Origin of the sequence: Halomonas sp. A40-4 (assembly GCF_015767635.1) — a bacterium.
GTDB classification, from domain to species: domain Bacteria; phylum Pseudomonadota; class Gammaproteobacteria; order Pseudomonadales; family Halomonadaceae; genus Vreelandella; species Vreelandella janggokensis.
Genome location: NZ_CP065230.1, coordinates 461,374 through 517,816, shown reverse-complemented (window position 1 = coordinate 517,816; position 56,443 = coordinate 461,374). Strand labels below are relative to the sequence as shown.

The window sequence follows — 56,443 nt, the reverse complement described above, 5'->3', positions numbered from 1 at the left end:
GGCAAGCAGCCGAGTCAGTGGTAAAGAAAGGGTTGCCGGTCCCGGCTGAAAACAACACCACGTCACCGGACGTCAAATAGCGAATCGCCGTACGCCGATCATAGTGCTCGACCACCCCGCTCATGGGGATCGCCGACATCACTCGCGAGCGAATATTGGAACGTTCCAGCGCATCACGCATCGCCAGGGCATTCATCACCGTTGCCAGCATGCCCATATGATCACCGGTGACGCGATCCATACCGGCTTCATTCAGCGCCGCACCGCGAAACAAATTGCCACCACCGATGACGATACCCACTTGAACGCCAATACCCACTAGCTGGCCAATTTCCAGTGCCATTCGATCCAGCACCTTCGGGTCAATGCCAAAATCATGCTCTCCCATCAGCGCTTCACCCGACAGCTTGAGCAAAATACGTTTGTATTTCGACTTGGAACCGTCGGTTTTCGATTTGCTAGACAGGGAGGTAAGCGGTTCTTGAACATCACGCGACATGGCAATTCTCCTAGGGCAGACCTTGGCGCCGACAAGCGGCATCACCCCTTGTATTATGCAGGGGCCGGATACGCGAAGGCGTGCGCTCGCGCGCACGCCAACCTACAGCTGGAACATCAGACCTTAGCGACGGCCAGCCTGTTCCATAACTTCTTTCGCGAAGTCGACTTCTTCTTTCTCGATGCCTTCGCCTACGCCAAAGCGGGTAAAGCCAATCACTTCACCGCCTGCCGCTTTGACATACTCAGCCACCGTCTGGTTCTGGTCTTTCACAAACGGCTGCTCGGTCAGGCTGTTTTCTGCCAGGTACTTCTTCAAGCGACCTTGCACCATTTTTTCAGCGATCTGTTCCGGTTTACCGGCCATATCAGGCTGAGCAAGGATAATCGCTTTTTCGGCGTCCAGCTCTTCCTGAGGCATGTTCTCCGGATGCGCAACCGACGGGTTGATGGCGGCAACGTGCATCGCCACGTCTTTCGCCACCTGGGCATTGCCGCCTTTAAGGACGGTCAGCACACCAATACGGCCACCGTGAACATATTCACCGACCACGCCACCGTCAACAGCGTCGACAACAACGGCACGGCGCACGCCAATGTTTTCGCCGATTTTCTGCACCAACTGCTCACGAGCGGTTTCCAGCTCACCGTCCATCACGGCGGCAACGTCTTCGCTTTTCGCGGCAAAGAAGGCGTCAGCAATTTTGTTGGTGAAGTCGATGAAGTTGTCATCGCGAGCCACAAAATCGGTTTCGGAGTTGATTTCCACCATAACGCCGTAGCTGCCATCGTCGGCAACGCGGGTTACAACGGCGCCTTCCGCAGCGGTGCGGCCGGCTTTTTTTGCGGCTTTCAAGCCGGAGCTTTTACGCAGGTTCTCGATGGCAACGTCGATGTCGCCACCCGCTTCGGTGAGTGCTTTTTTACACTCCATCATGCCCAAGCCGGTGCGTTCGCGAAGATCTTTAACCTGAGAGGCGCTGATAGCGGCCATGAGATTTCACCTCTGAAATGGTTCTAGCTGAGAGTTAGTTAAACGCCTTGCCGAGTGTCGCAACGGTTCATGACCGAATGATCTCACTCTGCATGGCGCTGCCAACATTGATGTCGGCCCAAGACTGCCCACTCCAAGCCTTAACCCAAAGCGGGAAAAAGGGGGCTCAGGCCCCCTCTTAACATGATGCGGCACCCGTGACGACGCCGCATCGACCACCGGTTTACTCGGCGGCAGCGCTGCTGTCGGCGTCAGCGGCTTCTTCGGTGTCAGTCACTTCGACGAACTCGTCGGGGCGACCTTCCTTGGAACGCGCGCAGGCATCGGCAATCGCTTTTACGTAAATCTGGATAGCGCGGATGGAATCATCGTTGCCCGGAATCACGTAGTCCACACCATCGGGGTTGGAGTTGGTATCCACCACGCCGATGACCGGTATACCCAGCTTGTTGGCTTCGTTGATCGCGATACGCTCGTGGTCAACGTCAATCACGAACAGTGCGTCCGGAAGGCCGCCCATGTTCTTGATACCGCCTACGGAGCGCTCGAGCTTGTCCTGCTCGCGGGTTGCCATCAGAACTTCTTTCTTGGTCAACTTCTCGAACGTGCCGTCTTCGTGCATCGCTTCAAGTTCGCGCAGACGCTTGATGGACACGCGAATGGTCTTGAAGTTGGTCAGCATGCCGCCCAACCAGCGATGGTTGACGAACGGCTGGCTTACGCGGTTGGCTTCTTCCTTAATGATCTTGCTGGCGCTGCGCTTGGTGCCAACAAACAAAATCTTGTTGTTGGATGCCGCCATCTTCTCGACCACGTCGATCGCTTCGTTCAGCGCCGGCAGTGTATGCTCGAGGTTGATGATGTGAATCTTGTTGCGCGCGCCGAAGATGAATTTGCTCATCTTCGGATTCCAGTACTTGGTCTGGTGACCGAAGTGAGCGCCTGCTTTAAGCAGGTCACGCATATTGACGTGAGACATGGTAAAACTCCTGAAACTCGGGTTAGGCCTCCACGCACCCCATGGATCCGACCATTGGCATCGTCAGACGCTGCCAGCGGCACCCGGGACCATGTGCCGGTGCATGTGTGTTTTCAAGGCTTGCTGTTCAATACCGCATCGTTCAACCGCCCGTAAGCGACGAAACCTGCGATGCCGTGATAACGCTTTGATGCTCCATCGTCCCCGACAGCAGAAAGCTTGCAGCGGATGACGATTGCAGGAAAGCGCGCGGCTTTATACCATAGATCATCGTTAAGATGAAGCCGTCATCCGTTCAGCGGGCCTTTTATTGCCGCTCAACTTGCCATTCTGAGTCAACATCGAGAATCCATGAACGCTCCCATTAAAACGCCTTCTGAAATCGACAACATGCGCGAAGCTGGACGCCAGGCAGCCAGCGTCATCGAGATGATCACCCCTCACGTCCAGGCGGGCATCAGCACCGGTGAAATCGACCGCCTGTGCCACGAGTACATCGTCAACGAGCTGGGGTCGACGCCTGCGCCACTCAATTACCACGGCTTCCCCAAGGCGACCTGCACCTCGATCAACCATGTGGTCTGCCACGGGATTCCCGACGACGCCAAAAAGCTCAAGAACGGCGACATCATGAACCTGGATATCACCGTGCGCACAGCCGCTGGCTACCACGGCGATTCCAGCGTGATGTTCGTGGTCGGCGAGACCATCCAGGGCGAGCGCCTGTGCCGCATTACCCAGGAATGCCTGTATAAAAGTATTGAGCAGGTCAAACCCGGTGTGCGCCTTTCTGAACTCGCCCGCGTGATTCAGAAACACGCTGAAGCCAATGGCTACTCGGTTGTTCGCGACTTTTGCGGTCACGGCATCGGCGCTGAATTTCACGAAGACCCCCAGTTCCTGCATTACGATGGCTATGCACCCAGCGCTGACATCAGCCTGGAAGCGGGCATGTGTTTCACCATCGAGCCCATGATCAATGTCGGGGGCTACAAAACCAAGGTGTTACGCGACGGCTGGACGGCAATCACCAAGGACCGCAGCCTGTCGGCGCAATGGGAGCACACCCTGCTGGTCACCGACACCGGCGTTGACGTGCTGACCGCACGCGGCGACGAAGACTTCAGCTTCTTGAATCATTGATGCTTTTACACCACTACCGGTTCGAACCCGACACCACGCTGTTCGATCTTGAGTTGTTCCGCACCGAGCTTGCGGGGTCACGCTCCCCCATCGCGCCGTTCAAGGCAGCGCTTGGTGAAATCCAGACGCGCCTGGACGAACGCTTTCGCGCCGGCGCCGATATCCGCGATCTGGTCCGGGGCCGCGCGTGGTATCTGGATCAACTGCTGGCTATCGCCTGGGAACAGCATGCCTGGCCCGACGACGGCGTTGCCCTTGTGGCCGTGGGCGGCTACGGGCGCGGTGAACTGCACCCGCATTCGGACATCGACCTGCTGTTGTTGCTGGAACACGACGACGACAGTCCCTACCGGGAGCCGCTGACCGCCTTCATCACTTTCTTGTGGGACATCGGTCTGGAAATCGGCCATAGCGTGCGCTCGCTCAACGACTGCGAGCGCGAAGCGGCCGCCGATGTCACGGTGATCACCAACCTGCTTGAGTCCCGTCTGGTTGCCGGCCCTGAGTCGCTACGCCACAAGATGCGCGAACGGCTCAGCGCCGAGCATGTATGGCCGGCCGACCGCTTTTTCGAAGCCAAGTGGCAGGAGCAGATTGCCCGTCACTACCGTTACAACAACTCCGAGTACCATCTCGAACCGAACCTCAAAAGCTCGCCCGGTGGGCTGCGCGATATCCAGATGATCGGCTGGGTCGCCAAGCGCCATTTCGGAACCGAGCAGTACGCTGATATCGTCGCCAACGGCTTCATGAACGATGCCGAACTGCGCATCTTGAGCCAGGGGCAGGCGTTTCTGTGGCAGGTCCGCTACGCCCTGCACATGCTCACCGACCGTGCCGAAGACCGCCTGCTGTTTGACCATCAGCGCACCATTGCCGAGATGTTCGGCTTTCGCGACACCCCCGAAGGCCTGGCGGTCGAGCAGTTCATGAAACGCTATTATCGGCACGTAACCGCCCTGGCCGGGCTTAACGACATGCTGCTGCAGCACTTCGATGAAGTCATCCTGCGCGGCAAGGAAGCACTGGAGACGGTCAAGCTCAACGAACGTTTTGAAACCAAGGGCGGTTATATTCAGGTGCGTTCGCGCAACCTGTTCCGGGAACAGCCTTCGGCCATGCTGGAGCTGTTTTTGCTGATGGCCAAGCACCCTGAAATAGAAGGCGTCCGCGCCGACACCATCCGCCTGATCCGCGACCATCGCCACCAGATCGACGATCACTACCGCGAAGACCCTCGCCACCAACGGCTTTTCATGGCCATCATGCGCGCGCCTGGCAATGTTCCACGCCAACTGCGGCGCATGAACCGCTACGGCATTCTGGGCAAGTACCTGCCCGAATTTGGCCGCGCGGTGGGTCTGATGCAGCATGACCTGTTTCATATTTATACCGTGGATGCTCACACGCTGCGGCTACTCAAGTTCCTGCACGGCTTCCGCAAGCCGGAGGCCAAGGACGATTTCCCGGTCGCCGCCACCCTGATGCAGCAGTTACCCAAGCTGGACCTGCTCTGGATCGCTGGCCTGTTTCACGATATCGGCAAGGGACGCGGTGGTGATCACTCGGAAATCGGCGCCCGGGACGTCGAACAGTTCTGCCAGCGCCATCATGTGCCACAACACGACACCAACCTGGTCAGCTGGTTGGTCGAGCACCATCTACTGATGTCCATGACCGCGCAAAAGCGCGACATCAGCGACCCGGATGTGATTCGCGATTTTGCCATGGAAGTGCGCAACGAGACGCGGCTGGACTATCTTTATGTGCTGACCGTTGCGGACATCAATGCGACCAATCCGACGCTATGGAACGGCTGGCGGGCGTCGCTGTTGCGCCAGTTGCATGCCGAAACCAAGCGCGCCCTGCGGCGCGGGCTGAACAACCCGCCCGACCGCGACGACTGGGTACGCGAAACGCGCACCGAAGCCCGTTCACTACTGCAAACGATTGGCGTTGATGAAACCGATATCGACCGGTTATGGGAATCGCTGGGCGAAGACTATTTCCTGCAGTACGCGCCCAGCGAAATCGTCTGGCAGACCCAGGGAATTCTTGCCCATCAACCATCGCCGTTGCCGCTGGTATTAATCAGCGCGCCCACGGCTGACATGGCCGAAGGGGGCACCAAGGTGTTCATCCACACCCGCTCGGTGGACGACCTGTTCGCCGCCACTGCCGCCGCCATGGAACAGCTGGGACTGTCGATCCACGACGCACGTATCGCGACGTCCAACAACGACTGGACACTCAATACCTTCATCGTGCTGGACAATCAGGGCCAGCCAATCCGCGACTCAGCGCGTATCGAAGAAATGCGCCAGCACCTGGTGGAAGAACTCGACGATCCCGACGACTATCCCGACATCGTCACGCGGCACACGCCACGCCAGCTCAAGCACTTCCGGGTCGCCACCGAGGTGCTGATCGAACAGGATCCCGCCAACGACCGCACACTGCTGGAGCTCAGCGCCCCTGACCGGCCGGGGCTTCTGGCCCGCGTCGGGCGCATCTTCATGGAGCAGGACATTGCGCTCTCCGCGGCGAAAATCGCCACCCTGGGTGAACGCGTTGAAGACGTGTTCTTTATCACCACCAAGGCTGGCGAGCCGCTGACCGATCCGGACCGCCAACAACAGCTGCGTGAACGCCTGATTGAGGTGCTGGGGGTTTAATTGTCTTATCGCCCCGGTGGATTTGAGCCGACAGCGGGGCTTGCCTATAATCGTCGGCTACTTTTCGCGACACTACGCCTACAACGACGCCAGCACGGCGTTCTGGATACTCATGAACCCTGATCTCGACGCCCTGCATCCGTATCCGTTCGAAAAGCTCGCGGCGCTCAAGGCGGACCTGACCCCGCCCGAATCGCTTGCGCACATCCCGCTGACTATCGGCGAACCCCAGCATGCGCCCTACCCTGGGGCACTGGCCGCACTGGTGGCGCATCAGGCTGAGATGGCCCGTTACCCAGCCACCAACGGGCTGCCCGCCCTGCGCGAGACTATTGCCGCCTGGGCCTGCCAGCGTTTCGCGCTAGCAGACCTCGATATCGAGCGTCAGGTCCTGCCGGTCAACGGCACGCGCGAAGCCATTTTTGCCTTCGTTCAAGCCGCCCTTGACCGGAGCCGCCCGTCCAAAGTGGCGGTGCCCAATCCCTTCTACCAGATCTATGAAGGCGCCGCTCTGCTTGCCGGCGGGGAACCACTGTATCTCGACTGCACCGCCGACAACGGCTTTCGTCCGGATTTCTCCGCCGTAAGCGCCGACACCTGGCGTGATGTGCAAATCGTCTTTATCTGCTCGCCGGGTAACCCCACCGGCGCGGTCACGCCCCTCGCCGACTTCAAGCAACTGATTGCGCTCGCTGATGAACACGATTTCATCATTGCCTCCGATGAGTGTTACTCGGAGCTCTACCTCGACGAAGCTGCACCGCCGCCTGGGCTCCTGCAAGCCTGCGCCGAGCTGGGCCGCGATGATTATCGGCGCTGCGTGGTGTTTCACTCGCTCTCCAAGCGCTCCAATTTGCCAGGGCTACGTTCAGGGTTTATCGCAGGCGATGCTGACCTGATAATGCCCTTCAAGCGCTATCGCACCTACCACGGCTGCGCCATGTCACTGCCCATGCAGCACGCTTCCATTGCCGCCTGGCAGGATGAAAACCACGTATTCGCCAATCGCGAGGCTTATCGTGAAAAGTTTGGCGCCGTGACAGAGCTACTCGCCCCGGTAATGGATTTCCCCACGCCCGAGGCGAGTTTTTACCTGTGGCCCGCCGTGCCTGGTGGCGACGATATCGCTTTTACCCAGCGGCTATTTGTCGAGCAGCATGTCAGCGTGCTGCCCGGTAGTTTGATGGGCCGTCCCGGGCGCGAAGGCCGTAATCCAGGAAGTGGTCGACTACGCTTGGCATTGGTGGCAGAGCTTGCCCCCACGCTTGAAGCCGCCGAGCGGCTACGCCAACTTATCGAGCGCGGCTAACGCAAACGTTGACGGCATGACGACATTGTAGGAGGTCATACATGCTAACGCTTTATATCATCAGCAACTGCGACACCTGCCGCAAAGCGGCCAAGGCACTGGACGAAAAGGGCATTCCCTTTAAAACCTACGACCTGCGCAAGGACGGTCTGTCAGCACCACTGCTGGAGCATATCCTGCACCGCGTCCCGTTGGTCAAGGCGATCAACAAGCAAAGCAAAACCTGGCGCGAGCTATCGGATGAAGAAAAAGATTTTGATGCCAACTCGGGCCGCGAGCTGCTCTTGAAACACCCCACATTGTTAAAGCGCCCTCTACTGGAAGTCGACGACGAAACCATCCTGGTCGGCTACAAAGATGGCGACTACGACAAACTTTAAGACGAAACACTGACCTAAAGGAACGCAGTTATGCTGAGCTTTGCGCTTGGAATCGGCACCCAAAATACCCAGGGCGACTGGCTGGAAATCTACTACCCGGCACCGCTGATCAACCCACCGGAAAGCCTGGTGAGTGCTGCCAAGGACGTTGTCGACGCGCCCCAGGGTAATGCGGCCATCAGCTTCCTGCCGGAAGACTGCACGCGCCTGGCCAAGGCCCTTCAGGAAGCGGGCCATCCCGAACAGGCGGAGCTTGCTGAATCTTTCGCGTCCAGCCAGCGCCCCCTGGTCGCCATGTTCCTGGAAACCGACCAGCCGCCGCAAACCGCACCTGAGGTCTACCTCAAGCTGCACCTGCTCTCCCATCGCCTGGTAAAACCCCACGGACTGGATCTGACCGGCATGTTCGGTCTGCTGCGCAACATTGCCTGGACCAACGAAGGCCCGATCGACATTGAAGAGCTTGCCGCCCGCCGCCTCAAGGCACGCCTGGCAGGCCGTGCACTGTCGGTGGACTGCGTCGACAAATTCCCCAAGATGACCGACTACGTCGTTCCCCAAGGCATCCGCATTGGCGACACCGCTCGGGTCCGTCTGGGCGCCTATCTGGGCGAAGGCACAACGGTCATGCACGAAGGCTTCGTCAACTTCAACGCGGGCACCGAAGGTCCCGGCATGGTCGAGGGACGTATTGCGGCAGGGGTCATGGTGGGCAAGGGCTCCGACCTGGGCGGCGGTTGCTCCACCATGGGCACGCTTTCCGGCGGCGGCAATATGGTAATCAAAGTTGGCGAGGGCTGCCTGATCGGCGCCAACGCGGGCATCGGCATTCCGCTTGGCGACCGCTGCACTGTCGAAGCGGGCCTGTACATTACCGCAGGGGCGAAAGTGACGCTGCTGGATGATCAGGGCCAGGAGGTCAACACCGTCGCCGCACGCGAGCTGGCAGGCCAGGACGATCTGTTGCTGCGCCGTCACTCACAAAGCGGCCGTATTGAGTGCCTGACCAATAAAAGCGCCATCGCACTCAACGAGGCGCTGCATGCCCATAACTGAGCCAGAAGGTTTATCACCGACGCTGCAGCTGGCGTTTGACCTGCTCAGCCGGGCATCGGTGACGCCAGATGACGAGGGCTGCCAGGACCTGATGATCGAGCGCCTCGTGGCGCTCGGCTTTCATATCGAGCAACTGCCGTTTGGCGATGTAAAGAATTTCTGGGCCGTGCGCGGCCATCATGGCCCGGTGCTGGCTTTTGCTGGCCACACCGATGTGGTGCCCAGCGGGCCTCATACCAATTGGGAGTATCCCCCCTTCACTCCCTGCATCAACGACGAGGGCATGCTGTGCGGGCGTGGTGCTTCCGACATGAAAGGCAGCCTCGCGGCAATGCTCACGGCTGTCGAGCGGTTTGTGACCGCGCACCCCGATCACGATGGCCGTATTGCTTTTCTGATCACCTCCGATGAAGAGGGCCCCGCCGTCGACGGTACTCGCGCGGTGGTCGAGCATTTGCGCGAGCGCAATGAACGCCTCGACTACTGCATCGTCGGTGAGCCTTCCTCCACGTCACGCCTGGGGGATGCGATCAAAAACGGCCGACGCGGCTCTCTGGGAGGCGTGCTGCATATAAAAGGGGTGCAGGGCCACGTGGCTTACCCGCACCTGGCGTGCAACCCGATCCACCAGGCAATGCCTGCGCTGGATGCACTCGTCAACGAACACTGGGATGCGGGCAATGATTTTTTCCCGGCTACCAGCTTTCAGGTTTCCAACTTTCGTGCGGGGACGGGCGCCACCAACGTGATTCCCGGTGAGGTCGAAGTCGTCTTCAACTTCCGCTACTCAACGGAAGTCACCCATGAAACCCTCAAGGCACGCAGCGAAGCGATCCTGGATCAGCACGGCCTTGAGTACCACATTGACTGGATGCTCAACGGCGAGCCGTTCTTGACCGCCGAAGGCGAGCTGGTCGATGCCACCATGCGCGGCGTTGAAGCCATCACTGGCGAGCGTCCCGCGCTATCCACCAGCGGGGGCACCTCGGATGGACGTTTTATCGCCACCCTGGGCGCCCAGGTGGTCGAACTGGGGCCGCTCAACGACACGATCCACAAGATCGATGAACGCGTGCGTGCAAACGACCTGGACGACTTAAGCCGGATCTACGAAGCCACCCTGCAAGCGCTGTTCATCGCCGACAAGGTACGCGCATAATGGAATCTTACCCGGATATTGAGATTTACCTTGCCGATGTCGTCCATCCGGCGCTAAACGAATGGCTCGCCGACGCTCTGGAGGCACCGCCGCTTGCATCGGCAGGTAAAGGCAAATGGCGCACTCAGGGCAGCTACCAGGGGCACGTCGTCCCCGTGTTATTGGTGGAAAAAGCCGCCGACGGCTTTGCCAGCCTATGGCTGGACAGCAGCCATAGCCCCTGGCAGACCGACCAGGAAGCCGCACAGCACGCGGCTGAAGCCTTGCAGACCGAAATTCGCTGCTCGCTGGGCGGCTGGCATCCCGGTGATGACCCCGATCGTTTTTGGCAGGTGCTACCCGACGGCCGCGAAGGGCCCATACAATGGCCCGATTCAGGTCGCTAACCGATCAACCTAAAGAACTTGACCCCGCCGAGGCGGGGTCAAGAGATCATGCTAGCCAATAACACCCTGGCTGATGACTACTCGATAATACTCACATCGTCAGCCTGCAAACCACGCTCATTTTTAATCACGTGGTAGCGCACAATCTGGCCTTCCGCGAGCATGCGCGGACCACGACCACGAATTGCCCGAAAATGGACAAACACATCGTCGCCGTTATCGCGGGTAATAAAGCCGTAACCTTTATTGGTATTAAACCATTTCACCTCACCCTCTTCGCGGCCGTCGTTAGGGTCGATGAGATCCTCATCATCGTCCGCCGCCGGGGCTTGAGACTGACGCGGTGCTGGCTTGGAACGAACGGCCACATCAGGCGACACCACGACAGGCGGTGCGAGCGCAGCGGTTGCCAAGGTGGCAATGCAAAGCACAATGAAACTTCCGATGGCAACGGCAATATAGATGCCGCCAGCGCCTGTCACGGCAAGCTCGGCCAGCCACTGCTCAGCCAGGGGTGCGTCGGTTAAATGAACAATCCCCGCCAGCAATAGCGGCGTGGGGGCGGCAAGTAAAATACTGATCAAGATACTGCGAAACACAACTTTTGGGTTCATGGATAAAAAAAGCTCTCTTGTTGTATGGGTAACAGAAGAAGGACAATACTCAATTCAACGGGTTTTGACGACCCAATGTATCGAGCTACTACACAAGGTTGCAATGTTACCATGACATCTACGTTATCGCCCGCTGAGCTCACTCAACAGCTTGAATCTTTAGAAAGCCGCCTGGCCTATCAAGAACACTGGCTCGATACCCTGGATCAAGCCGTCGCCCAACAGGAACGCCGACTAGCGACACTGGAGCAACTCAGTGCGCTGATGCACGAACGGATTCGCGAACAGCACCAGGCACGCCATATGGATGACGCCCCCGATGCCAGCCGACCCGAGGACGACATACCGCCCCACTACTGATGAATGATAATGCCCCAACAGCGACCTATCGATTCACCGCGTCTGCGGGGTCAACACTTTCCAGATCAAACGCCTCAGCCACCGCCGCGTAGGTCACCTGTCCATTGTGGACGTTAAGCCCTGGCAAGAAGTGCCGGTTATCGCGTAACGCCTGTTGCCATCCTTTATCGGCCAACGCCAGCACGAATGGCAGCGTGGCATTGGTCAGCCCCAGCGTGGAGGTCCGCGCCACCGCCCCCGGCATGTTGGCAACGCAGTAATGGACAATGCCATCGACGATATAGGTCGGCTCGGCATGGGTAGTGGGTCGGCTGGTTTCGAAACAACCGCCCTGATCGATCGCCACATCCACCAGCACGCTACCGGGCTGCATATCCGCCAGCATGGCACGGGTAATCAGCTTAGGTGCCGCTGCCCCCGGGATGAGTACCGCACCGATGATCATATCAGCCGTTTTGGCGGCTTCATCGAGCGCATCCGCCGTTGAGTAGACGGTTTTGATCCGGCCTTGATAGCGGTCGTCCAGCACTTCCAGGCGATCAATGGATTTGTCCAGAATGGTGACGTCTGCGCCTAACCCCAGGGCCATACGCGCGGCGTTTTCACCGACCACACCGCCACCGATGACGGTCACTTTCCCTGGCGCCACTCCCGGCACGCCCGGCAACAGCACGCCCGCACCCCCCTGGGCTTTTTCAAGACTATGGGCGCCCGCCTGCACGGCCATGCGTCCCGCCACCGTGCTCATCGGCGCGAGCAACGGCAAGCCGCCCTTGGCGTCGGTAACCGTTTCATAAGCGATGCAGGTCGCGCCGCTTTCCATCAACCCCTTGGTGAGGGTCTTCTCGGCAGCCAGATGCAGGTAGGTAAACAGGGTATGCTGTGGCGTCAGCCGTGCGACTTCTTCTGCCTGAGGCTCCTTCACTTTCAAAATCAGCTCGGCGTTTTGCCAAAGCATCGCGACATCCGCCTCGACGCTTGCCCCCGCTGCTTCGTAGTCGCGGTCATGAAAACCGGCACCTTCACCCGCGCCCGCTTGAACCGTTACCTGATGACCCCGCCCGGTCAATTCGCGCGCGCCAGTGGGCGTCAAGGCCACCCGGTATTCATGGTTTTTGATCTCTTTAGGGACAGCGATGCGCATAGTTGGCTCCTCGTGATTGAGCGAGAAATTCGTCAATATTGATGCCATTACAGCACAGCTTTTACTCGCCTCCATCCCCCGGCATATAAAACAAAAAAAACGCCGGTTAAGGCGTTTATCAGGAGAAAAATCTAGCGGCTAGCGGCTTTTGGCAAAAAAATCATCGTTATTCAACAACCACCGCATCACCGTAAAGTCGCCGATACTCGTCGGGCAGACGCATGGGCCGCCCGCTGGATAGCGCCACGCAGGCAAAGCGGGTACGGGCCCTGAGCAAGGTTTTAGAGTCGTGCTTGCGCTTCAACTGGAAGCGACGGGTCAAGCTAAAGCGTCCGTCACAGGCCACGATCCAGGTCGCCAACTGAAGCCGGTCACCCTCATAGCTTGGCGCCAGGTAGTCCAACTCGTGGCGGTGCACGACCATGGCGCGGTCAAGCTCTCGGTAGCGCTCGAGCGTAAGCCCCAGCGCTTCTGAATGCGCCCAGCTGATTTGCTCAACCCAGCGCAGGTATTCACTGTTGTTGACGTGCCGGTAGGCGTCGATGGCCTCATCCGTCACGTCGATCTCCATCACAAAAGGCTCGGGTAGCGCCCACTCCATTGTCTTGGCTCCTTCACCGGTTGCTTGACGACCTAGTCGCGGAACACGCGCACGCCCAGCGCCTTCAGGTAGGACGTCTCGGGGATCGCCGGATGTACCGGGTGGTCCGGCCCCTGGTGACCCTGGAAGATCACCTGAGCGTGGCGGTCCTGATGGCGCGCCGCGCCGCGTACCACATCTACCAGACGCTCCGGCGCCAGGTGCATGGAGCAAGACGCCGACATCAGCAAGCCGTCACGCCCCAGCAAGCGCATTGCTTCGCGGTTCAGACGGTTGTAGGCACGTTCGCCATTGGGGATATCCTTGCGTTTCTTGATAAACGCGGGCGGATCCAGAATTACCACGTCGAATTGTTCGCCGTCGGCTTTAAGCGCCGCCAGCGCCTCGAACGCATCGCCTTCACCAATGGCGACCTGTTCCTGTAAGCCGTTGAGTTCGGCGTTGCGGGCCACTTGCTCAAGCGCAGGGCCAGATGAATCGACACACAATACCTCAGAGGCACCGCTGGCGGCAGCCTGCACCCCCCAACCGCCGACATAGCTGAATACGTCCAGCACCCGCTTACCGGCAACCTGAGTATTGAGCCAGGAACGGTTGACCCGATGATCGAAGAACCAGCCGGTTTTCTGACCATCGATGACCGGCACCACAAAACGCACGCCGTTCTCTTCCAGCACGACTTCGTCGGGCAATGTGCCCTTGACCACTTCCACCTGGGCATCCAGGCCTTCCTGGCGACGCCCGCCGGTGTCATTGCGGAACACAATCGCGCTGGGCTTGAGGACTTTCTCCAGGGCATCGACGATTTCTTCGGCCAGCGTCTGCATACCCGCAGTGTTCAATTGCACCACCACCACATCGCCGAAGCGGTCGATCACCAGCCCCGGCAACAGGTCACCTTCCCCGTGAACCAGACGGTAAAACGGTTGTTCAAACAGGCGCTGACGCAAGGCAAGCGCCTGGTTAAAGCGATGCACGAACAACGAACGATCCAGGCGCATCTCGGGATCACGTGACATCACCCGCGCCGCAATCAGCGAATGCGGGTTCACATAGGCGACCCCGAGGGTTCTACCGTTGGATGCCTCGACCAGGGCAGCTTCACCCGCGGTAAAGTTCTTCAGCGGGGTTTCCTTGATATCGACTTCGTTGGAATAGATCCACAGGTGACCCGCTTTGAGGCGGCGGTCAGCGTTTTTATTCAGGCGCAGGCGTTGGGTCACAACAATCTCCAAAACAGCTTTGGCTTCAAAAGCTCGGTTTCTAACACCAGTATTCAGGCAGCAGGGCTTAAAACGTGGGCTCAAACCTGGGCTTAAAAATTTAGAAAAACAAAAAAGTGTGGCGCCCCGATTAGCGCTGGCAGCCAGGGCAGAACACGCTGGCTCGCTGGCCAAGCGTAATACGGCGCAGCTCCACCCCACAGCGCATGCAGGGTTGACCGTGCCGACCATAAACATTCAGCCGCTGAGCAAAATAGCCAGGCTCGCCCTGGCCGCTGACGAAATCACGCAGCGTGGTACCGCCCTGGATAATGGCAGCCGCCAGCACTTCCTTCACGGCAGCCGCCAACTTCTCGTAACGGGCCAGAGAAATACGCCCTGCCGCCCGCCGGGGATCAATCCCCGCCATGAATAACGCTTCAGCGGCGTAGATGTTGCCAGCACCGACGACCACACGGTTATCCATCAAAAAGGGCTTTACGGATACCCGCTTATTGCGTGAGATGCGATACAGCCATCGCCCGTTAAAGGCATCATCCAGAGGCTCGGGGCCCAGATGCATCAGGCGCCTGTCAGCGCTGCCGTCTCCCTGCTGCCAATCGACAAAGCCAAACCGCCGCGGATCATGGTAGCGCAACACATCGCCGCTTTGGGTCACCACATCCACGTGATCATGCTTTTTAGGCAAGTCACCCACACGCGCAATCCGCAAGCTGCCCGACATCCCCAAATGCCACAGCAGCGTCGCCTCTCCCTCAGCGGTAGCCAGTGGAACCTGGAGGTACTTGGCTCGGCGTGCCAACTCACCGATACGAGACCCCACGAGCCGTTCGGCGAAATCGTCCGGTACCGGCACGCGCAAACGGGGCTGGCGCACCAATACCTCGGTGATTTCCTGACCTTCCAGATAAGGTGCAATACCCCGCCGAGTGGTTTCAACTTCGGGCAGCTCGGGCATGATGAGAGCCTTTGATGACAGAGTGGTGACGATCGTTGACGCTTGCGGTGTTCACGCTTGCATGCGCTGAACACCCAGGCATGCAAAAACCCGGCTTGGGGCCGGGTTTTTGACAGGCGCTCGCCTGCAGTGAAAGCCAGTCATCGTAACCGTAGTTACTTGATTTTGGCTTCCTTGTACATGACGTGCTTACGGACCACCGGGTCGTATTTCTTGAATTCGAACTTGTCCGGGGTATTCCGCTTGTTTTTATCAGTGGTGTAGAAGTGGCCTGTACCGGCACTGGACACCAGCTTGATCTTATCGCGCATGGTTTAACTCTCCCAATTTTTGGCCAAGAATGGTTAGCCAAACAAATAGCTTAGATGGCGTCGCCGCGCTTGCGGATATCGGCCAGAACCGTCTCGATGCCTTTCTTGTCAATGATGCGCATACCCTTGGAGGAAACGCGCAGCTTGACGAAGCGGCTTTCAGCTTCAACCCAAAAACGATGGGTGTGCAGGTTCGGCAAGAAACGACGACGTGTCTTGCGCTGGGAGTGTGAAACGTTGTTACCAGTTACCGGACGCTTGCCGGTAACCTGACATACTTTGGACATGAGAGCCTCCAACCGCTTGGCCAGGATATAATAACCTGAGTGTTCAAAACTGTCGGGCAAACCGGAGCAGGGAAGGAGTCGACGTATTTAACCGCCAAGCTTTAACCAAATCCGTTATTCAACCCAAGTTTAAAGGTGGCACTTTATACCAGAGCACCTGGCGATCAGCAAGAAAAACCGTTGCAGAAGGGCGAAAAAACCGCTTTTTGCTCATTTTACTTACGTTAATCACTGATTACCGGGCCAGCACCGCTATAGCCAGCCGCGCTCGGCAAATGACACCACGTCTCCGTCCCCCACCACGAAATGATCCAGCACCCGCACGTCAAACAGGGCGAGCGCTTCTTTCAGGCGATCTGTAATGCGTCGATCAGCATCGCTGGGCTCAGCAACCCCCGAAGGATGGTTGTGGGCCAGGATAACAGCGCCAGCGTTGTGCACCAGGGCACGCTTGGCAACTTCGCGGGGATAAACGGATGCGCTGTCTAGGGTACCGCGAAACAGGGATTCATAGCGAATAATTCGGTGCTGTGTATCCAAAAAAAGCACCGCAAATTCTTCGTGGCCCAAATGGCGCAGCTGTGCACTCAAATAATGGCGCACCAGGGTGGGCGATGTCAGCGCTTCACCGCGGGCAAGCTGGGAAGCCAGATGCCGCCTTGAAAGCTCAAGCGTCGCTTGCAACTGAGCGAACTTGGCACTACCCAGCCCGCGCGCGTTACAAAAGCTATCCTGGTCGGCCTCCAGCAGTTGACGCAGGCCACCAAAACTAGCAAGCAGATCTCGCGCCAGGTCGACCGCTGAACGCCCCTGAACGCCGACACGCAGAAAAATAGCCAGCAGCTCGGCATCGGATAGCGCTTGCGCGCCCAGATTCAATAGCTTTTCTCTTGGCCGCTCGCCTTCCGGCCAGTGGTTAATGCCCATCATCGCCTCCCTGCGCGGTGTTTCACCTGTCCCTATGCGTGAATGCAGCATGCCAAATTGTGCGGACGAATGGTATGGTAAGCCTCCTAAAGAACGCTCAATATGGATCCTCTGCCATGACGTCCGTGACTTCGACCACAATGCCAATTGCTAACGGTAAGCGCGTGCTGCTGGGCATCAGTGCCGGTATCGCCGCATATAAAAGCGCGCTGATCGTGCGACTGTTGAAACAGGCGGGCTGCGAGGTTCGCGTCGTCATGACCGATGGTGCCCAGGCATTCATTACCCCGCTGACGCTACAGGCGCTGTCGGGTGAACCGGTAAGAACCTCGCTGCTCGACCCTGAAGCCGAGGCGGGCATGGGCCACATTGAGCTTGCCCGTTGGGCCGATGTCTTGTTGATTGCCCCGGCGACCGCTGACCTTATTGCTCGTCTGGTCCATGGCATGGCCGATGACCTGCTGACCACGCTCTGCCTGGCCTCGGAGGCGCCCAGGTTGATCGCTCCGGCCATGAACCAGGCCATGTGGCGCCACCCCGCCACCCAGCGCAACGTGGAACGGCTCGCTTGCGATGGCTGGCAGTTGATAGGCCCTGCCGCTGGCGACCAGGCCTGCGGCGACGTTGGCCCAGGCCGCATGAGCGAACCCGAAACGGTTGTTGACGCGCTATTGCGCCAGTTTTCGCCCCTGAGCAGCGCGACGCCGAAAGCGTCAGCGCCGCATGTCGTGATTACTGCAGGCCCCACCCGGGAAGCCCTCGACCCGGTGCGCTACCTCTCCAATCACAGCTCGGGAAAGATGGGCTACGCCCTGGCCGCCGCGGCCGCCGCTCAGGGTGCCAGGGTCACGTTGATCAGCGGCCCGGTGACGCTGGCAACGCCTGCAGGCGTCACACGCATTGACGTTGAAACCGCCGAGCAGATGCACCAGGAATCGCTGCAACTGGCCCCTAAGGCAGCGCTGTTTATCGGCTGTGCCGCCGTCGCTGATTACCGCGCGGCAAGTGCCGCCGAGCATAAGCTGAAAAAGACCGATGACAGCGACAATTTGACGCTGACCCTGATCAAAAACCCCGACATTATTGCCTCGGTGGCAGCACTTCCACCTGCCAGTCGCCCTGTGGTGGTCGGCTTTGCCGCCGAAACCCAGGACGTTGAACGCTATGCAGCGGACAAGCTGACCCGCAAGCGCCTCGACATGATCGTCGCCAACGACGTTAGCCAGCAAGGCATGGGCTTTGGCAGCGACGACAACGCGGCGCTTCTGCTATGGCGCTCCCCCCAGGGTATCGAGCGTCGGATGGAAGTCCCCCAGCCCAAAACACAGTTAGCGGAGCGCGTGATCCAACAAGCCCTGACGCTACTCCCCTCGCCTAACGGAGCAACCTTATGAGCCCCCGTCCTCGCCTGCAGTGCAAAATGCTGGATGAACGACTGCGTGACTATTTACCCCATTATGCGACCAACGGGTCAGCGGGCATGGATCTACGTGCGCTGCTTGACGAGCCGCTTACCCTGAACCCGGGCGACACCCAGCTCGTACGAACGGGCCTGGCGATCTATATTGAAGACCCCGGCCTTGCCGGCATGATTTTGCCGCGCTCCGGTTTGGGGCATAAGCACGGCATCGTGCTGGGCAATCTGGTGGGGTTGATCGATGCCGACTACCAGGGCGAGTTGATGATTTCCGTTTGGAATCGAGGGCAAAGCGCTTTCACGATTGCCCCCTTTGAGCGATTGGCACAGTACGTGCTTGTTCCGGTGGTACAGGCTGAACTTGATCTGGTCGATCAATTTAGCGATTCCACCCGCGGCAGCGGCGGCTTCGGCAGCACTGGCCGTCATTAATCGGCACTGGCCATTTTCGTAAGGATATTCCCATGACGACACCCGCAATTCCTGCTTCGATTTTTCGCGCTTACGACATCCGCGGCATTGTCGACGACACCCTTACCGAAGACACAGTGGAATGGATTGGCCGCGCTATCGGCTCTGAAGCCGCCGCACGGGGCGAGTCCACCGTGGTAGTGGCCCGCGATGGCAGGCTCTCGGGCCCTCGTCTACAGACCGCGTTAATGCGCGGCCTGAACGCGGCCGGGCGTGACGTGATTGATATCGGCATGGTGCCCACCCCGGTCCTGTATTTCGCCACCCATATTCTCGACGGCACCCGCTCGGGCGTCATGGTCACCGGCAGCCATAACCCACCCGATTACAATGGCTTTAAAATCGTGCTCGACGGCGAGACGCTCTCCGGCGACGCCATCACCGCGCTTTATGAGCGTCTCGAGTCGGGCGCACTGGAAAGTGGGAGCGGCAGCATCCGCCAAGAGGACGTGCGCGACATTTATATGCAGCGCATCCTCGATGATGTTAGCGTCAGCCGCCCCCTCAAGGCAGTGGTCGACTGCGGCAACGGCGTGGCGGGCGAGCTTGGCCCGCAATTGATCGAGCGCCTGGGCGTTGAAACGATACCACTGTTTGACGAGATAGATGGCACCTTCCCGAACCACCACCCTGACCCCGGCAAGCCCGAAAACCTCAAGGACCTGATTCGCACGGTCCAGGAAACGAACGCCGATATCGGTCTGGCCTTCGACGGCGATGGCGACCGGCTTGGCGTGATTACCCCAAGCGGCCGGTTGATCTACCCGGACCATCTGCTAATGGCGTTCGCCACTGACATGCTAAGCCGCAACCCTGGTGCCAAGGTGATTTTTGACGTCAAATGCACCGGCAACCTGACCCAGGTGATCAGTGACGCAGGCGGCGAACCGGAAATGTGGCGTACAGGCCACTCGCTGATCAAGGCACGCATGAAAGAAACCGGCGCCCAGCTGGCCGGTGAAATGAGCGGTCATATTTTCTTCAAGGAGCGTTGGTACGGCTTTGACGACGGTATTTATGCCGCCGCACGACTTGTCGAGATTCTGGCCAACTACCCAGGCGATGCCGATGCCTATTTTGATAGCTTCCCCCAGGACATCGGCACACCGGAAATCAACATTGCCGTCACCGACAGCAACAAATTCACCCTGGTGGATAAACTTGCTCGGGAGGGCGACTTCGGCGATGGTATTAAGACCACGCTGGATGGCATTCGGGTCGACTACCCGGACGGCTGGGGTCTTTGCCGTGCCTCAAACACCACGCCCGTGTTAGTACTACGTTTTGAAGGAAAAAACGAGGCAGCCTTGACGCGTATTAAAGCGCAGTTTGCCAACGCACTGAAAGGCGTCGACCCCGCCTTGACGCTACCCCAGGTTTGACCTGGAACGCCATCATGCTGCGGGACCGAGCCCAATAGAAGGCACGGCCCGACATGAGCGTCACAGTGCGCTGAATACCCATAAGTTAGCCACATCATTTTCAAGGGACAACGTCATGAGTTCAGCCAGTCGCGACCCCCAGGTCGTTGTGGAGGTGCTTTCCGAAGCCCTCCCCTATATTCAGCAGTTTTCCGGCAAAACGGTGGTCGTCAAATATGGCGGCAACGCAATGACGGAAACCACCCTGATCGACTCCTTTGCCCGCAACATCGTGTTAATGAAGGAAGTGGGCATCAATCCGGTGGTCGTTCATGGCGGCGGCCCCCAGATTGGCGACTTGCTGGCCAAACTCAATATCGAATCGCGCTTCGTCAACGGCATGCGCGTCACCGACTCGCAGACCATGGACGTGGTGGAAATGGTGCTCGGCGGGCTCGTCAACAAGAGCATCGTCAACCTCATCAACCAGAGTGGTGGCAAGGCGATTGGCCTGACCGGCAAGGACGGCGCGCAGATTCGTGCCCGCCAGTTGAAGGTCGAGCATCAAAGTCCTGAAATGACCGCCCCGGAAATCATCGATATTGGTCATGTGGGCGAAGTCGAGTCGATCTCCACCGACTTGATTGAAATGCTCGCAAAGCGCGACTTCATCCCTGTGATAGCGCCGATTGGCGTGGACGGCGAAGGTCACAGCTACAACATCAACGCGGATCTGGTGGCCGGCAAGATTGCCGAGGCTCTCAACGCCGAAAAGCTCATGCTGCTGACCAACGTGGCAGGCCTGATGAATGCCAAGAGCGAGGTACTCACCGGCTTGACCACGGCTCAAGTTGACGCCCTGATTGCCGATGGGACTATTCATGGTGGCATGCTGCCTAAAATTCAGTGCGCATTGGATGCAGTGAAAGGCGGCGTCAACAGTGCTCACATCATCGATGGCCGCGTACCGCATGCCGTGCTGTTGGAGATCTTCACCAACGCCGGGGTCGGCACGCTGATCACCGACACTCACTAACCGCGACGGAGAGCAACATCATGAGCGATGAACGCAAGCCTCGCCGCCGCGAGCAGATCCTTCAGGCCCTTGCCCTGATGCTTGAAGAAGACAGTGGCAAGCGGATCACCACTGCGGCACTAGCCCGCCAGGTAGGCGTCTCGGAAGCCGCTCTGTATCGCCACTTCCCGAGCAAGGCGCGCATGTTCGAAGGGCTGATCGATTTTATCGAAGAAAGCATCTTTGCCCGCATTACCCGGATCATGGACGAGGTCCCCGACGCCACTAACCGCTGTGGCACTATCTTGTCACTGGTACTCGGTTTTGCCGAGAAGAACCCGGGCCTTGCACGCGTCATGGGTGGCGACGTATTGACCGGCGAAACTGCGCGCCTACGGCATCGGATCCACCAGCTGTTCGAACGGCTGGAAGCCCAGTTCAAGCAAATCCTCCGCGAAGCCGAACTGCGTGAAGGGCGTCGCCCGAGCATCCCCGCCTCGGCGGCGGCGAACCTGCTGATCGCCCACGCCGAGGGGCGTATCTCCCAGTATGTACGCAGCGATTTCAAACGTTTGCCCACGGACTACTGGGATGATCAGTGGATCCTGCTGTCGGGCCAGCTGCTGCGCGAAGCGGTGCAGCCCGCTTAGCGGCAAATCGGGCAGGCTACAGTTCAGTCCTCCATAAAAAACGGCACCCCTTGGGGTGCCGTTTTTATTAGGTCGAACCTGCTCGCTTACTTAAGCCGCGATGGCATCGCCCATTTTCTGGCGCAACTTCTTCATGGCATTTTTTTCGAGCTGGCGAATACGTTCGGCGCTAACGCCGTACACGTCGGCCAGGTCGTGTAACGTCGCCTTGTCCTCGACCAGCCAGCGACGCTGGAGAATATCCCGAGAACGCTCATCCAGCTCTTCAAGCGCCAGCTGTAGACGGCGCGTCGAGTCTTCCTCGAAATCGCTGTCTTCAAGCTGCGTTGCCGGATCAGCCGCCATGTCATCCAGGAAGTTGACCGGCGCCTGGTAGGCGCTGTCTTCATCGTCGCTTGGCGAGGCATCGAAACCGGCATCGTAGGACGACAGCCGTCCTTCCATATCACGCACAACGCCAGGTTTGACATTAAGGTCTTTGGCGATGGCGTCGACTTCATCATTATTGAGCCAGGCCAGGCGTTTCTTCGCGCTGCGCAGGTTGAAAAACAGCTTGCGTTGCGCCTTGGTGGTCGCAATTTTGACAATACGCCAGTTACGCAGCACAAACTCGTGGATCTCGGCCTTGATCCAGTGCACCGCAAATGAAACCAGGCGAACGCCCTGATTGGGGTCAAAGCGCTTGACGGCTTTCATCAGACCCACGTTGCCTTCCTGAATCAAGTCGGCTTGCGCCAGGCCATACCCCGAATAACTACGGGCGATGTGCACAACAAAGCGCAAATGCGATAGTACCAAGCGTCGCGCTGCTTCCAGGTCGCCTTCATCGTGCAGGCGGAACGCAAGCTCACGCTCTTCTTCGGCACTCAGAACCGCAATGCCGTTGACCGCTTTGATATAGCCGCCCAGGTCATTGCCTGGTGATAGCTGTCCCACCGGTAGAAGACTAGTGCTCATGTGCAGGTGGTCTCCCTTGTAACCCTTACGTGGTTAGTGTGTCTCTATGACCTTGCCGTGTAGACAAGGTTCCCTCGCCGTCGCCTGATGAGCAACGCGGGCCGTTCAGCGCGGACGGATACTGGCAAGATGCCGGGACACGGCAAGCCATGCGCCCAGCCAGCCAAGTAGTGTACTGCAAGATAGCAAAATTGTGGAGCCTGTGAAGTCCAATCGGGGCAACGAAAAGCTGGCGCCGTAACTTTCCGCCAAGGCGGCCACCGGCATTGATAACCAGTGGTTACCCAACGACAGAAGCCCCAGTGCCAGTACACCGCCACCAACGCCGTACCAGGCGCCGCTGTAAAGGAAGGGACGCCTGACAAACGCATGGGTCGCGCCTATCAGCATCACCACTTCAATTTCACGGCGCCGGCTCTCCACCGATAGCCGGATGGTATTGCCCACTACCAACAAAACCCCGAGGCCAAACAGGACCCCCAGTGCGAGCGCAACGCGCGTTCCCAACGCCGCCAAGTGGCGCAGGCGCTCCACCCAGGCCAGATCGAGGCGCACTTCGTCGACACCCGTCATGTCGCCTAACCGCTCAGCCAGTGTCTGCATAAGTTCAGGATCAACGCTACCCGGGCGCACCACGATACTGTGCGGCAGAGGGTTATCATCAAGCCCCGATAGCGCATCCTCAACGCCCAGCGATTGCTGAAAATCAGCCATGCCCTGCTCAGCACTGACATACCGAGTGCTATGCACATCGTCATCAGCGCTGACGGCCTGCTCGATGCGTTCGGCCTCTGGCGTCTCAACGCCGGTTTCAAGGTAAACGGTGAGGGTGGCGCTTTCGTCCAGCTCAGCATCCAGCAGCCGGGCACTGTCCAGGGTTAACCACAGCGCGGCGGGGAGCACCAGCGCGATGGCGATTGCCAGCATGGTCAGTAAATTGCCCAGCGGGTAGCGAATCAGTCGCTGGAGGCTGTCGAGCGCCATTGCCCGGTGGTGCCTACCCCAGGCGCGCAGGCGGCTAGAACGGCGCGGCTGCTGAGATCGCGCGCCCTGTTTTTGAGGGCGCTGGGCTTCCTTGGTCGCCGCACGGGGACGCCCCGAGCGAGGCGCGGCGCCTTTGGGTTTGATACCGGTGGGTCGTTTCATGCGGCCCCCTCGTCCGCTACCAGACGGCCATCGCGCAGGCGTATGATCCGATGCTGCAATCCCGCGATCAACGCCAGATCGTGACTGGCAATCATGACGGTCGTACCAATCCGGTTAAAGTCTTCAAACAATCCCATGATGTCAGCGGACAGTTGGGGGTCCAGGTTGCCCGTCGGCTCATCGGCGAGCAGCAGGGCCGGCTTGTTGACGACGGCGCGGGCAATACCCACGCGCTGCTGCTCACCGCCGGAAAGCTCAATGGGTAACGCTTTCTCACGGTGCAACAGCCCGACTTTATCCAGGGCTGCACGCACGCGACGGGCCGACTCGCGGGGTTCGATGCCCTGGATATCCAGGGGTAGCGAGACGTTGTGAAACACGCTGCGGTCAAACAGTAACTGGTGATCCTGGAAGACCACACCAATCTGGCGCCGGTAAAACGGCACCTGGCTGGCATGCAACTGGGCAATATCGTGCCCTGCCACCACCACGCGCCCCCGACTCGGCTTCTCTAGGCGCATGACCAAGCGCAACAGCGAACTCTTGCCCGCGCCGGAGTGGCCGGTAAGAAACACCATCTCGCCCCGCGCTACGCGAAAGTTAAGGTGCGATAGCGCCTCGAAGCGCCCTCCGTAGCGTTTACCCACATGCTCAAAGGCGATCATGGGTTGGCATCGTCTCCCTGGCGGTCAAACAGCGCGTTGACAAAGTCTTTCGATTCGAAGGGCCGCAGATCATCCAGCCCTTCGCCGACACCGATAAAGCGGATCGGCGTATTGAGCTGCTTCGCCAGGGCGAAAATAATCCCGCCCTTGGCGGTGCCGTCCAGCTTGGTCAGCGTAATACCGCTGACCGGCACGGCCTCGTTGAAGGTACTGGCCTGGGAAATGGCGTTTTGCCCGGTGCCCGCATCCAGCACCAGCATCACTTCGTGAGGCGCAGACTCATCGATCTTTTTCATCACCCGGTGGACTTTTTTCAGCTCTTCCATCAGGTGGCCCTTGTTGTGCAGACGACCTGCCGTATCCGCGATCAACACATCAACACCGCGCGACTTGGCCGCCGCCACCGCGTCATAAATCACCGAGGCACTGTCGGCCCCTGTGTGCTGGGCAATGACCGGTACGCTATTGCGCTCTCCCCATACCTTGAGCTGCTCCACGGCGGCGGCACGGAAGGTGTCCCCGGCCGCCAGCATGACGCTTTTGCCTTCACGCTGAAAACGCTGGGTAAGTTTACCGATCGTGGTGGTCTTGCCCACACCGTTGACGCCAACGACCAATATCACGAAGGGACCGTCGCTGGCTTTTTCAAAGCTCAGCGGTATGGTGACCGGCTCAAGCATGGCCGCCAGCTCTTCCTGCAGACCACGGTAAAGGGCCTCGGGATCCTTCAGCTCTTTGCGCGAGACCCGGGCTTCAAGCCGCTCGATAATCTCGCTGGTCGCTTCAATGCCCACGTCGGCCATCAGCAACTGGGTTTCAAGATCTTCTAGCAGCTCGTCGTCGATCTGCTTTTTGCCCAGGAACAGATCGGCAATGCCGTCGGTCAGGTTCGCGCGGGTTTTGCCGAGGCCTGACTTGATACGCGACAGCCAGCCTTTTTTCCCGCCTTTGTCAGCAGACGGTTTCTCCTGCAGCGCCGGTTTTTCAACTGACGCAGGCTCTGGCTCTGGCTCTGGCTCTGGCTCTGGCTCTGGCTCTGGCTCTGGCTCTGGCTCTGGCTCTGGCTCTGGCTCTGGCTCTGGCTCTGGCTCTGGCTCTGGCTCTGGCTCTGGCTCTGGCTCTGGCTCTGGCTCTGGCTCTGGCTCTGGCTCTGGCTCTGGCTCTGGCTCTGGCTCTGGCTCTGGCTCTGGCTCTGGCTCTGGCTCTGGCTCTGGCTCTGGCACAGAGTCAGGCGCAGACGGACGCTCGTCAACGTCGACTTCCTCGCGGCGGGCATGTTCGGGTGCCTGATCATCGTCTTTCGGCTCATCAGTCGCCTGCTCCTGGGAGGGGTCGACCTGAGACTCGTCCTGCGCTTCCTGCTGGGAATCCTGCTTTTGTTTACGCTTAAAAAAACCAAACATGGATGTCATCCGACTGAAAAAGGTAAAGAATGGGATTATCCTACCACCGCCAACCAAGACTTTGGATAACTAGCCCGCTACAATCCGCGTTATGACTCGAAACCGCTCCACTCGCCCACCCTCGTCGCGCCGTTCGGCTGCCAAGCCGCTGGGTAAGCTACGCATTATCGGCGGTGATTTCCGCCGCCGCCAACTGCCGGTCCTCGACAAGCCAGGCCTGCGGCCCACCCCGGACCGCGTGCGTGAAACGCTGTTCAACTGGCTTGGCCAGGCGCTTTACGGAAAAAAGGTACTCGACCTTTTCGCCGGCACCGGCGCGCTTGGGATTGAAGCCATCTCACGCGGGGCGGCCCAGGTCACCTTCGTCGAAAGTGACCGCCAGGTGGCCGCCCACATTACCCGCAACCTTGAAACACTCAAAACCCACCAAGGTGATGTCGTTGTTAGGGATGCCCAGGCCTTTCTCATGCAACCGGCCCAGTATTTCGATATCGTCTTTCTGGATCCACCGTTTTATCAGGGCTGGGTAGCCGAGTGCTGCGCTACCCTTGAAGCTGGCCATTGGCTCGCACCGGAGGCCATGGTTTACCTGGAGACCGAGCGCGACCTGATACCGGACGTACCCACGCACTGGGTGCTGCACCGCGAGACCCAGGCGGGGGAAAGCACCGCCAGGCTATATCAACGCCGCGCCCCATAATCAGCGCTTGCGGCTTTGCAGTTCGGGCGTTACGCTCGCCCCATTATTTTTAACCGTTTGTTTTACAGGCAAGCATGTCGCTTGTTTTGATCTGGAGGTGGGCATGAGCCTAGAGTTATTCAATCAGCTTGAGCAGCGCGTTACCGATACCGTCGAGGCGCTGGAAATGATGAAGCTGGAAAACGAGACACTACGTAATGAAAACACCCAGCTCAAGCAGGAACACGAAGAATGGGAGCGTCGCCTGAGCGCCCTGCTGACTAAATTTGATGACGACCCATCCTGAGGCAATATCAGCCCTGAGCAGAGCGTGACATCAACAGCGCACTCTCACGCCCGGCAGCCCCTTCGGCTGCCGGGTAGTAGTCTCGCCGATAGCCGTCCTGCTGAAAGCCAGCGCCTTGATACAGCCGAATCGCCGCTGCGTTGCTTTCACGCACTTCCAGCAGCACCCGCTCACTTTGCCAGCGAGCGGCGACGGCGAATACGGCCTTGAGCAACTGACCGCCGATGCCGTGCCCACGCTGCTCCGGCAGCACACCAATGGCTTGCAGTTCGGCGTCGAAGGGTAATCGGGCCAGCAGCGCGTAGCCTGTCAACTGGCTTTCCTGCCAGTCGCCCAGCACGCAGGCCGTATCCGCCACCAAGGCCTCCCTAAGCAACGCGATACTGACGCCACTCAGGGCGCGCGTTTCAAGCGCTGCCAGTAACTGGAAGTCACGTTGACTCAGCTCAGTGATCATCTCGATCCGGTACCGGCCAATCTTGCGCCAGAGCATGCAACGCAGGCCATAAGTTGCGCTTGGCATCGGCACTGTGCAGCAGCGTGGCCAACGACGGTGCCTGCCATACCGGCAGCTCCAGCGTGCGGCTTTGCTGGTTATCAACGTCGAGCACCTTGGCAAGCGAGGCGCTATCCGGGTCGGTGGCGTCAGCCCCCCACAAAAGAATTTTTTCCAGTTGCCATTGTTGGCGGATGGCCGCCCCGCTGATAAACGCATTCACCCCCTCGCGCGCTTCTTCGAGGGGGTCTTCTGGTTCAAAGGCGTTGGCCATGGGCGGCCACTTGAAGAACATCACCTCCGGCAGCGACCCACCGGCAAGCCCCACCGCCTGGCATATATTGGCGAGCAGGCGCTGCTCAGAAGCATCGATCTCACCCGCATGGATGCTTAGCCAGCGCCTGCCGATACACACACACGACACGCCAAACTGCAGCGGTTCCTTGGCCACCGGCGCTTCGCTGGGCGTGGGTACGGCGGCGGGGGCTGCTGCTTCTGGCTTACTGAGAGGGGCCTGGTGCTCTTCCAACAGGGCACGCACGGCCGCCGGCGATGCCGTCACTTCGTCTGAGGCGGTCTGCGCTTCCGCAGGCGCCGAGCGAGGCGCGGGCACATCATCCAAAAGGGCCTGAAGACGCTCGCGCGGCGGCGTGGGCGTTGCAGGGGTGTCATCCCACTCACAGGTTTCCGTGGGCCGCGCGTTAGGCAACTGATAGCGCGATGCCCAAGCGGTAATCCCCATCGCCTCGAGGTAATGTCGGCGGACAACCTCTGGGGTCACTGCCCGCCCCCTCGGCAGTTGGGCGAGTCAGGGCGCTGACCGCCGCGCACTTCCCATTCATGAGGGGTATACAGGTGAAGGGCTAGCGCGTGCACCGGGCCGGATAGCTCGTCGGCCAGCAGCGCATAGATTTTCTGGTGGCGCTTGACGGGCATCAGGCCGTCGAAGGTGTCGCTCACCAACGTCACCTTGAAATGCGTTTCAGAATTCGCGGGGACGTTGTGCATATGGCTTTCATTTTCTACCTGCAGCACGTCGGGCGCTAGCGCCGCTAACTTCTGCTCTATCTGTGCCTGCAGCGTCATGGAGGCTCTCCTTAGGTCGGAAACCCTTCCATTGTACGCGCTTACTGGCCGCCAGACGATGCCCGACGCGCAACCAGCGCTCGCCGCGCCAGCGACACCCGCGAAAGGCTCGCCAGCAGCGCCAACAATGTGGTGGCAGCCCCCAGCCATAACGTGACCTGCACGGGAGCACCCAGTGCCAGCGCAGCGCCCACCAGCGCAACCCCCACCGACTGCCCCACCGTTCGCGTGGTACTCATCACACCCGATACATTGGCGCTGCGTTCGGGCGGCAGGCTACTCATCATTTCGCGGTTATTGGGCGGCTGGAAGAGGCCAAATCCGATGCCGCACAGCGCCGTACGCCATAAACTGCCCGTCACACCGGTCGATTCATCGACGAATGCCAGGGCAATCAGGCCGACAATCAACAGCACCAGCCCCGTGCTGGAAAGCAGGCTGGGGTTAATTCGGTCGGCCAGCCGCCCGGCTAGTGGCCCGACGACCATGATGGCCAGCGGCCAGGGGGTGAATAGCCAGGCCGTTTCCAGCGGTGTAAAGCCCATCTGCTCCTGGTAGAAAAACGAAAGCGCGACGAATGTCAGCCCCTGACCGATAAATGCCAGCCCCGAGGCCGACACGGCCAGCGTGAAGCGCTTTTCTGCAAACACGCTTAGCGGTAATAACGGATAGGGAGCGCGCCGCTGGCGGGCAATAAACAAGCCACCGGCGATCACCGCTAGCAGGCCCCAACCCGCACTCTGCCACAGAGGAGCCGCGTGACCCACGGCATCCATGGCCAGGAAAAAGCTCGCCAGCATCAACATCGAGAGCAGCGCGCCCAGGATATCGAAACTCCCCTGGCGCGGTGTTTCCCTGGGCAGCGCTCGGCTTGCCAGCCACAATGAACACACCCCCAGTGGCACATTCAGCGCGAACAGCCAGGGCCAGTCGGCAAACGACAAGATCACACCGCTTAGGGTGGGGCCCGCGGCATAGCCACCGGCCACCACCAGGGCGCTCAACCCAAGCGCACTTCCCAGCAACCGCGACGGAAAAATCGCCCGATAAAGCGATGGGCCAATGGACAGCGTCGCCGCCGCTCCCAGGCCCTGCAGCGCACGAAACACCAGCAGCGTTTCCAGGCTCCGCGACAGGGCGGCCCCCAGCGCGGCGATGACAAAGGTTGTCAAGCCAAACAGGTACAGCCGCCGACGCGTCACCAGTTCGCTGATACCGGCAAACACCAGCAGAAAAGCCGCACAGACCACCTGGAACACATTGGTGATCCACACCGATCGGGAGGCTGACACATCAAGGTCTGCCGCAATGGTCGGCAGGGCCAGGTTGATCATGGTGGTATCGACAACCGCCATCAAGGTACCGGTCACCAATGCCAGGACAGCCAAGGCGCGCTCGCCCCCTGGCAGGCCATCGTCACCGGGTCGGGTTTCAAACAGTCGCATGGTGTTCCGTTCCTGAACAGCCCTTTGGAAACAACAAAACCGGCCAAAAGCCGGTTTTACAAGAAACTTGAATAACAATCACAGCGCACTAATCAAGTTCGTTATCAAGCAGCAAGGCGTCATCAACATCGGATATTTCCAGGGCCGTGTCGTCGTCAAGATCGATGGCGAGGTAGCTATGCTCGATGCGCAGGAAGGTTTGAAACAGCGACCAGTCAAGCGTGTCGGGCCACTGGCGTTCGTCCTCTTCCCAGGCACGCAGTTCGGTTTCCAGAATTTCCGAGTAGCGTTCACGAACAAAGGCTTCGAGCGCCTCGGGCGTATCCATCTCGGGGATCAGATACACCGTGCTTTCACGTTCGACGTCGTCCAGGGTCAGGTCGTCGTCTCCCATGGTGGGTTCGAGCGCATTGATCCAGTCCACAAAGGGCTGGGTCGGCCTGACGCTCAGAGCGGAGCGATTTAGCAGTTTCATGGGATTCTCCTCGCCGTCGAAACGTGGTCATTATGGGCGCTTAATCGCGCCCTTACCAACTTTTCGTCCACAATCGCACAGTTAGCTGGCGTTAATCCGCCTCTGGGCGCATCGCCGGGAATAGCAGAACGTCGCGAATCGAAGGACTGTCAGTAAACAGCATCACCAGACGGTCGATGCCGATGCCTTCGCCAGCCGTTGGCGGCAGGCCATACTCCAGCGCACGCACGTAATCCGCGTCGTAGTACATGGCCTCAAGGTCGCCGGCGTCTTTTTCCGCTGACTGCTCGCGGAAGCGCTCAGCCTGGTCTTCGGCGTCATTAAGCTCCGAGAAACCGTTGGCGATCTCGCGCCCCCCCACAAAGAACTCAAAGCGATCCGTCACAAACGGGTTGGCATCGTTACGCCGCGCCAAGGGGCTGACCTCGGCCGGATATTCGGTGATAAAGGTCGGCTGGTCGAGCTTGTGTTCGGCCACTTCTTCAAAGATTTCCGTCTGGACCTTACCCAGCCCCCAGCTCTCCTTGACCTTGATGCCCAGTTTTTCGGCTAAGGCACGGGCAGCGTCCAATGTATCCAGGTCCGCATCGATGATGCCATCACCGTGGTCAAGAATTGCCTGGCGCAGCGTCAAGCGGGCAAAGGGCTTGCCGAAGTCGTAACGGGCACCCTGGTAGTCAATGGTGGTGGTACCCAGCACTTCCTGAGCCGCCGTGCGCAGCATGGCTTCGGTCATATCCAGCAGGTCGTGGTAATCCGCATAGGCCCAGTAGAACTCGACCATGGTGAACTCTGGATTATGCCGTGTCGAAAGCCCTTCGTTGCGGAAATTACGGTTGATTTCGAAGACTTTCTCAAAGCCGCCCACCACCAGGCGCTTGAGATAAAGCTCCGGGGCAATACGCAGATACATGTCGATATCCAACGCATTATGGTGGGTGATAAACGGACGCGCCGCCGCACCGCCAGGAATCGGCTGTAGCATCGGCGTTTCGACTTCCATGAAGCCGCGCGCTTCGAAGAAACGGCGCATGGAGCTGATCACCGCCGCGCGGGTCTCGAATACCTTGCGCGATTGCGGGTTCATGATCAGATCGACATAGCGCTGGCGGTAGCGGGCTTCCTGGTCGGTCAGGCCGTGGAATTTATCCGGCAACGGACGCAGGCTTTTGGTGAGCAGCTGCGCTTCTTTCATCATCACGTACAGATCGCCCTTGCCGGACTTGTGCACGGGGCCGTGGCCAGCGACGATGTCACCGATGTCCCAGCTTTTAACGTCTTCCAGCACCTCGGCAGGCAGGCCTTTTTTATCAACGTAGAGCTGGATCTGCCCGGCCACGTCCTGAATAACAATGAAGGGGCCTCGTTGGCGCATTACGCGACCCGCTACTGACGCGTGGTGATCCAGCTGTTCAAGCTCGGCCTTGTCTTTATCGCCAAAGGCGTTTTGCAGCTCAACGGTTAAGCTATCGCGGCGGAAATCGTTCGGGAAAGCGCTCTTGCCCTGCTCAGCCGCCTGCTCACGGCGGGCCGCGAGCTTGGCCCGGCGCTCCGCAATCAGGTGGTTTTCGTTATCGAGAGAAGACGCGTCTTGATTAGCCATCGGGCACCCTATTAATGATCAAACCCTGAAAATTACAAACCCTGCTTGAGACTGGCGACGATAAACTGGTCCAGATCGCCATCGAGCACTTTTTCACAGTTGCTGGACTGGACGTTGGTACGCAAATCCTTGATGCGCTGGTCGTCAAGCACATAGGAGCGAATCTGACTGCCCCAGCCAATGTCGGATTTGGCGTCTTCCGCCTGCTGCTTGGCCTCATTACGCCGCTGCATCTCGTGTTCCCACAGCTTCGCCTTCAACTGTTTCATGGCGAAGTCGCGGTTGGCGTGCTGGCTACGCTGGCTCTGGCATGCCACCACAATGCCGCTGGGCTCGTGGGTGATGCGCACCGCTGAGTCGGTGGTGTTAACGTGCTGACCGCCCGCACCGCTTGAACGGTAGGTATCCACGCGAATATCCGACGGGTTGATATCCACTTCGAAGCTGTCATCAATTTCCGGGGACAGAAACACTGACGCAAAGGAGGTATGGCGGCGACCGCCAGAGTCAAACGGGCTTTTGCGCACCAGGCGATGAACGCCGGTTTCGGTACGCAGCCAGCCGAAGGCGTACTCCCCCTGGATATGCAGCGACGCCGATTTTATGCCGGCCACATCGCCGGCTGAAATCTCGATGATATCCGTCTTGAAACCGTGGCTTTCTGCCCAACGCAGGTACATGCGGAGCAGGATATTCGCCCAATCCTGGGCTTCCGTACCACCCGACCCCGACTGAATATCCAGGTAGGCGTTGTTCTCGTCCATTTCGCCGGAAAACATACGGCGAAACTCGAGCTTTTCAAGGCTGGCCTGCAGGTTATCCAGCTCTTTGCGCACCTCGTCGACGGTGCCTTCGTCATCTTCCATTTCGGCAAGCTCGAGCAGGTCCCGGCTATCGCCCAGCCCCTGCTCAAGGTCGTCAATGGTGGCCACGATCGCCTCGAGGGACGCACGCTCTTTACCGAGCTTCTGCGCGTAGTCCGGGTCGCTCCAGACATTGGGGTCCTCCAGCTCGCGGGTGACCTCTTCTAGCCGATCCTGCTTCTCGGCGTAGTCAAAGATACCCCCTAAGAACCTCTGTCCGTTCAGACAGGTCCTTGATCTGGAGGTGAATCGGGTTAGTTTCCAACATGGAATACCTTGGTATTGGTCAGTAAAAGATCAGGTCAGTGAAAAGGTTCACAAGAAAGAAGCGCATTGTAACGAAACCCAGCGCTTACCGCATCCATCCTCAACATCGACCCTACGCAAAAAACCCGGCCGAGGCCGGGTTGGGGTCGCTGCTATTGACTAACGCATTAGAAGCGGTAGGTCAGCTGAGCACCGAAGCCATGGGCTTCATTTTTGTAGTCGGCGGAGTAAGTGGCGCCACCAACCGGCTGGCCACCTGTCTGCTGGCTAGCTAACAAATCCTGGCGATCTTGTTCAACAAAGGTGCCACGCTCGGACAGGTACGAGTAGGCCACATCGATGGTCAAATCATCGGTTGGGGTCCAGCCTGCACCCAACGAGAAGATACGGCGATCATCGGAAGGAATACGTACGCTTCGATCGTCATCATTGGTCGGCGTCATGTCCAGGGTTACCCCTGCACGCAGCGCCAAGGTGGGCGTCAGTTGGTACTCGCCACCGGTGGCAAACGCCCAGGCGTTGGAGTAATTCTGCTCCTCATTGGTAATCAGGCCGCCCTGATCATCCACGACGCGGATTTCCTCGAACTGGCTCCAGCGCACCCAGGAGGCGCCGAACATCAATTTCAAACGATCAGTCATCTGTTGCGTCAGGGAGAAGTTGACCGTTTCAGGCGTCGTCAGATCCAGGTTGGCGGCGCTTGAGCGAACCACATTACCCGCTGGGGCAGTAGCACTAAAGTCGCCTTCCAGCTCATAGTCCACCTTCGAGCGATAGGTTAAACCTAGAGTCGTTTCAGGCACCGGTTGATAGATCACCCCGAGGTTGTAGCCCCAGGCTTCATCTTCACCGTCAACACGGGAGTCGATATCAGCGTTGGGGTTAAAAGTTGCCTCAGAGGGAAGCTGACGACGAAGCTCCCCCTCCACTTGGTTATAAGTAATCCCGGCACCCACCGACCACTGATCATTAAACCGATAAGAAACCGTTGGTTGAGCACTTATGACAGTGACTTCGGTGTAGTCACCAAAATAACGACCTTGGAAATCATCTTCGTAATCAGTCTTGGAGCCAAAGGGTGCGTAAACACCAAAACCAAAGGCCAGTTTGTCATTGACCGGATGGGCATAAAACGCATAGGGAATGGCGGTGCCAGGCACCATATCGCCCTCGTTACCCCCAGGGATGCTGCCTACTGGAATTTGGTTGCCCGTAGGGGCTCCGCCTTGGGCGACGCCTGCATCCAAGGTGCGATTAGCTTCTACATTAGAAAGCTCACTATCAACGTTTAGATACGTTCCCCCCACTGAAATTTGCGCGCGATCCAGAAACGACATACCGGCAGGGTTGCCGAACACGATGGTCGCATCTTCGACATTGGAGCTGCGTCCCGCGTGGCCGTAGCCCTGGCCGCTGACACTCTGCTCGTTGATTTGATAGCCACCCGCCTGGGCTTGGCTGGCAAAGGCGGCAGTGGCAACGGCGACTGCCAGGGTGAGCTTGTTAAATTTATTGTGCATAGAGGGCCTCTTTTCCCAATGATCCGACGCGATGTTGCTCATCCGTCATACTTTTTTTGTACACGTCAGTTTTGGCCCAAAAGCCCGGTTGGTTCAAGGGCAAACGAGCGTTTTATTTTATTTTTGCCTTATACATTAGTCGCACGTACGTTTTAAATCATTGTTTTAACCGTTTCAGGCTATTTTCTCGCCTGGCCTTGACCTTTGTGTTACCCACAGGTTTTAGACTTATCACTAGTCATCAACACTTTCCACGGGAGCGCACAATGAAGGTCAGCGAGCTGGCAAAACGCGGTGGCGTCACCGCCGAAACGGTGCGTCATTACACACGGGAGCAATTGCTTGCACCCAAGCGACATCCCGATAACGGCTATCAGCTTTACTCCGCGACGGACCTCGAACGGCTGCTGTTTATTCAGCGGGCGCGCAAGCTCGGGTTCAGCGTGGCTGAAATTCGCGACATCCTCGCTCACGCCGACCAGGGTGACTCTCCCTGCCCATTGGTGCGCGACCTGCTGGCCAACCGGCTGCCGCAAATTCGTGCGCAGATCCAGGAGCTTGAAGCGCTTGCCCAGCGCATGGAGCAAGCTCTGGAAAGCTGGCAGCATATGCCTGACGGTACGCCGGACGGCCACAGCCTTTGCCGCTTGATCGAAAGCTTCCCTGAGAAGCAGGAGGTAAAATGAGCCAGCACATTCTGATACGCACAGTGCCCGGCATGAACTGCCAGGGATGCGTGTCGCGCATGCGTGAGGCGATTCAGCAACAGGACAGCGATGCTGACGTGGTAGGCGCACCAGGTGAAAAACGCCTTGAGGTCACCACCACGCTGGACGACACCCGCCTCGACCAGACGCTGCGCCAAGCAGGCTACCCGCCCGGTACGGCCGAGACGCCGGACGAGCAACGAGACCAGACGACTGACGCCATGCCCGCCAAAAGTGCGCCTCAGGGCAGCCAGCATCAAACCCGCCTGGCGATCAGCGGCATGACCTGTGCCAGCTGCGTGAAAAGCGTTCAGAAAGCGCTGGAGCGTACCGAGGGTGTCGACAACGCAAGCGTGAACTTTGGCACGCATACCGCGCAGATTTTTGGCGCTGCCGATCAGCAGTCCCTGATAGCGGCCGTGGAATCGGTGGGTTACGGCGCTGAGCCCATTGTCGATATGCGTGAAGCGGAAAGAACACGCTCAGAACAGGAAGCCCATGACTACAAGCGCCGCTTGAAAGGCAGCGCCTGGTCGCTGGCGCTTGCCGTTCCGCTGATGCTCAGCATGTTCGTCTATCACCCACATCCAATGGGCACCGGGCGGCTGTTCTGGCTGGTGGTCGGGCTGCTGACACTGGCTATACTCGCGTTTCCAGGTCGTCACTTTTTTGTCAACGCCTGGAAAAACCTCAAGCACCATCAAGCCAACATGGACACGCTGGTGGCCATGGGCACCGGTACCGCCTGGCTCTACTCGATGGTGGTCGTGCTGTTTGCCCCGTGGCTACCCGAGGTCGCCCGCGGCATCTATTTTGAAGCCTCTGCCATGGTGATCGGCCTGATTCTGCTGGGCAACGCCATGGAGCTTAAAGCACGCGGGCGAACCAGCGATGCGCTAAAACGGCTGCTCGACCTGCAAAGCCGCACCGCAAGGGTGATCCGGGACGGCGAAGAACGTGAGGTGGACATCGATGCGGTACGCGAAGGCGATCAGATCCGCGTTCGCCCCGGCGAGCGGCTGCCGGTGGATGGCGACGTCGTGGAAGGCGCCAGCCACATCGACGAATCCATGCTCACCGGCGAACCCGAACCGGTGAAAAAGGGCCAGGGAGATGAGGTCAGCGCCGGGACGGTGAATGGCAAAGGAGGCTTGGTGTACCGCGCCACAAGAGTGGGCGCCGACACCCGTTTGGGCCAGATCACCGAACAGGTCGCCAGCGCACAAAACTCGCGCCCGCCGATCGGCGAGCTGGCCGATAAAGTGTCGAGTATTTTCGTCCCCTCGGTGATGATCATCGCCGTGCTTACCGCACTGATATGGTTCAATGTCGGCGCCGAGCCGCGGGTCATTCACATGCTGGTGACGGCCACCACCGTGCTGATTATCGCCTGCCCCTGCGCGTTGGGCCTGGCCACGCCGATTTCTACCATGATTGGCGTGGGCAAGGCTGCTGAACACGGCGTGCTGGTGAGAAACGGCGACGCCCTGCAGACCGCCAGCAAACTGACCACGCTGGTCGTGGACAAGACCGGCACGCTCACCGAAGGCAAGCCCCGTGTCACAGAGGCGGAATTGCTGGGCGAAGAGACGGCCAAAACGCTTGGCTATATCGCTGCCCTGGAACGCGGCTCCGAGCATCCACTGGCAGCGGCATTGATGGCCTATGCCGACGAGCATGACGCTGAAGCTGCCGGGATTCAGGACTTCGACAGCGTCACCGGGGGCGGTGTCAAAGCGCAAACCACCGACGGGAAGTCACTGCTGCTCGGCAACGCACGCCTGATGGAAAATGCCGGGGTCGACCTTTCCGCACGTCAGGAAAACGCCCGCGAACTGGAAGAGAAAGCTCGCACGCTGGTGTATTTTGCTCTGGACGGGCAATTGACGGCGCTCTTCGGCATCAGCGACCCGCTGCGTGACGATGCCGTTGCCGCCGTCAAACGGCTGCAGGATGACGGTTTGAACGTGGTCATGCTGACCGGCGACAACCCCCACACGGCTGCCGCCATTGCCCGCCAGGTCGGCATCGACGATTATCGCGCCGGGTTGCTGCCCGAAGACAAGCACGCCGACATCGAGCGGCGCCAAAAGGCAGGTGAAGTGGTCGGCATGGTCGGCGACGGAATTAACGACGCTCCGGCGCTTGCGCGTGCCCATGTCGGCTTCGCGATTGGCCAGGGCACCGATGTCGCCATCGAAAGCGCCGGCATGACGCTGATGCGAGGCTCGCTGCATGGCGTCGCCGACGCCATCGAAATCAGCCGCGCCACCCTGCGCAACATCAAACAGAACCTGATCGGTGCCTTTGGCTACAACGTGCTGTGTATTCCGATTGCCGCCGGGGTGCTTTACCCGCTGACCGGTACGCTGCTTTCACCGATGATCGCGGGCGCGGCCATGTCGCTGTCGTCCATCACCGTGGTCAGTAACGCCAACCGCCTGCGGCTATGGGAAACCAGCGCCACTCAATCCAAAGGAGACACTGCATGAGCCTAATGATCAACCTTGCCGGGGTCGGCCTGATCGCGCTGATTGTTTGGTGGTTCTGGCTCAGCTAGACGTTTCTAGCTCACCCCAATATAACGCCCTGGCTTGTGGTTCAGGGCGATGATCAAGTTGAGCGTCAGCGCACCCAGCACCGAGTAGGCCACGCGGTCCAGCGGCAGTTGGGTGAGTGCTACCAGCAGGATCACCCCGTCGATACCCAGTTGCACGTAGCCTGCGCGCAGACCGTGTTTCTCCTGGAGGTAAAGCGCCAGGATATTGATGCCGCCAAGGCTGGTGCGGTGGCGAAACAGCATCAGCATGCCGATGCCCATCAGCGCACCGCCCATCAGAGCGGCATACATCGACGGCACGGCAGCAAACTGGACCCAGCCCTGGGTGAGCTCCGAAAACAGCGACACCAGGCCGATAGCCAGGAAGGTGCGTAGCGTAAAGCTCCAGCCCATGCGTTTGATGGCCAGATAATAGAACGGCAGGTTAATGGCAAAAAACCACACCCCGAAACCCCAACCGGTGATGTAATTTAACAGCAGCGCCAACCCAGCAGTGCTGCCCGTCAACAACACCGCATGGGTATAAAACGTCACCCCAAGCGCCACAAAGAAGGTGCCCAACAGCATCGCCATGACATCTTCATAGGGGCGATGCGGGTCCTTGGGAAGGTCTTCAACACGCATGGAAGCGTCCTTATTGAGGCCGTGGGTTATAGAGTGATGAGGTTAGACAGGGCTGGCGTGCTCGACCATCAACTGCAGCGTCTCACGCCCACGCCAGCGGTTACGGTTAAGCTTGTAAGCACAATGGAGCGTATCGCCGACGCTGAATGCGGGCAGCTCCCCGGGGGTCAGCGCACGAAACCAGATGGCCTTGCAGGTCACGGGGCCCATGGAAAGCTCCATCATCAGGTGCGCGCCTTCCGCACCCACCGGGCGCAGCGCTTCGACAATAAAGCGCCCTTCAAACAGTGGCGGGTCGAACTCGCGTCCGTAGGGGCCCAGTGCCTCGATATCGCCAAGCGTTGCCAGTGAGAGCTGCGTCGTGGATAGCTCGCCGTCGGTCCACAGACGCGGATAAAGTTCCTGGCCTGCCAACTGCTCTTCCACCGCCTGTAGAAACGCGGCTTTAAAGGCCTCCAACTGCCCTCGAGGAACACCCACGCCTGCTGCTCCGCTATGGCCACCAAAGCGCGGCAGCGCCTCGGGGGCTAGTTCAAAGGTGCGTTGCAAAGCGTCGCGCAGGTGCAGGCCGTCAATCGAGCGGCCGGAACCAGTGAGCATATCGGGGGCGGCCGCTCGGGTAAGTACCAGCGCCGGACGCCCATAGGCCTGCACCAGCCGCGAGGCGACAATGCCCTGCACGCCTGGGTGACCATCTTCCAGCAACACGACAACCGCCGGCTCGTTCGCCTCCAACGCGGACATGGCCAAGGCACGGGCCTCTTCCGCCATGTCGGCCTCAATGGCCTTGCGCGACTGGTTATCCTGGTCAAGCACCTCAAGCTGGCGATTGGCCACGCCTTCAGTTTCCGCGAGCATGAAGTGCAGCGCCGCGTAAGGATCGTCCAGCCGCGAGCGGGCATTGATGCGCGGCCCCATCTGGAAGGCAAGTGTTTCGGCATTGAACGGTACACTATCGGCACCCAAGCGTGTGGCCATGGCCCGCCAGCAGGCGGCCTCCATGCGGTTGATCAACGTCAGGCCATGGCTGACCACCGCCCGGTTGGCGGGGCTTCCGCCCAGCGACACGCAATCCGCTACCGTGCCCAGCGCTACGTAAGAGAGCCAGGGCGACAGCTTAGGGGTGGAGGCTGACAAGGCACCCCACTCGATCAGCACACCGCGCGCAAGCGACATCGTCAGCCACGCCACCATGCAACCGGCGATGGTTTTATCCGGGTAGTCGCAGTCATCACGGGTAGGATTGACGCAGGCGTAGGCCGAGGGGGGCGGGCCTTCCAGCGGTAACGCATGATGGTCGCTGACCACCACGTCGATACCCGCGGCTTTCAGACGGGCAATACGCGGCTCGTCCGAGCTGCCGCAGTCGGCGGTGATCACCAGGGTCGGCAGCGGCTCGAGCGCCAGAGTGCGCTCCACCAGGGGGAGGCTGATCCCGTAACCGTCGTGAATACGGTGGCCAATCAGGCTATGCAGCTTATGTTCCGGCACGCCAAATAACTCGACCAACGTACGACGGATCACCACGTGGGAGGTGATGCCGTCCACATCGTAGTCGGTGAGGATCCCGATCGGTTCGCCTTCGGCAACCGCCTGAGCAATGCGCTCGGCGGCTCGGCGACCATCAGCAAGTTTCTCAGGGTGCGCCAGATAGCGCAGACTGGGCGATACCAGCGGGGCCAGCTCGCCTTGATAGCCCGGCAGCCGTGACGCTAGCAGGCGCGCCTGCAGCTCATTCAGGCCTTCCGCCTGAGCACGTGCGTAAACGGCCTCGTCCAGCGGACGAGGCTCAAGGCGGGGACGGCTGGCAAGCTGCAGCCGCTCACCACGCTGTGCGAGAGGCGACGCGTCGATCACATCGGCCATAAGCGCTAGCGCCGGTTGTCAGCGACGAACTGCTGAACCACGCTAAGTTCGGCGGGCAACACGGTATAGCGCTCTTCACGCTCCAGCAGGTCATCCATGTGGGTAGGTAGCGGTACTCCCTGAAACCCCGCTTTCACCACCGCTTCGGCAAACTTGGCCGGATGCGCCGTGGCCAGGGTAATCACCGGTGTGGTCTTGTCGGCGCGGGCCCGCTCGGCCGCCCGGTAGCCAGTGGCCGTATGCGGGTCGAGAAGCTCGCCGGTGCGGTGATGCGCTTCGCGGATGACTTCCAGGATTGTCGCGTCGTCGACGCTGTGGCTTGCGAACTTTTCACGCAGCTTGGCCAGCGGTGCATCGGCCAGCGCCGTGGGCTCCTGCTGAAAACGTTCCAGTAGCGCCGCCACCGCAGCACCATCCTGGTCGTAGGCATCAAACAGCAGACGCTCGAAGTTCGACGACACCACGATATCCATTGACGGGGCGAGGGTTGCGGCCAGTTCTTTCTTGGAGAAATCATTGGCGGCAAGTGTGCGGTGCAGGATGTCGTTGGCGTTGGTGGCGATGATGAACTGCTTCACCGGCAGGCCCATCTTGTAGGCCATATACCCGGCAAAGACATTTCCAAAGTTGGCCGAGGGGACGCAGAAACTCACTTCGCGCTTGGGTGCCCCCAATGCCACGCCCGCGGCAACGTAATAGACGATCTGGGCCATGATGCGCGCCCAATTGATCGAATTCACCGCCACCAGTCGTGTGCCGTTCAGGAAGTCCTGATTGGCGAAGCTGGCCTTGACCATTGCCTGGGCGTCATCAAAGTTGCCTTCGATGGCAATGTTGAACACGTTATTGGCCAGCACCGATGTCATCTGACGACGCTGCACTTCCGAGACCCGGTTGTGAGGGTGCAGGATAAAGATATCCAGGTTGTCACAGTGACGGCAGCCCTCAATGGCCGCCGATCCGGTATCACCGGAGGTGGCGCCCATGATCACGGCGCGTTCACCGCGCTTCTGCAGGAAGTGGTCGAGCAGGCGGCCCAGAAGCTGCAGGGCGACGTCCTTGAACGCCAGAGTCGGGCCATGGAACTGTTCGAGCAGGAAGTGACTGGCATCCAGCTGCTTGAGCGGCAGCACTGCATCGTGATTGAACGTCGCGTAGGCATCCGTCACGATCTGGCGGAAGGTGTCATCGTCGATCTCACCGTTGACGAACGGCTTCATGACACGAAACGCGATCTCCGCGTAAGACAAGCCAGCCATCGCTTCCAGGTCGTCCTGTGAGAACGACGGCAGCGTTTCCGGCACGTAAAGCCCGCCGTCGCTGGCCATGCCGGTCAACACCACCTCTTCAAAGGAGAGCGCGGGCGCTTGCCCGCGCGTGCTGATATAGCGCATGTAATGGGTTACTCCCCTTCGTCCAGGCTTTCCACGCGGATACGAGTGACAGGGCCCGCAATATCCGCCATGGCTTCGATTTCACGGATCGCTTCGTTCATCTGCTTCTCTTTGGTGCGATGGGTCAGCAGGATGATGGGCACCAGTTCGCCTTCGGTCGCCTCTTTCTGGATCAGCGCCTCGATGGACATGCCCTGCTCGGCAAGGATGGTCGCCACGCGCGCAAGGACACCGGGACGGTCGACGGCCAGCAGGCGCAGGTAATACGCCGTGGTAATGTCTTCCATCGGCATGATGGGCAGTTGGCTGACGTCTTCGTCAATACCGCTGAACGCCAGGTAAGGCACGCGATAGTGGTGGTCGGTGGCAATATCCCGCGCCACGTCGAGTATGTCCGCCACCACGGCCGAGGCGGTCGGCTCAGCCCCGGCGCCAGCGCCGTAGTAAAGGGTTGGCCCCACGGCGTCGCCCATCACCGCAATGGCATTCTTGACGCCGTGCACATTGGCGAGCAGGCGCTCTTTGGGGATCAGCGTGGGGTGTACCCGCAGCTCAAGCCCATGATCGGTGCGCTTGGAGATGCCAAGATGCTTGATGACGTAGCCAAGGTTATCAGCCTGTTCGACGTCTTCGGCGGTAATCCGCGAAATCCCTTCGGTAAACGCTTTCTCGAACTGAAGCGGCACGCCATAGGCGATCGAGGCCAGAATGGTCAACTTGTGCGCCGCGTCGATGCCTTCAACGTCAAAGGTCGGGTCGGATTCGGCGTAGCCCAGCGCCTGGGCTTCGGCAAGCACGTCTTCAAAGGCGCGGCCTTCATCGCGCATATGGGTCAGGATATAGTTGCCGGTACCGTTGATGATGCCCGCTACCCACTCGATGCGGTTGGCACCCAGGCCTTCGCGCAACGATTTGATCACCGGGATCCCCCCCGCGACGGCGGCTTCGAATGCCACGATCACACCTTTTTCGTGGGCCGCCTTGAAGATTTCGTTGCCGTGGACGGCGATCAGCGCCTTGTTGGCAGTGACCACGTGCTTGCCGTTTTCAATCGCGGTAAGTACCAGTTCGCGGGCAACGTCGTAACCGCCAATCAGCTCAACCAGAACATCCACGTTGGGGTTGGTGGCCACTTCAAAAACATCCGTGGTGGCATTGATACCGGTAATGTCGCAATCGGGGTGAATACTGCGATGGCCCACCTGCTCGATCACGATCGGACGCCCTGCACGGCGTGCAATATCGTCAGCGTTGCGCGTCAGCACATTAAAGGTACCACCACCGACGGTACCCAGCCCACAAATGCCTACTCTTACCGGTTTCAAAATACTTCCCCTTTCATGTTGTGCACTCAGAGGTGCAGTGTCTCAGCGTGATAATAGTTGATCAATTGGCTCATTAGCTGTTGATTCTAAGCGTCATCCAGTTCCAGCATTTCCATCATGCGGTCCGGCGGCACAAACCCTGGCACCATCTGTCCATCAGGCAGGATAATGGCGGGTGTCCCCTGGACGCCTAACGTGCGGCCCAGCTCGTACTGCTCGGCGACCGGGTTGTCGCAGCTGGCCGAACTGGAAAGCGTTTCGCCTTGCTTGGCACGCGACATGGCTTCGCTGGGGTTATCCGAACACCAGACCTGCTTCAGCGTTCTCCCCGCGTTGGCGTTAACGCCACTACGCGGAAAGGCCAGATAGTGTACCGCAATACCTCGCTCGTTGAGCTCAGGCACGGTTTCATGCAGCTTTACGCAATAAGGACAGGTTGGGTCGGTAAACACAACGATCGTCGCCTTGGGAGGCTCTTCACCACGAAACACTACCCGGTCACTTTCCGGTATCGCCGCAATGGCGTCCGCACGTTCCTGGTTGCGCGCCTGCTCGGTCAGGTTCACCAGCCCGCTGTCGGCATTCTCGTAGAGGTCGCCGACCAGAAAATGACTGCCGTCAGCATTCGAATAAAAGGATTCGCCGTTTTCCAGCCGGACATGATAAATCCCTTCCATCGGCGTTTCACGCACCTCGTCGACCGGCATTGCCTGTCCGTTGACACTCAAGGTGTCGCGGAGCGCATCGGTCGCGCTATTCGCCTGCGCTGTCATGGGTAACAACGCTCCCACCATCAGCCAGCCTATCAGCCTACGCGGCTTGCCTTGTGACGTCGTGAGTTCTGTACTTCGGCGCATCATGCAATTCAACCTCTTGGGTGATGTTCAGCATGCAGGCTTTCCAGGCGGGCCTGGGCCACATGCGTATAAATTTGCGTGGTGGATAGATCGCTATGACCTAGCAACAGCTGTACGACCCGTAAATTCGCCCCATGATTCAATAAATGGGTCGCAAACGCATGGCGAAGCGTATGTGGCGACAGGGGGCGCGTTATACCCGCCGTGATGGCGTGCACCTTGATGCGATGCCAGAAGGTCTGCCGCGTCATCGTTTTATCGCCACGGCCTGGAAACAGAGCCGGGCGCGTAGGATCCTGCATCAACATGGGGCGCGTCGCTTTCATGTACTGAGCCAGCCAGTCGGCGGCCTCCTCTCCCATCGGTATCAGGCGGTCCTTGTCGCCTTTGCCACGCACCCGGACCACCCCCTGGCGCAAATTGACCGCGTCACTGGTCAACCCCACCAGTTCCGAGACACGCAGTCCGCAGGCGTAGAGCAATTCCAGCATCGTGCGGTCACGAACGCCCAGTGGGGTATCCAGTTCCGGTGCCTGAAGCAAGCGCTCCACTTCGTCTTCTTCCAGCGTATTGGGCAGGCCGGGCTGTACACGCGGCAGGCGCACCTCAGCCAGCGGATCACTTGAAACGTGGCCATGGACGCGCGCCCAACGGTAAAAGCTGCGCAGACTCGACAGCACTCGGGCATTGCTGCGTACCTGATAGCCCGCTTCACGACGGCTGGCAAACCACGCATCCAGGCGTTCAGGCGAAGGTGACAATAATGATTCGCCATGTTCCTCCAGGTGCTGCTGCCAGGCGTTCAGGTCGCGCCGATAAGCCGCTAGCGTATGCTCACTGGCCCCGCGCTCCAGCCACAGGGCATCCAAAAAAGCATCAATGACACGCATACGCAAGCCGCCCGTAAGGATTCACATCGAATAGATAAACAAAACCCCGCCCCGCAGAGCGGTGACGGGGTTTTGGTACCCAGGCGCAAGCGCCTGCGGAAACGACTCGCCTTAGGCCAGCTTTTCCTTGATACGTGCCGATTTACCGCTGCGCTCGCGCAGGTAGTAAAGCTTGGCTTGACGCACATCACCGCGGCGCTTGACTTCAAGAGAGTCAACCAGCGGGCTGTAGGTCTGGAAGGTACGCTCAACGCCAACGCCGTGAGAAATCTTGCGCACGGTGAACGCGGAGTTCAGGCCACGGTTACGCTTACCGATAACCACACCTTCAAACGCCTGCAGACGCTCACGGTTGCCTTCTTTGACTTTCACCTGAACGACGATGGTGTCGCCCGGTGCAAAGTTCGGCACCTCTTTGGACATTTGCTCGTTTTCGAGCGCCTGGATCACCTTGTTTTTACTGCTCATCATCATGCTCCTAAATAACGTGGTGGCGAAACCGCTCAGTCATGGAAGGCGGTCGCCGTGATCCCGGCGCTCAATAACAAGCGACGCGGGAGTCGTTATGGGTGACACAGGTGCGTTGGCTACTCGCCATTACCGCCCTGCACCGCCGCTCATGCCAGCTCAGTCAAGACTTCCTAGTCAGTCTTGGCTGACGAACCGGAAAGAGCGTATTCCTCGATAAACTCGTTCAACAGCTTGCGCTGTTCGGCATCCAGCGGTCGCCCTTCCAACAAATCAGGTCGACGCTGCCAAGTGCGACCCAGGGACTGCTTCAACCGCCAGCGCTTGATCGCGGCGTGATTACCGCTCAGCAGCACATCCGGCACCTGTCGCCCGTCGATCACCTCGGGACGGGTGTAGTGCGGACAGTCTAGCAAACCGTCATTAAACGAGTCTTCGATGGCGGAATCCTGATGCCCCAACACACCGGGAATCAGCCTTGCCGCCGCGTCAATCAACACCATGGCCGGCAGCTCACCGCCGCTTAGCACATAGTCGCCAATTGACCATTCTTCATCGATGTCACTTTCCACCACCCGCTCGTCAATGCCCTCATAGCGCCCTGCGACAACAACCAACGGGCCTTTAGACGCCAGCGACGTCACGCCCTGCTGATCCAGCTTGCGACCCTGGGGTGATAGATAAATCACCGTGGGCGTCTGGCCGGTCGCATCATGCGCCTGCTGCCGGGCGTCATGAATGGCTGCGCGTAAGGTGTCGACTTTCATCAACATCCCGGGGCCCCCGCCATAGGGTCGATCATCAACGCTACGATGGCGGTCAGTGGCGTAATCACGCGGATTCCAGAACGCGAGCTCTATATGCCGTTTTTCGATCGCTCTACCGACCACGCCTTGCTGGGTGAGCGCATCGAACATCTCCGGAAACAGCGATACCACACCTATCCACATCGCGGGGTGTGAAACCTCGTTTCCAGCGCCCGACTGTTGTTCACTGTTCAAAACTCAGGATCCCAATCAACGACCATCCGGCCGTCTTCAAGACTGACTTCAACAATGACGTCGCCCGGCAAAAACGGCAGCAGGCGCTCACGCTTGTCGATCGCCTCGACATCGCCACGAACGACCATGACATCGTTGGCACCGGTTTCGAACAGGTAACTGACCTGCCCTAACCGTTCGCCGGCTTGAGTGAAAACCGCCAGGCCTTCAAGCTCATGCCAATAATACTCATCGTCGGAAAGCTCAGGAAGGTCCGCTTTGGGCATCAATATGTCCGCCTGGGCCAATGCATCGGCCGCATCGCGGTCATCAATCCCTTTAAGCTGAACCACAAGGCCTTTACCTTGCCGACGGCCCTGAACAATGGACATGTGCGTGAGGCTGTCGCCTTGGCGCACCCACCATCCGGGGTAGTCCAGAATGCTGTCCATGGGGCTGGTATAGGAATATACCTTCAGCCAGCCTTTCACTCCGTGGGAGCTTGTCAGCTTGCCGAGCACCACATGCGTGTCGTCAGTATGGCTTGTTTCAAAACGCGTCATTGACGACCTCAACGTACAACAGCACTTGCCACATCGCGAACAGGTTTAGGCCTGTTTACGCGCTTCTTTTACCAACTCAGCAACACGACCTGAAAGCTGGGCACCCTGGCTCTGCCAGTGTACGACACGGTCCAGGTCAACGCGCAGGCGTTCTTCCTGTCCACGTGCAACAGGGTTGAAGAAACCGATACGCTCAATGAAACGGCCATCACGGGCGTTACGTGAGTCAGTAACAGTCAGGTGGTAAAAGGGACGCTTCTTGGCGCCACCACGTGCCAAACGAATGGTAACCATACGATAACTATCCTTCGGTTGAGGTTACGAGAGTGCGCCTTCGCGGCGTTCGCTACCGGAAACACTCTTCATACTATAAAAGCCTTCAGCGTAGAGTATCGTCACTGCATGACCAACACCCACACAAGAAGACGCCGCATTCTACGCAAATGCGCTCGGCTTGGAAAGCCTGATAGCCAGAAAACTATCAGCCCGTCAAGCATACCACCTGGCGGCAACGGCTAGCGGCGAGGGAATCCACCCGGACCACCCATGCCGCCAGGGCCACCCATGCCACCGGGACCGCCTGGGCCGCCACCGCCGCCCATCATGCCGGACATGCCACGCATCATTTTTTCCATGCCGCCTTTTTTGCCGGCTTTCTTCATCATCTTCTGCATCTGCTTGTGCTGCTTGAGCAGACGGTTCAAGTCCGGCACCTGAAGTCCCGCACCCGCTGCAATACGGCGCTTGCGTGAGCCGTTGATGATTTCAGGCTTGTGGCGCTCTTTGGGGGTCATGGAGTTGATCAACGCCTCCAGCTTGCCGAGCTCTTTTTCGGGACCAGGCCCTTGGGCCATATCCGCCATCTGCCCCATACCCGGCAATTTGCCGAGCAAACCACCCATGCCCCCCATTTTCTTGAGTTGCTGCAGTTGCTCGCGAAAGTCTTCCAAGTCGAAGCCGTCGCCTTTCTTGACCTTTTTGGCCAATTGGTCGGCTTTGGATTTATCAACCGTGCGCTCGGCTTCCTCGATCAGCGAGAGCATGTCCCCCATGCCCAGAATCCGCGAGGCGACCCGGTCAGGGTGGAAGGGTTCCAAGGCGTCGACTTTTTCACCCACGCCCATGAACTTGATCGGCTTGCCGGTGACATGGCGCACAGAGAGCGCAGCACCGCCCCGCGCGTCACCGTCGGCTTTGGTCAGCACCACCCCGGTGAGCGGCAGAGCGTCATGGAACGCTTTTGCGGTATTGACCGCATCCTGGCCGGTCATGGCATCGACGACAAACAGGGTTTCATCCGGCGTGACGGCTTTATGCAACGCCTGAATTTCCGACATCATGGCTTCATCGATAGCCAGACGGCCTGCGGTATCGATCAATACGACGTCGTGAAACTGGATTTTGGCGTGCTTGATGGCCGCTTCGGCAATCGCCACTGGCGCCTGATCCGAGCGGGAGGGAAAGAAGTCGACTTCCACCTCTTTGGCCAGGGTTTCCAATTGATCAATCGCCGCGGGGCGGTAGACATCGGCCGAAACCACCAGGACCTTTTTCTTTTCACGTTCCCGCAGGTAACGCGCAAGTTTCGCTACCGAGGTGGTTTTACCCGCGCCCTGCAAACCCGCCATCAGCACTACGGACGGGGAGCTCTTTAATGTCAGTCCCTCGTTCGCTTCGCCCATGGTGGCTTCCAGCTCTTGCTGGACAATCTTGACGAACTGCTGACCGGGCGAAAGACTTTTGGATACCTCTTGCCCCACGGCTCGTTCGCGCACCCGCTCGACGAAGTCCTTGACCACGGGCAGCGCCACGTCTGCCTCAAGCAGCGCACGACGAACTTCTCGCAGGGTATCTTTAATATTGTCTTCGGTCAGGCGTGCCTGACCTTTGATCGATTTTAACGTCTGGGAAAGACGCTCACTAAGAGTCGAAAACATGGGGCCTCTCTGCCTCCGTCGCTGTCGCCGGGCTTGACCGGCCCTAGGCTAATGGAAGGGATTATACGCGCTCGCAGCGTGAGTCTCCATGGGCGCAAGATATAGATGGCTGTGCGTCACTGTAAGGATTCGTTATAGTAGTGACTTATCAATTCGATTTGTTTCATTACGACGCGCTGCAAGGCGCACGGATAGCATCATGCAGGCGCTCCCTTTCGCCACCATCGCCTTTATTCTCTATATAGCCGCTGCCATCTGGCAGGGTATGGCGCTGTTCCGGCGCGTGCCCCCTCGCCAGGTCATCGTGCGACTTTTAGCCGCGTTAGGCCTGTTGCTACATATCCCGGTGGTGGTTCAGCTAGTCGGGCAAACGCCAGGTTTGCTGCCAGGCTTCACCACCAGCGCCACCCTGCTGATGGCGGTCGCCGTGAACGTGGTCCTGATAGCAAGCCTGTTCAAACCCGTGCTCAACGCCGGTATTGCGCTCTTCCCGCTAGCCGGCATCGCACTAATGGCCGCCACCTGGCTACCCAGTCAAAGCGGCCACAGTGGGCTGACGCCGGGTATTTTGATGCACGCCATCAGCTCCGCGCTGGCCTTTGCGGTGCTGGCGATTGCCGCCGCACAAGCGGTGCTGGTAGGCTTGCAGAATCAGGCGTTGCGCCACCATCACATCCGCGGCATTGTCCAGTCACTCCCTCCGCTTACCACAATGGAGCGGGTGCTCTTCGAGCTAGTGTGGGTCGGCATTATATTGCTGACGCTATCAATTATCAGCGGCTTGCTGTTTCTGGATAACTTCTTTGCCCAGCACCTTGCCCACAAGACGGTACTATCGCTTCTGGCCTGGGTGATTTTCACCGCGCTCTTGATTGGCCGTTACCGGTTTGGTTGGCGCGGTATGCGTGCGGTGCGCTGGACGCTCGGCGGCTGCGCGATCCTGGTATTAGCCTATTTTGGCAGCAAGTTCGTGCTGGAAGTGGTACTTAACCGCTAACCTTGCAAGCACTGTGTGTATTGACACCTCTGTTGCAACCTCTTACAAATCGAGCTGAACACGGCATAAAGGAAATTCTGACTTGAGTGATGACTTCCCGCTGGGATTACTCTTTGGCTTGCTGGCCCTTCTCATTGCCCTCTCCGCTTTTTTCTCAAGCTCTGAAACCGGCATGATGTCGATCAACCGCTATCGGCTCAGCCACAACGCCAATAGCGGCGACCGTCGCGCCAAGCGCGTCATGCGTCTGCTGGCGCGCCCCGACCGGCTGATTGGCGTTATCCTGATCGGCAATAACTTCGTCAATAACCTTGCCGCCTCCATTGCCACGATTATTGCCATCCACTTTTTCGGCGATGTGTCAGGCCCCGCCATTTCTACTGCCCTGCTGACCATCACCATTCTGATTTTTTCCGAGGTGACGCCCAAGACCTATGCGGCCATCAAGCCCGAGCGCATTGCCTATCCAAGCTCGTACGCGCTTGAACCGCTACTCAAACTTCTCTACCCACTGGTATGGCTGGTTAACGCTGTTTCCAACGGACTGCTGCGCCTGATCGGCGTCAAGAGCGTCGAAAACGGTGGCGACAACCTCACGCGGGATGAATTGCGCACCGTGGTTCACGAAGCCGGCACGCTGATTCCCTATCGACACCGCGCCATGCTGCTATCGATTCTCGATCTGGAAAACGTCACCGTCAATGACATCATGGTGCCCCGCCATGAAGTGCTGGGCATTGATCTGGACGACTCGCTCGACGACATCCTGGCGCAGATCCGCACCAGCCAGCACACGCGGCTGCCGGTTTACAAAGGCGATATCAATAACATTATCGGCATGCTGCACTTACGCAATGCGGCACGCTTTTTATCGCGCAGCGAAGTCACCAAGGCAGCGATTGTGCAGGAAGCCCGCGAGCCCTACTTCATTCCGGAATCCACGCCGCTCCACACCCAGTTGCTCAACTTCCAGAAACAAAAGCGCCGTATCGGCATCGTGGTCGACGAGTACGGCGATGTTGAAGGACTTGTCACCCTTGAGGACATCCTTGAAGAGATTGTCGGTGAATTCACCACCGACGTCTCGGAAGACGATGAGATACATCAACAGGATGACGGCAGCCATGTCATTGAAGGCACCGCGACCATACGAGACATCAACAAGATGCTTGGCTGGCAGTTACCCACCGACGGGCCCAAAACCCTCAACGGGTTAATTCTCGAGCACTTGGAAGGATTTCCTGAAGGACCTGCCTGCCTGCAGGTCGGGGCAACACGGATGGAAATTCTGGCGATTCGAGACAACCTGATCACCTCAGCCCGCTGCTGGAAGGCGACGCGAAGCGGGCTCGGTCAATAGAACTGACTGGCACCATGTCACTGGCGTGGCACGATATCCTGGTCCGCCTCGACTTTCAGCTGCCTCACCTGCTGCTCAAGGTAGCGGCGTAGCGCCAGCTCCCCTGTATTGCTCGGATCAACAGGGTCGCCAAAGTGGAGGCTCACCGGCGCCCGAAAACGCCTGGGCCATTTCTTTAACGCCTTACCGTCGTAGTGAGATGTCCACGACCCCCAGAGTCCCGCAAGCGCGGCGGGCACCACCGGCACACAATCTCGCATTACAATCGCCTCAAGCCCGCGACGAAAGGGGTGAATGTCGCCGTCGGGCGTTAGTCGCCCTTCGGGAAACACCATCACCACTTCCCCCTGGCGCAATGCCTGGCTGACTTCCTCCAGTGCGCGACGCAACGCGCCTGGACTGCGACGCTCGGACTCGATGGGAATGGCGCCGACCAGTTGAAACCACCATCTAAGCCAGGGGGAGTCAAAGATTGGCTGATCCATGACAAAACGCAACGGGCGGGGGCTGCCGCCGCCCAGCACCAACGCATCCATAAAGCTGACGTGGTTACACACCACCAGCGCTGGCCCCTGCTTGGGAATATGGCAACGCCCCCGAACATGCAGGCGATAGCAAAGCCGCATGGCCAGAAAGATACCGCCGCGCAGCAAGTGGCGCACTGGCTTAACCAATCCCATTACTCGGATTGCTCTCGGTTGCGCAGCCCGGCAAGAACGGTACTCAACAGCTGATCAAGCAGTTCATCCACCTTGAGCTGATGCCCCTGCCAATAACCGAGGCGTTCATTCAACCCCAGTTGAACCAGCCCGTGCACACTGCCCCATAAGGTGCGTCCCAGGCGTCGCGCCTCGGCATCATCCAGCAGGGGCTGATACTGTTTGAGCGATGTTTCAACCTGGGTAAACAACGCCTCGATCAACTGGCTCTGACGCTGGTCCAACTCCCCTTCCTGCGCCAACGGATGGTCAAACAACAGTTGCCATCGGTAACAATCCTTTTCGGCAAATCGCCAATAGGCATTGGCCAGCGCACGCAGCCAGGGTTCGGGCTCATCCGACGAAAGGCTGGTAATAGTGGACTGCAAACGCGCCAGGGTTTCGACGTTGACGTACTGCAACAGAACATTAAAGCTGCCATACAGCTTGAGCAATGTACTGGGGGCGCAGCCGACCTCTCTGGCCAGGGCACGCAGCGATAAACCATGAATGGACTGTTGAGCCAACCATTCATCGCAAGCGTGCATAACCTGCGCGTGTAGTGCATCGGGCGCGTGCTGTCTGGGGCGAGCCATGGCGATCTCTTAAGGTGAACGGCAAACAGGAAGAATGCCTTATCGCGCTTTAGCGTGAACAAGGGATGCTATAGGATACCCCACATCGAACACTGTTTTCGACTCCAAACCTCGACATTTCATGCTTAATACCCTCTAAACGGGTACTGACAACGCGTTAGCGTAAAAGGAGACCTGCATGGCCGGGCGCTTACACGTGCAGCAACTGCCTCTTGCCCGCCTACTCCCAAGCCTGAAGATGGCCGAACCCTTGATTGAATCACCCAATGTGGCACCGCGACAGCCGGTATCGGCTATCCGCAAGGTTGAGGGCCAACTCTGTTTACAGTCGTTATTCTGGGGGCTGACACCGCCGTGGTTAAAAGTCCTGGATAATGCGCCCCACTGCGCTCGAGCGGAAACCCTGAACCAACGAGGAATGTTTCAGGAAGCCTATCGCTCGCGCCGCTGCCTGGTACCGGTTAGCGGCTTTTACATCTGGAAACGACTACCCCGTGCCAAGCAACCCTACCTGGTCACGCAGGTCAATCGCGGACCGCTATTATTAGCTGGACTGTGGTGTCGTTACCACACCACACTCACTACCTACAACGACTCCACCGCTCTGGTAACCGTCCCCGCAAACGCTTGTTTGTCGCACCTGACTGACCGGCTGCCTGCGGTGATCGACCCGCGGGACGCGGACGAATGGTTAAACCCCGACACGGCCCACACTCGCCTTGACCGTTTATTGACGCCCGCACCACTGGAACTGTTGGGCGCTTTTCCGGTATCAAAACAGATTAACTTTCCTACCTACCAGTCGCCGGCCTGCGCTCACCCCATCGGGCCGATGATACGCTGGACCACGTCATAGGAGCTTACATGCGTCAACTTATTGGTTTAAAACGCTTTGCACGTTGGAATATGGCGTTGCCTGGAGGCGCTCTGCTGGGCATGGCCATGGGCAGCCTTTGGTTTGCGCCCACGGCACTGGCTGCCGACGAAGAGGACATCAAGGACGTCATCACACCTCACGTCAGCCCGTATGACGAGCGCGACTACCGCGTGCTCGAACTGGAAAACGGATTGAATGTGCTACTCGTCAGCGATGACGAGGCAGATAAAGCGGCGGCGTCGATGAACGTACGGGTCGGCAGCGCCCAGGACCCTGATGACTTACAGGGACTCGCCCACTTCCTCGAGCACATGCTGTTTTTGGGCACCGAAGCTTACCCAGAGGCTGACGCCTATCAGCGCTACCTATCGCGCAACGCAGGCTCGCACAACGCCTTTACCGCCTCTCAGGATACCAATTACTTTTTCAGCATTGAGCCTTCAGCCTTCGAGGGCGCACTGGACAGATTCAGCGCTTTTTTTGTTTCACCGCTGTTTAATGCCGACAAGCTTGAAAGTGAACGTAATGTGGTGCATTCAGAGTACGTTTCACGCCGTCGGGATGAAGGAAGGCGCGAAAACGCGGTACTCAACCAGTTGCTGAACCCGGAGAACCCAACCACCCAGTTTGCCGTGGGTAACCGCGAGACGCTGGCCAATCCCCCGGAAGGTGAAGCCACCCTTCGCGAACGGGTGATGGCGTTTTATCAGCGCCACTACGACGCCAATGTGATGAACCTGGCCGTCGTGGCACCTCAGTCGCTGGATACCCTGGAAGACTGGGTGGTCGAGCGCTTTGCCGAGATTCCCGACAACGATCGGGAAGCCCCCAGCATCGACACCCCCCTCGTGGATCGCGACACGTTACCCCGTTATGTAGCACGTCATTCAATTGAAGATCGCCATCAACTACGTTTTTACTTTCCCATTGCCGACCCCACCGATGCTTATCGCCAGAAACCCACTCAACTGATTTCCCACCTGTTGGGCGATGAAAGCGATGGAAGCCTGTTCGCTGTCCTCAAGGACAGCGGACTTGCCGACGCGTTGTCGACAGGGATCAGTCGCGCCGATGGTCAGCATGCGCTTTTCACTGTCTCCATCAGCCTTACCGAGGACGGCGCGCAGCGCCTGGACGATATTGAAGCCACATTGTTTGCCGCTATCGAGCGTATTCGCCAGGGCGGTCTTGAAGAGTGGCGCTACACCGAGCAAGCCGACCTCAACGAACAGGCCTTCCGCTTTCAACAGCAGGGCGAACCCCAGCAGGAAGCGATACGGCTCTCGATGAATCTGTCTCGCTACCCGGTGGAGGACGTCCAGTATGCCGCGTACCGGATGGATGAGTTCGATGCCGAGCAACATCGGCGCTACCTGGATGCGCTGACCCAGGACAACATGCTGCGTATTTACTCAGCTCCCGACATCGAGAGCGACAAGGTGACGCCCTGGTTCGACACCGCCTGGCGGGAACAGACGCCCAGTGAAAGTGGCCAAGCCTTGAGCGGGCTGACATTACCGGCACCCAACCCTTTTATCGCCAACGACCTTAGCCTACTGGAAGGCCAGGACGAACGCCCCACCACGCTGATCGACGCGCCCTCGTTTACTGCCTGGCATATGCAGGACGCCCAGTTCAACACCCCCAAGGTGGAGTGGCGGCTAAGCTTGCAACACCCCAGTACCAGCTATTCCGCCGAGGAAGCAGTGCTCACCCGGCTGCTGGCCAACTGGCTGAACGACAGCCTCAACGAAGCGCTTTATCCTGCCTGGCTGGCAGGCCAGTCGTTCAGCGCCTATGCCCATTCACGGGGTATGACGCTGTCGTTTTCCGGCTGGCGGGACGGTCAGACCCCACTGATCGAGCAAGCACTCGACCAACTCAGCAACGCCGACATCCGTCAGCGTGACTTCGAGCGGGTGCTCAACCGTTTACAGCGTGAATGGCGCAACGCCCCCCAAGCCTCCCTGTACGCCCAAGCCAGCGGCACCCTGGGCGAAGCCCTGCTAACCCCCCAATGGTCGACCCAAGCGCTGCTTGAGGCCAGCCAGCGTCTGGCGCATGGTCACCTGATCGACTTCCGCCAACGTTTCCTTGACGGCCTCTACGTGGATGCCATGGCGGTCGGCAACCTGGGGCCTGAACGTGCCAGAGAGCAGGCAAACCTGATGCGCGGCAAGCTCACTCCCCGGCTGACGCGCGACGATATACGCAATCTCACGCCGCTCGCCGTCAACGGCGACGATACGGTCCTGCACCCCAATAGCCAGCGTGAAGAATCCATCGTACTGCGCTATCTGCAAGGGCGTGATCAAACACTGCGCGAGCAAGCCGCGACCCAGGTTCTCGCTCAGTGGCTGGAAACGCCTTTCTACCAGCAACTACGCACTGAGGAGCAGCTTGGTTACATCGTCAATGCGGGTTACTCACCGCTGCTGGACGCCCCCGGTATTGCCATGGTTGTGCAGTCACCCGACGCCGATAGCGACACAATCGCCAGGCGTATGGATGCGTTTCTGGAGGAGGCCGGCGAGCGACTTGAGCAGCTGGACGACGATGAACTGGATGCTTACCGCCAAGCAGTGAACAGCCGCTTGAGCCAACGCGACACGCGTCTGGCGCAGATGACCAACCGCTACTGGCAGGCAACCGCGCGGGAGGAGGTGCGTTTCGACCGTCGTGAGCAGCTCGCCGAGCTGGCCATGGAAGTGACGCTAGACGACCTGCAAGCTCTGTGGCCAGCGCTGCGTGAACACCAACTGGACGTGCGCTTCAACCCAGGCGACGAACCCAGCAATGTAGCGGAGATCCGCCAGCAGCTCACGCCGCTACCAGAACAGGCGAGCAAGTAACTGACAGACCAGTGGTCTTAGCCATACCGGCTCAGGCGTCAAACGCCTGTGCCGGTAACATG

At 59.0% G+C, this 56,443-nt stretch carries 58 protein-coding genes (2 of these 58 running past the window's edge); 21 read left to right on the top strand and 37 right to left on the bottom strand.

The window, feature by feature from the left end:
* The 3 genes from pyrH to rpsB form a co-directional block, all read right to left on the bottom strand.
* A protein-coding gene (gene pyrH / locus IT895_RS02520) for a UMP kinase (RefSeq protein ID WP_085918340.1) crosses the window boundary here: on the bottom strand, positions 1-499 show its 5' portion. 290 nt of this gene lie to the left of the window's left edge; only the first 499 of its 789 coding nucleotides appear in the window; its start codon is at positions 497-499; its stop codon lies off the left edge, out of view.
* A gap of 123 nt (positions 500-622) precedes the next feature.
* Positions 623-1,492: a translation elongation factor Ts gene (tsf, locus tag IT895_RS02515; RefSeq protein WP_085918339.1), complete on the bottom strand. Its 870-nt coding sequence runs from the start codon at positions 1,490-1,492 to the stop codon at positions 623-625.
* A gap of 223 nt (positions 1,493-1,715) precedes the next feature.
* Entirely contained in the window at positions 1,716-2,471 is a 756-nt protein-coding gene (gene rpsB, locus IT895_RS02510; protein ID WP_085918338.1) for a 30S ribosomal protein S2, read from the bottom strand.
* Between the two features lie 351 nt (positions 2,472-2,822).
* On the opposite strand from rpsB, the gene map reads away from it, so the two are divergent.
* The 7 genes from map (at position 2,823) to IT895_RS02475 (ending at position 10,579) form a co-directional block, all read left to right on the top strand.
* Positions 2,823-3,614 (top strand): type I methionyl aminopeptidase, encoded by a 792-nt coding sequence (gene map / locus IT895_RS02505; protein WP_199284591.1) that lies wholly within the window; start codon positions 2,823-2,825, stop codon positions 3,612-3,614.
* Positions 3,614-6,289, top strand: coding sequence for a [protein-PII] uridylyltransferase (locus tag IT895_RS02500; protein ID WP_085918336.1), 2,676 nt, complete (start codon positions 3,614-3,616; stop codon positions 6,287-6,289). Before map ends, IT895_RS02500 begins: the two co-directional genes overlap by 1 nt.
* Positions 6,290-6,401: 112 nt before the next feature.
* The gene (gene dapC, locus IT895_RS02495) at positions 6,402-7,598 is read left to right on the top strand and encodes a succinyldiaminopimelate transaminase (protein WP_199285389.1); all 1,197 of its coding nucleotides are present in this window, start codon (positions 6,402-6,404) and stop codon (positions 7,596-7,598) included.
* Positions 7,599-7,639: 41 nt separating this feature from the next.
* Entirely contained in the window at positions 7,640-7,978 is a 339-nt protein-coding gene (locus IT895_RS02490; protein ID WP_085918334.1) for a Spx/MgsR family RNA polymerase-binding regulatory protein, read from the top strand.
* A 30-nt stretch (positions 7,979-8,008) separates the two neighbouring features.
* Positions 8,009-9,034 carry a 2,3,4,5-tetrahydropyridine-2,6-dicarboxylate N-succinyltransferase gene (gene dapD, locus IT895_RS02485; RefSeq protein WP_085918333.1) on the top strand — a complete coding sequence of 342 codons (1,026 nt, stop codon included), beginning with the start codon at positions 8,009-8,011 and terminating at the stop codon, positions 9,032-9,034.
* A complete protein-coding gene (dapE, locus tag IT895_RS02480) occupies positions 9,021-10,193 on the top strand; it encodes a succinyl-diaminopimelate desuccinylase (protein WP_085918332.1) in 1,173 nt (390 codons plus the stop codon). The genes dapD and dapE overlap by 14 nt, the downstream gene beginning before the upstream one ends.
* Entirely contained in the window at positions 10,193-10,579 is a 387-nt protein-coding gene (locus IT895_RS02475) for a hypothetical protein (protein WP_176243655.1), read from the top strand. Before dapE ends, IT895_RS02475 begins: the two co-directional genes overlap by 1 nt.
* 77 nt (positions 10,580-10,656) lie before the next feature.
* Here IT895_RS02475 and IT895_RS19545 read toward each other — a convergent pair whose 3' ends face one another.
* A complete protein-coding gene (locus IT895_RS19545; protein WP_085918330.1) occupies positions 10,657-11,193 on the bottom strand; it encodes a cold-shock protein in 537 nt (178 codons plus the stop codon).
* A 111-nt stretch (positions 11,194-11,304) separates the two neighbouring features.
* Between IT895_RS19545 and IT895_RS02465 the strand changes: the two genes are divergently transcribed.
* Positions 11,305-11,553 (top strand): SlyX family protein, encoded by a 249-nt coding sequence (locus tag IT895_RS02465; protein WP_199284590.1) that lies wholly within the window; start codon positions 11,305-11,307, stop codon positions 11,551-11,553.
* Positions 11,554-11,578: 25 nt separating this feature from the next.
* On the opposite strand, the gene ald is transcribed toward IT895_RS02465, so the two are convergent.
* The 7 genes from ald to radC all read right to left on the bottom strand — a co-directional run bounded on the left by ald (position 11,579) and on the right by radC (position 17,004).
* Positions 11,579-12,697, bottom strand: a complete 1,119-nt coding sequence (gene ald / locus IT895_RS02460; protein ID WP_199284589.1) for an alanine dehydrogenase — start codon at positions 12,695-12,697, stop codon at positions 11,579-11,581.
* A gap of 166 nt (positions 12,698-12,863) precedes the next feature.
* A complete protein-coding gene (locus IT895_RS02455; protein WP_085918327.1) occupies positions 12,864-13,298 on the bottom strand; it encodes an acyl-CoA thioesterase in 435 nt (144 codons plus the stop codon).
* 32 nt (positions 13,299-13,330) lie between these two features.
* A complete protein-coding gene (locus tag IT895_RS02450) occupies positions 13,331-14,521 on the bottom strand; it encodes a class I SAM-dependent rRNA methyltransferase (protein ID WP_085918326.1) in 1,191 nt (396 codons plus the stop codon).
* Positions 14,522-14,651: 130 nt separating this feature from the next.
* Positions 14,652-15,479, bottom strand: coding sequence for a bifunctional DNA-formamidopyrimidine glycosylase/DNA-(apurinic or apyrimidinic site) lyase (gene mutM / locus IT895_RS02445; RefSeq protein ID WP_085918325.1), 828 nt, complete (start codon positions 15,477-15,479; stop codon positions 14,652-14,654).
* A gap of 155 nt (positions 15,480-15,634) precedes the next feature.
* Positions 15,635-15,790, bottom strand: a complete 156-nt coding sequence (rpmG, locus tag IT895_RS02440) for a 50S ribosomal protein L33 (RefSeq protein WP_027337782.1) — start codon at positions 15,788-15,790, stop codon at positions 15,635-15,637.
* 50 nt (positions 15,791-15,840) lie between these two features.
* The gene (gene rpmB / locus IT895_RS02435; protein ID WP_066319413.1) at positions 15,841-16,077 is read right to left on the bottom strand and encodes a 50S ribosomal protein L28; all 237 of its coding nucleotides are present in this window, start codon (positions 16,075-16,077) and stop codon (positions 15,841-15,843) included.
* Between the two features lie 252 nt (positions 16,078-16,329).
* Complete coding sequence (radC, locus tag IT895_RS02430; RefSeq protein ID WP_085918324.1) at positions 16,330-17,004, bottom strand: RadC family protein; 675 nt, start codon at positions 17,002-17,004, stop codon at positions 16,330-16,332.
* A 116-nt stretch (positions 17,005-17,120) separates the two neighbouring features.
* Here radC and coaBC point away from each other — a divergent pair, with 116 nt between their 5' ends.
* The 5 genes from coaBC to slmA all read left to right on the top strand — a co-directional run bounded on the left by coaBC (position 17,121) and on the right by slmA (position 21,918).
* Positions 17,121-18,398 (top strand): bifunctional phosphopantothenoylcysteine decarboxylase/phosphopantothenate--cysteine ligase CoaBC, encoded by a 1,278-nt coding sequence (gene coaBC, locus IT895_RS02425; protein WP_085918323.1) that lies wholly within the window; start codon positions 17,121-17,123, stop codon positions 18,396-18,398.
* Positions 18,395-18,853, top strand: a complete 459-nt coding sequence (gene dut / locus IT895_RS02420; protein WP_085918322.1) for a dUTP diphosphatase — start codon at positions 18,395-18,397, stop codon at positions 18,851-18,853. Before coaBC ends, dut begins: the two co-directional genes overlap by 4 nt.
* Positions 18,854-18,885: 32 nt before the next feature.
* Positions 18,886-20,274, top strand: coding sequence for a phosphomannomutase/phosphoglucomutase (locus tag IT895_RS02415; protein ID WP_085918321.1), 1,389 nt, complete (start codon positions 18,886-18,888; stop codon positions 20,272-20,274).
* 115 nt (positions 20,275-20,389) lie between these two features.
* On the top strand, positions 20,390-21,289 hold the full coding sequence (gene argB, locus IT895_RS02410; protein ID WP_085918320.1) for an acetylglutamate kinase: 900 nt from the start codon (positions 20,390-20,392) through the stop codon (positions 21,287-21,289).
* Positions 21,290-21,309: 20 nt separating this feature from the next.
* Positions 21,310-21,918: a nucleoid occlusion factor SlmA gene (slmA, locus tag IT895_RS02405; RefSeq protein ID WP_085918319.1), complete on the top strand. Its 609-nt coding sequence runs from the start codon at positions 21,310-21,312 to the stop codon at positions 21,916-21,918.
* Positions 21,919-22,008: 90 nt separating this feature from the next.
* On the opposite strand, the gene rpoH is transcribed toward slmA, so the two are convergent.
* The 4 genes from rpoH to ftsY all read right to left on the bottom strand — a co-directional run bounded on the left by rpoH (position 22,009) and on the right by ftsY (position 26,089).
* The gene (gene rpoH / locus IT895_RS02400; protein ID WP_199284588.1) at positions 22,009-22,875 is read right to left on the bottom strand and encodes an RNA polymerase sigma factor RpoH; all 867 of its coding nucleotides are present in this window, start codon (positions 22,873-22,875) and stop codon (positions 22,009-22,011) included.
* Positions 22,876-22,980: 105 nt separating this feature from the next.
* Positions 22,981-24,021 (bottom strand): permease-like cell division protein FtsX, encoded by a 1,041-nt coding sequence (ftsX, locus tag IT895_RS02395; protein ID WP_085918317.1) that lies wholly within the window; start codon positions 24,019-24,021, stop codon positions 22,981-22,983.
* A complete protein-coding gene (ftsE, locus tag IT895_RS02390; RefSeq protein ID WP_085918316.1) occupies positions 24,018-24,686 on the bottom strand; it encodes a cell division ATP-binding protein FtsE in 669 nt (222 codons plus the stop codon). The genes ftsX and ftsE overlap by 4 nt, the downstream gene beginning before the upstream one ends.
* Complete coding sequence (gene ftsY / locus IT895_RS02385) at positions 24,683-26,089, bottom strand: signal recognition particle-docking protein FtsY (RefSeq protein ID WP_199284587.1); 1,407 nt, start codon at positions 26,087-26,089, stop codon at positions 24,683-24,685. Before ftsY ends, ftsE begins: the two co-directional genes overlap by 4 nt.
* Before the next feature lie 91 nt (positions 26,090-26,180).
* Between ftsY and rsmD the strand changes: the two genes are divergently transcribed.
* Positions 26,181-26,789, top strand: coding sequence for a 16S rRNA (guanine(966)-N(2))-methyltransferase RsmD (gene rsmD, locus IT895_RS02380; RefSeq protein ID WP_199284586.1), 609 nt, complete (start codon positions 26,181-26,183; stop codon positions 26,787-26,789).
* 103 nt (positions 26,790-26,892) lie between these two features.
* Positions 26,893-27,075 carry a cell division protein ZapB gene (gene zapB, locus IT895_RS02375; RefSeq protein ID WP_085918314.1) on the top strand — a complete coding sequence of 61 codons (183 nt, stop codon included), beginning with the start codon at positions 26,893-26,895 and terminating at the stop codon, positions 27,073-27,075.
* A 7-nt stretch (positions 27,076-27,082) separates the two neighbouring features.
* Here the strand turns inward: zapB and rimI are convergent, their stop codons facing one another.
* The 8 genes from rimI to IT895_RS02335 form a co-directional block, all read right to left on the bottom strand.
* Positions 27,083-27,532 carry a ribosomal protein S18-alanine N-acetyltransferase gene (gene rimI / locus IT895_RS02370; RefSeq protein ID WP_085918313.1) on the bottom strand — a complete coding sequence of 150 codons (450 nt, stop codon included), beginning with the start codon at positions 27,530-27,532 and terminating at the stop codon, positions 27,083-27,085.
* On the bottom strand, positions 27,522-28,352 hold the full coding sequence (locus IT895_RS02365) for a hypothetical protein (protein WP_085918312.1): 831 nt from the start codon (positions 28,350-28,352) through the stop codon (positions 27,522-27,524). Before IT895_RS02365 ends, rimI begins: the two co-directional genes overlap by 11 nt.
* Entirely contained in the window at positions 28,349-28,657 is a 309-nt protein-coding gene (locus tag IT895_RS02360) for a BolA family protein (protein WP_085918311.1), read from the bottom strand. Before IT895_RS02360 ends, IT895_RS02365 begins: the two co-directional genes overlap by 4 nt.
* A 41-nt stretch (positions 28,658-28,698) precedes the next feature.
* Positions 28,699-30,102: an MFS transporter gene (locus IT895_RS02355; RefSeq protein WP_199284585.1), complete on the bottom strand. Its 1,404-nt coding sequence runs from the start codon at positions 30,100-30,102 to the stop codon at positions 28,699-28,701.
* A gap of 88 nt (positions 30,103-30,190) precedes the next feature.
* Positions 30,191-30,577 carry a hypothetical protein gene (locus IT895_RS02350; protein ID WP_199284584.1) on the bottom strand — a complete coding sequence of 129 codons (387 nt, stop codon included), beginning with the start codon at positions 30,575-30,577 and terminating at the stop codon, positions 30,191-30,193.
* 91 nt (positions 30,578-30,668) lie between these two features.
* Positions 30,669-32,180, bottom strand: coding sequence for a lysine--tRNA ligase (lysS, locus tag IT895_RS02345; RefSeq protein ID WP_199284583.1), 1,512 nt, complete (start codon positions 32,178-32,180; stop codon positions 30,669-30,671).
* A 32-nt stretch (positions 32,181-32,212) separates the two neighbouring features.
* Positions 32,213-33,311 (bottom strand): peptide chain release factor 2 gene (gene prfB / locus IT895_RS02340; protein ID WP_139839357.1). Its coding sequence is split into 2 segments (ribosomal slippage): positions 32,213-33,235 and positions 33,237-33,311, totalling 1,098 coding nucleotides; the frame shifts between segments, so codons are not numbered across the junction.
* Positions 33,312-33,477: 166 nt separating this feature from the next.
* Positions 33,478-34,830: an OmpP1/FadL family transporter gene (locus IT895_RS02335; protein ID WP_199284582.1), complete on the bottom strand. Its 1,353-nt coding sequence runs from the start codon at positions 34,828-34,830 to the stop codon at positions 33,478-33,480.
* 266 nt (positions 34,831-35,096) lie between these two features.
* Here IT895_RS02335 and IT895_RS02330 point away from each other — a divergent pair, with 266 nt between their 5' ends.
* Together IT895_RS02330 and IT895_RS02325 are read left to right on the top strand one after the other, a co-directional pair.
* Positions 35,097-35,516, top strand: a complete 420-nt coding sequence (locus IT895_RS02330) for a MerR family transcriptional regulator (protein WP_085918305.1) — start codon at positions 35,097-35,099, stop codon at positions 35,514-35,516.
* Positions 35,513-38,029: a heavy metal translocating P-type ATPase gene (locus IT895_RS02325; protein ID WP_199284581.1), complete on the top strand. Its 2,517-nt coding sequence runs from the start codon at positions 35,513-35,515 to the stop codon at positions 38,027-38,029. Before IT895_RS02330 ends, IT895_RS02325 begins: the two co-directional genes overlap by 4 nt.
* A gap of 74 nt (positions 38,030-38,103) precedes the next feature.
* Here the strand turns inward: IT895_RS02325 and IT895_RS02320 are convergent, their stop codons facing one another.
* The 11 genes from IT895_RS02320 to ffh form a co-directional block, all read right to left on the bottom strand.
* Positions 38,104-38,721, bottom strand: coding sequence for a YitT family protein (locus IT895_RS02320; RefSeq protein WP_199284580.1), 618 nt, complete (start codon positions 38,719-38,721; stop codon positions 38,104-38,106).
* A 42-nt stretch (positions 38,722-38,763) separates the two neighbouring features.
* Positions 38,764-40,587: a single-stranded-DNA-specific exonuclease RecJ gene (locus IT895_RS02315; protein ID WP_233337332.1), complete on the bottom strand. Its 1,824-nt coding sequence runs from the start codon at positions 40,585-40,587 to the stop codon at positions 38,764-38,766.
* Positions 40,588-40,592: 5 nt separating this feature from the next.
* A complete protein-coding gene (gene thrC, locus IT895_RS02310) occupies positions 40,593-41,981 on the bottom strand; it encodes a threonine synthase (protein WP_085918302.1) in 1,389 nt (462 codons plus the stop codon).
* Between the two features lie 8 nt (positions 41,982-41,989).
* Positions 41,990-43,306, bottom strand: coding sequence for a homoserine dehydrogenase (locus IT895_RS02305; RefSeq protein ID WP_085918301.1), 1,317 nt, complete (start codon positions 43,304-43,306; stop codon positions 41,990-41,992).
* Positions 43,307-43,392: 86 nt separating this feature from the next.
* The gene (locus IT895_RS02300; RefSeq protein WP_233337331.1) at positions 43,393-44,166 is read right to left on the bottom strand and encodes a DsbC family protein; all 774 of its coding nucleotides are present in this window, start codon (positions 44,164-44,166) and stop codon (positions 43,393-43,395) included.
* Positions 44,167-44,171: 5 nt separating this feature from the next.
* Positions 44,172-45,053 carry a site-specific tyrosine recombinase XerD gene (gene xerD / locus IT895_RS02295; protein ID WP_199284579.1) on the bottom strand — a complete coding sequence of 294 codons (882 nt, stop codon included), beginning with the start codon at positions 45,051-45,053 and terminating at the stop codon, positions 44,172-44,174.
* Positions 45,054-45,164: 111 nt separating this feature from the next.
* The gene (rplS, locus tag IT895_RS02290) at positions 45,165-45,521 is read right to left on the bottom strand and encodes a 50S ribosomal protein L19 (RefSeq protein ID WP_085918299.1); all 357 of its coding nucleotides are present in this window, start codon (positions 45,519-45,521) and stop codon (positions 45,165-45,167) included.
* Between the two features lie 173 nt (positions 45,522-45,694).
* Entirely contained in the window at positions 45,695-46,471 is a 777-nt protein-coding gene (gene trmD / locus IT895_RS02285; RefSeq protein ID WP_066319345.1) for a tRNA (guanosine(37)-N1)-methyltransferase TrmD, read from the bottom strand.
* A 47-nt stretch (positions 46,472-46,518) separates the two neighbouring features.
* A complete protein-coding gene (rimM, locus tag IT895_RS02280) occupies positions 46,519-47,064 on the bottom strand; it encodes a ribosome maturation factor RimM (protein ID WP_199284578.1) in 546 nt (181 codons plus the stop codon).
* A 45-nt stretch (positions 47,065-47,109) separates the two neighbouring features.
* Positions 47,110-47,358, bottom strand: a complete 249-nt coding sequence (gene rpsP / locus IT895_RS02275) for a 30S ribosomal protein S16 (protein ID WP_007111767.1) — start codon at positions 47,356-47,358, stop codon at positions 47,110-47,112.
* 221 nt (positions 47,359-47,579) lie between these two features.
* On the bottom strand, positions 47,580-49,001 hold the full coding sequence (ffh, locus tag IT895_RS02270) for a signal recognition particle protein (RefSeq protein ID WP_199284577.1): 1,422 nt from the start codon (positions 48,999-49,001) through the stop codon (positions 47,580-47,582).
* A 199-nt stretch (positions 49,002-49,200) separates the two neighbouring features.
* Between ffh and IT895_RS02265 the strand changes: the two genes are divergently transcribed.
* Together IT895_RS02265 and IT895_RS02260 are read left to right on the top strand one after the other, a co-directional pair.
* Positions 49,201-49,998 carry a cytochrome C assembly family protein gene (locus IT895_RS02265; protein ID WP_085918296.1) on the top strand — a complete coding sequence of 266 codons (798 nt, stop codon included), beginning with the start codon at positions 49,201-49,203 and terminating at the stop codon, positions 49,996-49,998.
* Between the two features lie 82 nt (positions 49,999-50,080).
* A complete protein-coding gene (locus tag IT895_RS02260; protein ID WP_085918295.1) occupies positions 50,081-51,358 on the top strand; it encodes an HlyC/CorC family transporter in 1,278 nt (425 codons plus the stop codon).
* Between the two features lie 17 nt (positions 51,359-51,375).
* Here the strand turns inward: IT895_RS02260 and IT895_RS02255 are convergent, their stop codons facing one another.
* A complete protein-coding gene (locus tag IT895_RS02255) occupies positions 51,376-52,038 on the bottom strand; it encodes a 1-acyl-sn-glycerol-3-phosphate acyltransferase (protein WP_199284576.1) in 663 nt (220 codons plus the stop codon).
* Complete coding sequence (locus IT895_RS02250) at positions 52,038-52,652, bottom strand: TetR/AcrR family transcriptional regulator (protein WP_085918293.1); 615 nt, start codon at positions 52,650-52,652, stop codon at positions 52,038-52,040. Before IT895_RS02250 ends, IT895_RS02255 begins: the two co-directional genes overlap by 1 nt.
* Before the next feature lie 178 nt (positions 52,653-52,830).
* Between IT895_RS02250 and IT895_RS02245 the strand changes: the two genes are divergently transcribed.
* Positions 52,831-53,508: an SOS response-associated peptidase gene (locus IT895_RS02245; protein ID WP_085918292.1), complete on the top strand. Its 678-nt coding sequence runs from the start codon at positions 52,831-52,833 to the stop codon at positions 53,506-53,508.
* A gap of 80 nt (positions 53,509-53,588) precedes the next feature.
* Positions 53,589-56,381: an insulinase family protein gene (locus IT895_RS02240; protein WP_442786532.1), complete on the top strand. Its 2,793-nt coding sequence runs from the start codon at positions 53,589-53,591 to the stop codon at positions 56,379-56,381.
* Between the two features lie 31 nt (positions 56,382-56,412).
* Here the strand turns inward: IT895_RS02240 and sbcB are convergent, their stop codons facing one another.
* Positions 56,413-56,443, bottom strand: the 3' end of a protein-coding gene (gene sbcB, locus IT895_RS02235) for an exodeoxyribonuclease I (protein WP_199284575.1). It continues 1,463 nt past the right edge of the window; only the last 31 of its 1,494 coding nucleotides appear in the window; its start codon lies beyond the right edge, outside the window; the stop codon is at positions 56,413-56,415.

Bases quoted from the DNA above. Each gene is read 5' to 3' on its own strand.
- tsf (WP_085918339.1), bottom strand. From the start codon at position 1,492: ATGGCCGCTATCAGCGCCTCTCAGGTTAAAGATCTTCGCGAACGCACC.
- rpsB (WP_085918338.1), bottom strand. From the start codon at position 2,471: ATGTCTCACGTCAATATGCGTGACCTGCTTAAAGCAGGCGCTCACTTC.
- map (WP_199284591.1), top strand. From the start codon at position 2,823: ATGAACGCTCCCATTAAAACGCCTTCTGAAATCGACAACATGCGCGAA.
- IT895_RS02500 (WP_085918336.1), top strand. From the start codon at position 3,614: ATGCTTTTACACCACTACCGGTTCGAACCCGACACCACGCTGTTCGAT.
- dapC (WP_199285389.1), top strand. From the start codon at position 6,402: ATGAACCCTGATCTCGACGCCCTGCATCCGTATCCGTTCGAAAAGCTC.
- IT895_RS02490 (WP_085918334.1), top strand. From the start codon at position 7,640: ATGCTAACGCTTTATATCATCAGCAACTGCGACACCTGCCGCAAAGCG.
- dapD (WP_085918333.1), top strand. From the start codon at position 8,009: ATGCTGAGCTTTGCGCTTGGAATCGGCACCCAAAATACCCAGGGCGAC.
- dapE (WP_085918332.1), top strand. From the start codon at position 9,021: ATGCCCATAACTGAGCCAGAAGGTTTATCACCGACGCTGCAGCTGGCG.
- IT895_RS02475 (WP_176243655.1), top strand. From the start codon at position 10,193: ATGGAATCTTACCCGGATATTGAGATTTACCTTGCCGATGTCGTCCAT.
- IT895_RS19545 (WP_085918330.1), bottom strand. From the start codon at position 11,193: ATGAACCCAAAAGTTGTGTTTCGCAGTATCTTGATCAGTATTTTACTT.
- IT895_RS02465 (WP_199284590.1), top strand. From the start codon at position 11,305: ATGACATCTACGTTATCGCCCGCTGAGCTCACTCAACAGCTTGAATCT.
- ald (WP_199284589.1), bottom strand. From the start codon at position 12,697: ATGCGCATCGCTGTCCCTAAAGAGATCAAAAACCATGAATACCGGGTG.
- IT895_RS02455 (WP_085918327.1), bottom strand. From the start codon at position 13,298: ATGGAGTGGGCGCTACCCGAGCCTTTTGTGATGGAGATCGACGTGACG.
- mutM (WP_085918325.1), bottom strand. From the start codon at position 15,479: ATGCCCGAGCTGCCCGAAGTTGAAACCACTCGGCGGGGTATTGCACCT.
- rpmG (WP_027337782.1), bottom strand. From the start codon at position 15,790: ATGCGCGATAAGATCAAGCTGGTGTCCAGTGCCGGTACAGGCCACTTC.
- rpmB (WP_066319413.1), bottom strand. From the start codon at position 16,077: ATGTCCAAAGTATGTCAGGTTACCGGCAAGCGTCCGGTAACTGGTAAC.
- radC (WP_085918324.1), bottom strand. From the start codon at position 17,004: ATGGGCATTAACCACTGGCCGGAAGGCGAGCGGCCAAGAGAAAAGCTA.
- coaBC (WP_085918323.1), top strand. From the start codon at position 17,121: ATGACGTCCGTGACTTCGACCACAATGCCAATTGCTAACGGTAAGCGC.
- dut (WP_085918322.1), top strand. From the start codon at position 18,395: ATGAGCCCCCGTCCTCGCCTGCAGTGCAAAATGCTGGATGAACGACTG.
- IT895_RS02415 (WP_085918321.1), top strand. From the start codon at position 18,886: ATGACGACACCCGCAATTCCTGCTTCGATTTTTCGCGCTTACGACATC.
- argB (WP_085918320.1), top strand. From the start codon at position 20,390: ATGAGTTCAGCCAGTCGCGACCCCCAGGTCGTTGTGGAGGTGCTTTCC.
- slmA (WP_085918319.1), top strand. From the start codon at position 21,310: ATGAGCGATGAACGCAAGCCTCGCCGCCGCGAGCAGATCCTTCAGGCC.
- rpoH (WP_199284588.1), bottom strand. From the start codon at position 22,875: ATGAGCACTAGTCTTCTACCGGTGGGACAGCTATCACCAGGCAATGAC.
- ftsX (WP_085918317.1), bottom strand. From the start codon at position 24,021: ATGAAACGACCCACCGGTATCAAACCCAAAGGCGCCGCGCCTCGCTCG.
- ftsE (WP_085918316.1), bottom strand. From the start codon at position 24,686: ATGATCGCCTTTGAGCATGTGGGTAAACGCTACGGAGGGCGCTTCGAG.
- ftsY (WP_199284587.1), bottom strand. From the start codon at position 26,089: ATGTTTGGTTTTTTTAAGCGTAAACAAAAGCAGGATTCCCAGCAGGAA.
- rsmD (WP_199284586.1), top strand. From the start codon at position 26,181: ATGACTCGAAACCGCTCCACTCGCCCACCCTCGTCGCGCCGTTCGGCT.
- zapB (WP_085918314.1), top strand. From the start codon at position 26,893: ATGAGCCTAGAGTTATTCAATCAGCTTGAGCAGCGCGTTACCGATACC.
- rimI (WP_085918313.1), bottom strand. From the start codon at position 27,532: ATGATCACTGAGCTGAGTCAACGTGACTTCCAGTTACTGGCAGCGCTT.
- IT895_RS02360 (WP_085918311.1), bottom strand. From the start codon at position 28,657: ATGACGCTGCAGGCACAGATAGAGCAGAAGTTAGCGGCGCTAGCGCCC.
- IT895_RS02355 (WP_199284585.1), bottom strand. From the start codon at position 30,102: ATGCGACTGTTTGAAACCCGACCCGGTGACGATGGCCTGCCAGGGGGC.
- IT895_RS02350 (WP_199284584.1), bottom strand. From the start codon at position 30,577: ATGAAACTGCTAAATCGCTCCGCTCTGAGCGTCAGGCCGACCCAGCCC.
- lysS (WP_199284583.1), bottom strand. From the start codon at position 32,180: ATGGCTAATCAAGACGCGTCTTCTCTCGATAACGAAAACCACCTGATT.
- IT895_RS02335 (WP_199284582.1), bottom strand. From the start codon at position 34,830: ATGCACAATAAATTTAACAAGCTCACCCTGGCAGTCGCCGTTGCCACT.
- IT895_RS02330 (WP_085918305.1), top strand. From the start codon at position 35,097: ATGAAGGTCAGCGAGCTGGCAAAACGCGGTGGCGTCACCGCCGAAACG.
- IT895_RS02325 (WP_199284581.1), top strand. From the start codon at position 35,513: ATGAGCCAGCACATTCTGATACGCACAGTGCCCGGCATGAACTGCCAG.
- IT895_RS02320 (WP_199284580.1), bottom strand. From the start codon at position 38,721: ATGCGTGTTGAAGACCTTCCCAAGGACCCGCATCGCCCCTATGAAGAT.
- IT895_RS02315 (WP_233337332.1), bottom strand. From the start codon at position 40,587: ATGGCCGATGTGATCGACGCGTCGCCTCTCGCACAGCGTGGTGAGCGG.
- thrC (WP_085918302.1), bottom strand. From the start codon at position 41,981: ATGCGCTATATCAGCACGCGCGGGCAAGCGCCCGCGCTCTCCTTTGAA.
- IT895_RS02300 (WP_233337331.1), bottom strand. From the start codon at position 44,166: ATGATGCGCCGAAGTACAGAACTCACGACGTCACAAGGCAAGCCGCGT.
- xerD (WP_199284579.1), bottom strand. From the start codon at position 45,053: ATGCGTGTCATTGATGCTTTTTTGGATGCCCTGTGGCTGGAGCGCGGG.
- rplS (WP_085918299.1), bottom strand. From the start codon at position 45,521: ATGAGCAGTAAAAACAAGGTGATCCAGGCGCTCGAAAACGAGCAAATG.
- trmD (WP_066319345.1), bottom strand. From the start codon at position 46,471: ATGTGGATAGGTGTGGTATCGCTGTTTCCGGAGATGTTCGATGCGCTC.
- rimM (WP_199284578.1), bottom strand. From the start codon at position 47,064: ATGACGCGTTTTGAAACAAGCCATACTGACGACACGCATGTGGTGCTC.
- rpsP (WP_007111767.1), bottom strand. From the start codon at position 47,358: ATGGTTACCATTCGTTTGGCACGTGGTGGCGCCAAGAAGCGTCCCTTT.
- ffh (WP_199284577.1), bottom strand. From the start codon at position 49,001: ATGTTTTCGACTCTTAGTGAGCGTCTTTCCCAGACGTTAAAATCGATC.
- IT895_RS02265 (WP_085918296.1), top strand. From the start codon at position 49,201: ATGCAGGCGCTCCCTTTCGCCACCATCGCCTTTATTCTCTATATAGCC.
- IT895_RS02255 (WP_199284576.1), bottom strand. From the start codon at position 52,038: ATGGGATTGGTTAAGCCAGTGCGCCACTTGCTGCGCGGCGGTATCTTT.
- IT895_RS02250 (WP_085918293.1), bottom strand. From the start codon at position 52,652: ATGGCTCGCCCCAGACAGCACGCGCCCGATGCACTACACGCGCAGGTT.
- IT895_RS02245 (WP_085918292.1), top strand. From the start codon at position 52,831: ATGGCCGGGCGCTTACACGTGCAGCAACTGCCTCTTGCCCGCCTACTC.
- IT895_RS02240 (WP_442786532.1), top strand. From the start codon at position 53,589: ATGGCCATGGGCAGCCTTTGGTTTGCGCCCACGGCACTGGCTGCCGAC.